Below are 57,671 nucleotides of genomic sequence, written 5' to 3'. Positions count from 1 at the left end.
TCCCTTCTGTTTTTTGCACACGGTATACTGTCCCAAGCAATGAGGCAATCATATCTTTTGTCGTCGTCTTTCCATTGCTCCCTGTCACCCCGATGATGCGCGCGCGAAGTTGTTTTCGATACGCATGGGCTAGCTGTTGCAATGCAACGAGCGAATCATCAACAAAAATGAGCGGCACATCTTTCGGTACATTTGGCTCATGTTTGCTCCATAATGCAGCTGTTGCCCCTTTTTCAAACGCCTGCATGACGAATTGATGACCGTTAAATGTCGCTCCTTTTAGCGGAACATATAAATTTCCTCGCTCAATTGTGCGAGTATCTGTCGACACACCGTGAATGACAACGGAAGAAAAACGCTCATCAATCGTACTGCCTGGAATCATTTTTTGAATGTCAGCTAATGAACGTATAATCATATTATCACCTTAAAACACATACGTAATGTTTTGTTTTTCTTCATATCGGTCAATCGCTAGTTGAATGAGACGCTCAATTAACTCCTCATACGATACGCCGGTATGTTTCCATAAAAGCGGGAACATACTGAATGGTGTAAAGCCCGGCATCGTATTGACTTCGTTAATATACGCCTCCCCATCTGTCGTCAAGAAAAAGTCGGCGCGCACTAATCCAGCTAAATCAAGTACTTTAAAAGCAGTAAGCGCCATTTGTTTCATCGTTTCGTATTCTTTATCTGTAATGTTCGCTGGGATGACTAATTCTGTATTTCCATCGACATATTTTGCTTCGTAATCGTAAAATTCTTTTTTCGGCACAATTTCCCCAACAACAGAGCAAATTGGCTCATCGTTTCCGATTACCCCAATTTCTACTTCACGACCAACAATCGCTTCTTCGACAATCACTTTTCGATCGTAACGAAACGCCTCTTGGAATGCCAATTGTAGCTGCTCACGGTTTTTACATTTACTTATTCCGACGCTCGAACCGGCATTGGCGGGTTTGACAAAACACGGATAGCCAAGCTCACGCTCTACTATTCCATATACGGTCTCTTTATGTTTTTCCCATTCTTTTTTCAAGAAAAAGACGTAACGCGCTTGTTTTAATCCCGCTTGTGCGAACAGTTGCTTCATGACAACTTTATCCATGCCGACAGCTGATGCTAACACACCGTTCCCAACATACGGTACGTTCAATAATTCTAACATCCCTTGCACCGTTCCATCTTCTCCGTTCGGCCCGTGTAAAAGAGGAAAAATGACATCAATGCGCTCCTCATTTTTTTCCGAACGATTCGCAATAGACGTGAGTGCTGGCAAACCTTGCTGAAACGCAAGCTGCTTCACATCTTGCACTTCTCCTTCAATCGCTTCCCCACGCAGCCATTCTCCATCGGTCGTAATATAAATGGGTACGACACAAAACTTTTCTTTATTTATCGCATTAATAACCGAACGTGCCGTCTGCAATGATACTTTATGTTCAGGCGATTTGCCGCCGTATAATACACCTAACGTCATTTTCATGTTCGTTCCTCCTCGACTGTACATTCACTTCATTTATTGTAGCACAACTGCTTTTTTATTTATATGGTGAAACGAGCCTAGATGGTGACAATGCATATCATTTCCCTGTTTGGAAACGATAAAAATACAATTGGAAAAAAGGTGTGTGAATATGAACACGATACAAATGTTATTCGTTTTAATGCTATCCATCGGACTGATGAATCACGTCATCATCATTCCTGTTTTGCTTGAAATTGCTGGACGAGATGCATGGATTTCGACCGTTATCGGGCTTATATTGCTTGTTATATTTCTTCCTCTCATTTATTTTCCTATAAAACAATCACAACAAACGCGCATCTTTCAATGGCTAAAAGAAAATATCGGCGCTCCGATCGCCTATTTTATCGCCTCGATCACGTCTTTATATTTACTTGTTATTAGCATCGTCACGTTAAAAGATACGACAACGTTTACAACGACATCATATTTAACAGCAACACCGGATTGGGCAATTATCGTCACGCTGAGCATGATTTGTTTTTATAACGCCTCAATCGGTTTGCCATCGATCGCGAAAACATCTGGTATTATTTTGCCCTTCGTTGTCGTATTTGGCATATTCGTCGCTTTTGCAACTACACCACATAAAAACTATGACCTGCTAAAGCCAATGCTCGAAGAAGGCTGGGGACCCGTTTGGAAGGGAGTAATGTACGTCGCTGCCGGGTATGGAGAAATTGTTCTTCTCCTGTTTATGCAACAACAAATGAAAACAAACATTTCTTTTATGAAACTCATTTTATTTGGGCTTGTCGCTGCTAGTTTGTCGATCGGACCGACAATTGGGGCAATTACAGAGTTTGGCCCAACAGAAGCTAGTCATTTGCGTTACCCGGCCTTTGAGCAATGGAGAATGGTGAATTTAGGAACATATTTAGAGCATTTTGATTTTTTATCCGTTTATCAATGGCTTGCCGGAGCATTCATTCGCATTTCGCTCGCGACGGCGCTCATTCCAGAGTTATTTGCTATCACAAATAAAGCATCGCGCCGTTGGATATTAATATTTGTATACGTCGTCATTTTTTTCGCCGCGATGACGCCGATGAGCGATTACACATTTTTTCACATATTAAAAGAATGGCTTCTACCGATTTCGTTTTTCTTTATTTGTTTTCTTTCTATTGTTTTGTTCGTCCTAGCATTAGCCATACGTATAAAAGAAAGGAGAGCGTCCGCATGACCGCTGAAATCATTGTCGATGAACGAACGTTAAAAGAACATTTTGCGCAATGTAAAGATGTTGTGCTTATGCCAGCGACCATTTATTCGGACGAACGAAAACCGCTTTCACTCATTTTCGTTTACTGTGAAGAATTATGTGATACGAAGCTACTTAAAGAATTTATTTTTCCGACGATCACGCGCATGGGACAACGATACCCGCTATATTCAGTGACGGACATTGAAAAATATAAACAAATGCCGCTTCACTTAGTCGGAAAATCAGTCTCTGCTCAACAGCTCGATTTTATCATTTTTAATGGGGATTTAGTCATTTACTTTGTGGAAGCGGAAGCGATGTATTCCATTTCGCTTGCGAATCCACCGAATCGCAATCCAGAAGAACCAAACACCGAAGTATCGATTCGCGGACCGAAAGACGGCTTTATTGAAGAAGTAGCTAAAAATGTGGCACTCGTGCGCAAACGGCTAAAAACGAGCAGTTTACACGTTGAACAAGTATTAATCGGCAAACGAAGCCGAACAAAAGTTGATATTTTATATATCAAAGACATTATTAACCAAGAAACCGTTGATGAATTAAAGCGTCGCTTAAGTACAATTAACATTGACGCCTTAACTGGAACAAACCAATTAGAAGAATTGTTAAGCGAGAAATACATCTCTTTATTTCCCGTCTTCGCATACTCCGGTCGCCCTGATTTTGTCGTCAACGCACTACTGAGCGGACGATTCGCTGTGTTTGTTGACGGCTCGCCGACCGCATTAATCGGACCGACAAATTTAACATTTTTACTAAATACATCAGAAGACAATAGCACATCATTCGTATTCGTTACGTTTCAACGAATGATTCGGCTCATCGGTATCAGCTTCGCTGTCTTTTTGCCGGGGCTTTGGGTAGCGATTACAACATACCATCAAGATCAATTGCCATTTACACTATTGGCAACCATCGTTCTAGCTAGACAAGGGGTGCCACTTCCAGCCCCATTGGAAGCATTTATTATGATCAGTTTGTTTGAAATTTTTAAAGAGGCGGGGATGCGGTTACCGATTGCCATCGGGCAGACGTTATCTGTCGTAGGTGGGTTGATTATTGGACAGGCAGCCATTAACGCTGGATTAGCCGCCCCAGGAACGCTCGTTGTTATTGCCACGTCAGTCATTGCGACGTTTACACTCGTCAACCAATCGCTTGCAGGGACGGTATCTATTTTACGTTTTATCGTTCTTGCCGCATCTTCTATGCTAGGAATTTTCGGTTTTATCGCATCAATCTTTTTTCTTCTAATTTATACAGCGAATTTAACGTCATTTGGCGTCCCGTATTTAGCGCCGCTTTCTCCGACAACGGGGGATATATGGAAAGTCATTATTACGAGCGGATGGAAAAAGTTTAAAATGCGGCCGAAAATGTTGAAAACAAACGATAATACGCCGGGGGATGAATCATGAGCCGGCTGTTCATTTATTGTTTTTGTTGTTTGTTTTTAACAGGCTGCTGGGGGATGAAAGAAATCGACCATCTCACTTACATTCATGTAATCGGCGTGGACTATGAAGACGATCAAGTGGTCGCATATGCGCAACTCATTAGCTTTTCAGGGCTTGCGAAAGTCGAAGCAGGGGGCGGTCGGGAAAAATCAACTGTTACAATCGGAAAAGCGAAAGGCGAAACGTTTAATGTCGCGACAGATCGGCTGTATCACACTATTCAACAAGGTGTATCGTGGGGACATATTAAAGGGATTGTCTTTACGGAACGGGCACTCAAAAAAGGACTTGTGCGCGACGTCATTGATGTCCTTGACCGTTACAATGAAATTCGCCATACCATTTGGGCGTTTACAACTAAGGAACCGATTGAACAGCTATTTGAAACAACGCCATTTTTAGATTATTCGCCGTACTTTTCGCTATTGGCGAACCCGACAGATATTTATGAACAAAGTTCATTCATTCAACCGAAGCGGCTAAATCAACTTGTGGCTGCTTCAAATGAAAAAGCAGTCATCTTTCCTCTTCCATCTCTTGCAGTTGACAAGAAAAGTTGGACAGAAAACAAGAAAAAGAAACCGATGCTAAAAATCAACGGCGTTTGTTTTTTGCATCGCTACAATAAGCAAACATGCATGCCTCGCGATAAACTAGACGGATTGCGCTGGGTTACAAAAGGGACAGGAAGAACACCTATTTACATTCAACCAAACGGAAAAATGATCGGCACGCTCGTTGTACGCGAACCGAAAGCAAGCATATCGTACAATATAAAAGACGGTCATCCTGTATTTACCGTTGATGTACAAGCAACGGGGAGCATCATTGAACTTCGTGAACAAATGTCCGAAAAACAAATTATTGAATACGCAACAAAAACGGTCGAGAGAGAAATAAGAAGCTTATTCCAGTATGGCGTGAGGGAAGGTGTCGATACACTTCAATTATCGAACGCATTGTACCGTCAAAACGTCAACGACTGGCACAAATATACGACAAACGGATTAGTTTCGCTTACAAATGATACACTAGAAAAAATCAATGTCAAATTAAGCATTGACACATACGGAAAATCAAAAAAATAAAAGCGATGAGCAAATTTCATCGCTTTTTCATTGCATATATATTCGTTTCAATCCATTCAGCAAGCGCTTCTTGCGCTGTTTTTTCACGTCCGAGCCAATAGTGCTCCATTCGTTTTTCTAATTGGTTCATTTCCTCATCATTCATCAATATATGCATTAATTGTTGGTCGTAAGATTCTTTATCGTCAAGAAGATAAATAAGTCCTTTTTTTCTCAAATAATGCAAATTTATTTGTTCTTGTCCTGGCAAATACGAAAGTGTAAAAGCAGGCAGTTTTTTCGTGAGCACTTCACTCATGGTGACACCACCCGGCTTTGTCACAATCGCATCGACTTCATCGTACAGCTCGTTCATTCTCGCTGGATCAGAAATATATCGAAATGGCCGAACGCGCGGATCGTTCCAACTTTTTAACTCGTTATACAGCGCTTCATTTTTGCCGCATAATACAAAATAAGTGAACTGAGAATGTTTCGCATTCGTTAAAAATTGTTTCATTTTCCCTAATCCTTGGTTGCCACCTGCCACTAAAATACGTTTATTTGTTCTCTGTTTCCTTTTCTCAGCAGGCACAATATGTTCATGAATCGGAATGCCCGTTACAATGACGCGATGACGCTCGATACGAAACCTCGTACATAGCGACCGTTTCGCTTCCTGATGCGGAACAAAGTGATAATCAATCGCTGTTTTTCCCCAAATGCCGCTTAAAAAAAAGTCCGTATATACGTTTATAACAGGCACTGTTACAGCGCCTTTTTGTTTCAATCGCTGCAACACGTGCGAAGGAAACGAATGCGTACATATAACGAGATCTGGTTTTTTCTCTTGAAGAAGACGTTTCATCTTCTTTTCAAAATAAAGCAACCACGGTTCCATCGCTGGTTGTTCAAATTTTTTCATCCATCGTCGATACATCCATTCATATGAGTGCGGTGATAGCGAAATCCAGCGAAGATAAAAGTCCGCTACTCTCCTTTCCATTTGTTCATTACAATAACTTAAGAAATCAACTTTTTCGCAAGAAACGTTAGGAAAACGATGTTGCAATGAATATATGAGCGCATCGGCCACTTGATGATGGCCAGATGACATTTGAAACAAAGGTAGGACGAGAATGTTCATCATTATGCGAACTCCCTTTAATTTGTTTTTCTTCTTTTCACATATAGCCCAATGAAAAATAAACTAAAAAATACAATCGTTATCCACGGTAATAAGTAAAGGGGAATATGTATACGCTCTCCAAGAAACTTCCCGACAAATATAAATAAACTAATCCAAAACGCTGAGCCAACAAACGACAAAAAAAGAAACGGGAGAAACGGAACACGAACAACTCCAGCCATGTATGGGGATAACTGACGAACACCTGGAATAAAATAACCAAATGTAATAATCCAAGGAGCTCGTTTTCGAAAGTGACGATAAACATACCGATAACGCCGACGATGAAAACCAATATAATGCCCATATTTAAATAACAGCGCTGAGCCAAACGTATGGCCAGTCATATAGGCAACAACCATCCCAACTGTCGCCCCGGAAATCGCGAAAAATAAGCTTCTAAATAAATGCAATTGATCGTGCGAAATAAATATGCCGACGAGAAACAAAAGTGATTCTTCAGGTGCGGGAATACCGACAATACCGAAAAATAATGAGAGAAATAATACAATATAACCGTGGGATTGAATATACATTAAAATGTTGTTCGCTTCCATTTCCTCATTCCCCTTTATTGCTCGTTCACTTTTACCCATTGAACAGAGCAATGTTGCAGTAATTGTTCTAATGCTCGTAACATGTTCGCTGGCGCATGTTCGTCAGCCCCAATGGTCGAACCGCTATCATGCAATACGATGATTGACCCATCTGTTATACTGCTCACTAACCGCTCATAAAGGCGATCCACACCTAATGAAGTTCTCCAATCACCAAGAATATATGTCCACATGACGATTTTATACTTTTTCTGCACGAACACCGTCCATATGTTTAAATGTCCCCATGGCGGACGGTAGTATACCGGACGAACGCCTGTAATGTGCTCAATGACACGTGCTGATCGTTCAAGCTCCCATTCCGTAACAAGCGGCAGAAGAAACCAGTTGCTCGTATGGTAATAATGGTGCAAACCGATCGTATGCCCTTCCTCATGCATTCTTTTAATAAGATGTGGGTATTTTTTCGCCTTCCAGCCGACAACGAAAAACGTTGCTTTTACATTGTATTTTTTTAATAAATCAAGCAACTGAGGTGTATACACCGGATCTGGACCATCATCAAACGTTAATGCTACGCCTTTTTTCACTCTCTTTTGTACACGAAATGGGGAAATACGGACAATCAACGTTGGGAATATGCTATAAATGAAAAATAGTACGATAAGCCATATGTAAATCAAACGTCAAATCCCCTTTCTCGATTATACAAAAAGATACAGGAAGTATGGAACAAAGAGCGTTTTTTTAAAAATAAACTCATCTTTCTTTTCATCGACAACATGTGCAAATTGTTGTCGATTTCCGGGGAAATTTCCCGAAAAAAAAGCGATGTTACAACACATCGCCTCCATTGTACCATATGTCTTGACAACTACACAGGGTAGACCCCATGTTTTCGTTCAGAAAATACCACATATTTCGACATATATGCATCTAATCGCCGAATGAGTTCAGAGCGTAACTCATTTGGCGCAATAATGCCATCGACAACCATTTCCGAAGCAAGTCGGTAAATATCGATGTCTTTTCGATATTCTTCACGCTTTTGCTCAATAAAAGCGGCTCGCTCTTCTTCTGGCAGTTCAGCAATTTTATTCGCATATACCGCATTCACGGCTGCTTCTGGTCCCATGACAGCAATTTGTGCATGCGGGAAAGCTAAGCAGCAATCCGGTTCAAAGGCTGGTCCTGCCATAGCATATAATCCTGCTCCGTATGCCTTCCGTACAATGATTGAAATTTTCGGCACGGTTGCTTCTGACATCGCTGAAATCATTTTAGCACCATGGCGAATGATCCCCGCTCGTTCCACTTTCGTTCCGATCATAAAGCCAGGGATATCTGCTAAAAAGATGAGCGGAATATGGAATGCATCGCAAAGTGTAATAAATTTTGCTGCTTTATCGGCCGAATCATGAAACAACACGCCGCCCTTCATGCGCGGTTGATTAGCGATAATCCCAACGGGTTGGCCGTTGATGCGTGCAAGACCTGTAATTAGTTCAGGTGCAAACAGCTTTTTTATTTCACAAAACGATCCTTCATCGATCACGCGGTCGATTAAATCGTACATATTGAACGGAGCATTTTGATTTTTCGGAATGATTTCTTCAATCGTTTTGTCAAAAGCCTTTGGCTCTCTCGGCTCCGCCACCGGCGGTTTTTCACTAAAATTAGCTGGAAAGTACGACAAATATTTACGCGCAAATGCGATCGCTTCTTCTTCCGTTTTTACGAGCACATCACCGCAACCCGAAACAGAACAATGCATGCGAGCGCCACCCATCTCCTCAAGTGTCACTTTTTCACCGATGACCATTTCAGCCATTCGCGGTGAACCGAGATACATAGAAGCATTTCCTTCGACCATAATAACGATATCACAAAATGCAGGGATGTACGCCCCCCCTGCAGCTGACGGTCCAAACAATAAGCAAATTTGCGGAACTTTTCCAGACAATTTCACTTGATTGTAAAAAATACGTCCTGCTCCCCGTCGTCCCGGGAACATTTCAATTTGATCCGTGATGCGTGCACCAGCCGAATCGACTAAATATAAAATCGGGCATCGTAGTTTGTCAGCCGTTTCTTGAATGCGAATAATTTTTTCTACTGTTCTTGCCCCCCACGAACCTGCTTTTACAGTCGAATCGTTTGCCATGACGCATACCGTTTGTCCGTTAATTTTTCCGACCCCTGTCACGACACCATCTGCTGGCAGTCCGTCCGCTAAACAGTTGGCGAAAAATGCATCTTCAAATTGTAGCCCTTCATCAAATAACAGTTTCAAGCGATCGCGCACAAACAATTTCCCTTGCTCAGCGTTTTTTTCGTGATATTTGCGCGCGCCCCCTTGTTCAATTTGTTTTCGTTTTTGTTGTAGCTGTTCAACAAGCGGTAATTGTTCGTTTGAAATCATGTCCTTTACTCCCCTTTGTACATCGGTTTTCTTTTTTCTTTGAATGCTTGTAGTCCTTCTAATCGGTCGTGTGTATGAATCGTTCGCTCATATGCCATTTGTTCAATGACAAGCCCTGTTTGCATATCGACTTGCACGCCATGGTTTATTGCTGCTTTCGCTTGAGCAACGGCAATCGGTGCGTTATTCGAGATCGCTGTCGCGATCGTAAACGCCTCATCTAACAATTGTTCAGCAGAAACAACGCGCTCGACTAAACCAATCCGCTCTGCTTCTTGAGCCGAAATGCGCCTTGCTGTATAAATCATCTCTTTTGCACGCCCGATCCCAATAAGCCGTGGAAGGCGTTGCGTCCCTCCTGCACCAGGAATGATGCCAAGCGCTGTCTCTGTCAGTCCCATCGTGGCATGCTCAGCAGCGATGCGAATGTCACATGCAAGCGCCAATTCAAGTCCACCGCCAAAAGCTCCACCGTTCAGGGCACAAATGACAGGTTGAGGCAACTGTTCAAACCCATTGATCGTTTCTCGAATGAGCGCAACCGTTTGACGCACTTGTGTTTCATTCATTTTTGCCCGCTCTTTTAAATCTGCCCCTGCACAAAATGTTTTTTGCCCCGCACCTGTGACAATGACTGCCCGCACGTTTCGATTTAACTTCAGTTCCGCTTGAATGCGCTGCAGTTCGTTTAACATTTTTAATGAAAGAGCGTTGGCTGCATCCGGTCGATTTAACGTGACAACTGCCACCCCTGCATCAATTGTGGAATAAAGAACAGCTTCCATCATCATCCATTCCCCCTTGCAACGTTCAGGTGATGGCTCATAAGCGGACGGCCAATTTTCTCTTCTATCCATCGTGCTGCTTCTGTTAAAGGTTCCAACTGGACACCGCATTCGATCCCCATTTGTGTAAGCATATATACTAAATCGTCTGTCGCTAAATTCCCAGATGCCCCTGGAGCATACGGACAACCACCTAGTCCGCCAAGCGAACTATCAAAAATGGTTATGCCCATTTGTAGCGATGCAAACACATTTGCAAGTGCCATGCCACGCGTATTGTGAAAATGGAGTGCCATCTTCTCAGCTGAAAACCGCTTTAATAGATGTTCTAACGTTCGTTGTACTTGGACGGGATTCGCGACACCGATCGTATCACCGAGCGACAGCTCATCAATGCCAAGTTCAAACAACCGTTCAGAAACAGCGATTACGCGCTCGACGCTAACTTCCCCTTCATACGGACAGCCAAACACCGTTGATACGTAGCCGCGAACGGTTTTATTTGCCCGCTTCGCTTCATCGATGACTTCTCTTAATACTGGATACGTTTCTTCAATAGATTTATTAATGTTTTTTCGGTTGTGCGTTTCGCTTGCTGACATAAACACGGCAACTTCATCGATATTTGCTGCAAGCGCGCTTTCTAGTCCTTTTTTGTTTGGCACAAGCGCAGCATATGTCACTCCTTCCACTCGCTCGATGCGCGAAGCCACTTCGTACGCATCGGCAAGCTGCGGAATCCACTTTGGATGGACAAACGACGTCACTTCAATGTATGACAACCCCGATTTTGATAGCTGATTAATCCATGCGATTTTATCTTCCGTTGCAATAAATACTGGCTCGTTTTGCAATCCATCACGCGGGCCGACTTCTTTTACTGTTACGCGCATACATGCCCCCCTATTCGATTTCGATTAATACGTCCCCTTCGTTTACGAAATCTCCCTCTTGCACGCGAATTGCTTTGACTACCCCACTTACTTCTGAAGCGATTGGTATTTCCATTTTCATCGATTCCAAAATGACAACGTCTTGTCCTTCTTCGATGACATCACCGACTTGAACAACAATTTTCCACACGTTCCCTGCCATCAATGCGACAACCTCATGCATGTGTCTTGCCTCCTTTTTTGTTTAAATATATATTCACAAAGTTTGTTGTCGTATTCCCTTGTTGAAATGCCTCATGCGTCAATACGTCAATTAACATCGGAATGTTTGTTTTAATTCCTTCGATTTTATACTCGTGCAGTGCCGTAATCATGTTTGCAATCGCCGCTTGCCGATTGCTCCCTCTCACAATACATTTTGCAATCATTGGATCGTAAAAAGGTGGAACGACTGAACCGCTTTGCACCGCAATTTCATGACGTACTTGTTCTCCTTTTGGTAGTTGTAAAGATGTAATCGTCCCTGGTGAAGGAAAGAATGTTTTTGGATCTTCCGCATAAATGCGCACTTCAATCGCATGCCCTTCTCGTTTTACTTCAGCTTGCGAAAAAGATAGCTGTTCTCCTGCCGCGATGCGCAGTTGTTGCTCAACAATGTCAATGCCCGTAATTTCCTCTGTTACGGGATGCTCAACTTGCAAACGTGTATTCATTTCTAGAAAATAAAAGTTTTTTTGCTCATCTACGAGAAATTCAACTGTTCCTGCGTTCGTATATCCGATATGTTTTGCCGCCCGAACAGCAGTCTCTCCCATCTGTTTCCGGGTTTCTTCATCTAAAAATGGGGAAGGTGCTTCTTCAATCACTTTTTGATGGCGACGTTGAACGGAACATTCTCTTTCCCATAAATAAACGTAATTTCCATATTGGTCAGCTAGCAGTTGAATTTCAATATGGCGCGGATTGTCGATATACTTTTCAACGTACATCGCCCCATCCCCAAAAAAGGAAGCGGCACGATTTTTGTTCCCTTCGAACGCTTTGCGCAACTGCTCTTCATCGTAAACGAGCTGCATGCCGATGCCACCACCACCTGCCGAAGCTTTCAACATCACTGGATACCCGATTTCGTTTGCAACGTTCGCTGCTTCATCGACATGAGCGAGCGGAAAAGAGATGCCAGGCACAATCGGCACCCCCGCTTCCGCCATTGTTTGTCTCGCCTCAATTTTGCTCCCCATTCGCGCAATGACATCCGGTTTCGGACCGATAAACACGATTCCTTCTTCCTCACAGCGGCGAGCAAATGCTGCATTTTCTGAAAGCAAGCCGTAACCGGGATGAATAGCTTCTACCTTCGTTTCCTTGGCGATAGAAATAATTTTTTCGATGTTTAAATAACTTTCATTCACGCGCGCTTTGCCGACGACATACGCTTCATCCGCTTGTTTTACATGAAGCGAACCGGCGTCAGCTTCTGAATAAATAGCGACCGTTTGAATGCCGAGCTTTTTGCACGTGCGAATGATGCGCAAAGCAATTTCCCCCCGATTAGCAATAAGCACTTTTGAGAACATATGTCTCCCCCTTATACGTTTTTTTTCTGTTCGATTCGTTCGCGCGCCCATTCACGCAATTTAAATTTTTGAATTTTTCCTGACGCCGTCATCGGATAAGACGTAGTAAATTCGATATATCTAGGGATTTTATGGCGCGATATATTTCCTTCACAAAATGCACGAATATCTTCTGCTGTAGCGTGTTCACCTTCTTTTAAAATGATCCACGCCATCACCTCTTCCCCATACGTTTCATCTGGGACGCCGACAACTTGCACATCGAGCACTTTCGGATGCTTATATAAAAACTCCTCAATTTCACGCGGATAAATGTTCTCCCCACCGCGGATAATCATATCTTTTAGCCGTCCGGTAATGCGGAAGTAACCGTTTTCATCCATCACTGCTAAATCCCCTGTATGCAACCATCCATCTTCATCAATCGCTTCGCGCGTCGCGGAAGGATTGTTGTAATATCCTTTCATTACATGATATCCGCGGGTACATAGCTCACCTTGCATACCAGGTGGCAATTCTTTATTTGTTGTTGGATCAACAATTTTCACCTCGACGTGAGGGAGAGCACGCCCTACAGTTTCAACACGTAACTCAATCGGATCATCGGTACGTGTTTGCGTAATAACCGGTGAAGACTCTGTTTGACCGTACGCAATCGTAATGTCTCGCGCCCCCATTTTTTCGATGACAGCTTTCATCACTTCAATCGGGCAGTTTGATCCAGCCATAATACCCGTACGTAAAGACGATAAATTGTATGATGCAAAGTCTGGATCATTTAATTCGGCAATAAACATCGTTGGCACCCCGTGAAGCGCCGTACATTTTTCATCTTGCACCGTTTGTAACACTTGTTTTGGATGAAATTGCTCAAGTGGCACCATCGTTGCTCCAACTGTTACGCAAGCGAGCGTACCGAGAACGCAACCGAAACAATGAAAAAACGGTACAGGAATACATAAACGATCTTCCTTTGTTAGCTTCATACATTCTGCAATATAATACGCATTGTTCACAATGTTATGATGTGTAAGCATAACGCCTTTTGGGAATCCTGTCGTTCCTGAGGTATATTGCATGTTGATGACATCATGTGGATCGAGGGAATTCATTCGTGCATCTAGTGCTGCATCTTCGACATATTCCGCCATGGCTAAGAGGTCGTTCCATGAAAATGTTCCCGGATAGCGTTGTTCGCTTAATACGATGACATTTCGTAGTTGTGGAAGACGTTTCGCTTGTAGCTTTCCAGGTTCGCAATAGGCGAGTTCAGGTGCAATGTCGTAAATCATGTCAATATAAGAAGTACCACGATACTGTTCCATTAAAATGATTGTTGTTGCGTCAGATTGTTTTAATAAATATTGTAGCTCTGTTGTACGGTAATTCGTATTCACCGTAACAAGTACCGCCCCCATTTTCCCTGTCGCAAACTGGCATGCAAGCCATTCCGGTTTATTTGTTGCCCAAAGTGCAATATGCTCCCCTGCTTCTATGCCAAGCTTCATCAACCCTTTCGCAACGAGGCGGCAATAATCGTTAAACTGCCGATAAGACCAGCGCAACTGACGATCTGCATATACAACTGCCTCATGATTCGGATGAATGGAAGCCTTTTGCTCAAGCAACTGACCAACTGTAATATGAAGCATACGCCCCCTCCTTTAGCATCCTAATTGACGTGCAATAACGAGCCGTTGAATTTCCGATGTTCCTTCGCCAATTTCCATCAGTTTCATATCCCGGAGATGACGTTCGACACCATATTCTTTCATATATCCATATCCACCGTGAATTTGGATCGCTTGATTGCAAATGTGAAATCCCGCTTCAGAAGCAAACAATTTTGCAAACGCTGCCTCTTTTGTGAACGGCTTGCCTTGATCTTTCAACCACGCTGCTTTGTATACCATATTGCGCGCAAGTTCAAGTTGCATGGCCATATCCGCAAGCTTAAATTGAATAGCTTGAAACTTGGCAATCGGTTGACCGAACTGTTTTCTCTCTTTTGCATATTGAAGTGCTTTTTCAAATGCAGCTTGTGCAATACCGACAGCTAATGCTGCAATGGAAATGCGTCCGCCATCGAGCGTATATAAAAACTGCTTAAATCCTTTTTTCGGATCCCCTAATATATTTTCTTTTGGCACGCGCACATCTTGCAAAATGAGTTCACACGTATTAGATGCACGAACGCCCATTTTGTCATAATGGCAGTTAATCGTAAACCCCGGTGCATCTGTTGGAACGATGAAAGCAGAAATGATATTTTTTCCTCGGTCATCTTTTCCGGTGACGGCGGTTACAATAACTTGGCGCGCATAGCCTGCATTTGTAATCCAACACTTCTCCCCATTAATGACGTATTCATCGCCATCTAAGACGGCTCGCGTTTGCGTGCCACCTGCGTCAGATCCCGCATTCGGTTCTGTCAATCCGAATGAACCGAACGTTTCACCTTTTGCCATTGGCACGAGCCACTTCTCTTTTTGCTCTTCTGTCCCAAAATAATAAATCGGGCTAGCACCGAGCGATACAGCCGCCGCATAACTTAACCCTGTTCCACCGCATGCTCGACCAATTTCTTCAACCGCAATCGCATATGAAATCGTATCCCCTCCCGAGCCGCCGTACTGTTCGGGGAACGGGATTCCAAACAAACCGAGTTCACCCATTTTTTTGAACGTTTCAATAGGAAAAGTGGCTTGCTCATCCCATTTCGACGCATAAGGCGCAATTTCCTTTTCGGCAAAATCGCGAACCATCTCTTTAATCATTTGTTGTTCTTTCGTTAATTCAAAATGCATCGCTTTTCTCCTCCTCTATAAAAATGAAAATATATGAAACCAACAAGCCTGTTTTGATAGCAAACCGACTAGTTGGTCTGTACGCTATGCAACATTCGTCATTCGTCGCCCACATGCGACAAAAGAAATGACGAAATATCTTCATCTCGCTTCGCCTCTTCTGTCAAAAGCGAATGTAAAATTAAATCATTAAAGGCTGTGGCGATTTGTTCAATCGACATCGGTCCATCAGGCTTATACCATTTATACATCCAGTTCACCATGCCGATAATCGACAGTCCCGCAATTTCAACAGGCACTTCTGTACGAAATTGTTTTGCTTCAATACCTTCACGAAGCACTTGAAAAATAATTTGCTTATACTGCTCACGTTTTTCGTTAATTTTTTCAGCATATTCCGGCTTTAAATACGCCGCCTCTTGATTGAACACCGTAATATGCGGTTTATAAATATGAAAAACCCTTACAAACGACCGAATGATCGCACATAACCGCTTTGTCGGCGTCTTATATTTTACATATGCTTCTTGTGCTTTATTTAGCACATACGTAATAAATACATCATGAATGTGATAAAGCAGTTCATCTTTTGACTTAAAGTTATGGTAAAATCCTCCCTTTGACGCGCCGCACTCCGCAACAATGCGGTCAACCGTCACCCCGTGATATCCATACTTTTCGAACAACGTAAGCGCCGTTTCAATAATGCGGTCCTTTAGCTGCTTCTCAACCATGCATGCAACTCCTTTTTGAGTGTATTTTAACATAATTTTCAGAAAAATAAAATACATTTATCAAACTATTAAATAGAATTTTAGGAAAAATAAATGAAACTATTGAAATGTTTTACATTTATAAATATAATAATATTCAGAAAATTAAAAAGGTGACTACTAATGAACACAAACAACTATATCCATACGCTATCAACCATTCTTACACCCTATTTCGATATTTATCGGGATGAAAAACTTGAAGCATTTTCTCTACCTTTTTATGCTCATTACCATCGGCGTGATGAGAAATATTTTATGACAAAAAAGTCTAAAATTTGGGCCGTCGAAAATGAACAATTTATTTTTGTATGGCCAAAGAACGACATAGTGACAAAAGAGGACGTCATACAGTTTTCTGAAGCATTCGTTCGCTCGCTGCCAAATTACCTATCTAGTCATCAAGATCATATGTCTACCGTTTTTATCGGGGCAATTGTCGCACCGGAGGCACATGTTGATGCCATAAAGGAGGTGAAACGTTTTCGAAAGCTGCGATTTATTCGTTTCGGCTTACACGGTTGGCTCGAATGTTATTTGGCCATCATCGCTTTAAACAAAAAAGAACGATTTACTCATCGGAAAGCTCTTCCGTTAACAGATGTTTTCGAAAAACCGTTTGAGGAGGGTACGAATTGAATTTATTAACGTTGCTTCTTATTTGTGGAATTATTTTACTTATCGCCTATTTCACATATGGACGTTTTCTTGAAAAACAATTGAAAGTAGACGGTGATCGTAAAACACCGGCACACGAAATGTATGACGGCATAGATTACGTCCCAGCAAAAAAACCTGTTTTGCTTGGACACCATTTCGCTACAATTGCTGGAGGTGGCCCGATTGTCGGACCGATCACGGCAGCAGTATTTGGATGGGTTCCGGCTGTTTTATGGATTATGATTGGAGGTATCTTCATCGGGGGCGTCCATGATTATACATCGCTACAAGCTTCTATTCGCCATAAAGCACAATCGATCGGAATGATTATTAAACAATATATGGGTAATCGTGGACAAGTATTGTTTTTGACTTTCTCTATCGCGACGCTCATGCTCGTCGTCGGGGTATTTATTATTTTAGTTGCGAATACATTTGTTGCTGTCCCACAGGCTGCTACGGCATCTGTTTTATTTCTTGGTATCGCGATTGTGTTCGGTTTTCTCGTAAATCAAATGAGAATGAACTTAGCCTTTGCTAGTGTATTAGGCGTTGCTGCCATGCTGTTATCAGTATGGTTAGGCATTCAATACCCTCTTTCTTTAAGCGCAACAACATGGTCGCTCATTTTGCTCGGTTACGCATACGCTGCGTCGGTATTGCCTGTTTGGGTCTTGCTGCAACCACGGGATTATTTAAACTCATTTTTGTTATACGGTATGATTGCTGGGGCAGCTATCGGCATGATTATCGCTGCACCAACTATCAAGTTCCCAGCGTTCACCGGATTTTACCATGAAAAACTCGGGTTTTTATTCCCAATTTTATTCATTACCATTGCCTGCGGTGCCATTTCCGGCTTTCATTCGCTCGTTTCATCTGGTACAACCGCAAAACAACTTGATAATGAGAAAAACGGAAAGTTCATCGCCTATGGTGGTATGTTGTTAGAGAGCTTTTTAGCTATTATCTCGGTTGGCACAGTCGCATATTTAACACAAGCAGACTTCGCTACACGCATGAGTGAACTTGGTGGACCAATCGGCACATTCTCTGCTGGTGTCGGCTACTTTATGTCCCATGTGGGCATTCCGGAGGCGACAGCAATAACATTTACTGCCCTTACCGCATCAGCATTTTTATTAACAACTTTAGATTCAGCAACACGATTAATGCGCTATGCCATCCAAGAGCTAGGCGAAGAACGTACAACGGCACTAAAAAATAACCATGTTGCAACAACAGTTGGTCTCATTGGAGCTGGTGCACTTGCTTTGTCAGGAACATGGCAATCCGTTTGGCCGCTTTTTGGAGCAGCCAACCAAATGCTTGGGGCGCTCGCTTTGCTAGCTGTTTCCGCATGGCTTATGAAAATAGGAGCGAAATCGTTTTATGTTGTCATCCCGATGGTGTTTATGCTCGTTGTAACTATCGCTGCCCTTTGTGTTTTAATGTATCAAAATGCCTTAACGCAAAATTGGTTACTAGCCGGATCAGCTTTCGTCCTTTTTGTTTTATGCATTTTCCTAGCTCTTGAGGGTTGGGCAGCCATGACAAAAACGACGAAAAAAGAGGTTGTTACCTCCCAACAATAATTAAGCTAGCGCTCTTATCGCGCTAGCTTGATTTTCATATATGGCTGCAAGATCGAAAAAGGAATAAGAAATTCACGAATGCCAGCCGCGTACGGGGCAATCTCGTATAATCCATAATAAACGACAATGCCGTCACTTGTTATATAGTAAGGCTGATCATTTGGCATCTTTTTTACAACATCGATGGCATTATCAAAATACAAGTCGTTTTCTTTTTTTATTTGTGCAATCACTTCGTTCGTAATCACTTGCTTATAGTTCGTTCCCTTTTTAAATAAATCGCTAAGTTGTAACGATTTTCCTTCATGAAAATCAAAATTATTTGGCACTTTAACTGTCATTCCGTGCGCACCGCCTGTATAGCTATATAACGTCACCGGGATGCTTAATATGCCATGTTCGTTATATGTCACATCAAAACGGCTGACCGCAGCATGCAAGCGGTAAGGAAACCCTTCTTTTTTGCTTATTGCCATATTTTCACGCGCTTCTTTTTCGACTTCGCGCTTTAAATCAAGCGATTCCTTTCTCAACAGGCGGTTGACGTGCCGCTGAAACGATCGATTGTTTGAACCGGATACAACGGGAATGTTTAAGTCTACTTCCATCAGTTCATTCGTATGTTTAATTTGCTTTGTCGTTACGGTTAGTGGTTGGCTGTACGCTGTTAATATAAACAGCGTCAACACGATCATCCATATATTCCGTTGTTTGAACACGATGTTCACCTCGTTTGTTTTACCGAAAGTTTGTGTTGAAACAAACGAGTTTATACATCCTGTCATTTATTTAACATTTGTTTCATTAATTGTCGATTTCGCTCTTTAAATGCTTCATGGTGAGATGAAACCATCCCGTGCGGATCAGCGGTTGGCTCAATGAATCGCTTCGCACTATTGACCGCATTCGCTGCATCTTGAAACGCCCCGGTAAGCAAGTATAACTTCCCATCATATTTTAAAATGTCCCCCGCCGCATACAAACCTGGAACGGAGCACTCCCCTTTTGCGTTCCCTGAAATATAATATTCGTCTATCATTTGAATTGGCAACTCGCTATTCACAAGCAATGAAGCATCCCGTTCATACCCATGGCTAATAATGACGTCATCTACATCAAGCTCAAACACATTACCTGTTTCATGATTTGTCAGCACCACCCGCTCAATCACTTCATGGTTGGAACAGGCAATTAGCTTAGTAATGGACGTATGGAAAAAGCAAGTAGCTGAACTATTTAACAACTGCGTCACTTGCGCTTCATGTCCTTTTAACGACTCATTGCGATAAGTGACGTATACTTTTTTCGCAACCGGCACAAGTTCATTTGCCCAATCAATTGCCGTATTGCCACCCCCTGAAATGATAACTGTTTTCTCTTTAAACTGCTTCAACGACTTCACCGTATAGTGTAAATTTGTAATCTCAAATTTTTCTGCCCCTTCAACTTGGAGCTTTTGCGGTTTCAGTATTCCACTCCCTACCGCAATAATGACTGTTTTCGATAAATGTTGTTGCCCAGATGCTGTTTGTAGAAGAAATATGCCGTCTCCTCTTCGACGGATTGTTTCTACTTTTTCGTTTAGTACAACTGTTGGATGGAACGTTAGTGCTTGTTTGACAAGTTGCTTACGTAGCTCCTCTCCAGTAATCGGTGCATGCCCCCCAACATCCCAAATCATTTTTTCGGGATATACATGCAACTTCCCACCTAACTGTGACTGGTATTCGATCAGTTTTGTCTTCATTTCACGAAGACCGCTATAAAACGTAGCGTACAGCCCTGCCGGCCCACCTCCAATAATTGTCACATCATATACTTGTTCCATCGGCATCACCTTTTAAATTTGATTATCATTCTCACTTAAATATACATCTTTTCTCAAACTTTTACAATGTAAAAAAGACAGGCTTATGCCTGCCTACTTTTTGCCTGTGTAAATGAAAATGGCGTCACGAAGAAACTCCGCCATTCCTGATTGTTTTTGATCGTAGTATGCTTTAAATCGTTCGTCATCTACATACATTTGCGCCAATCCTGCATGTGCTTCTTTTGAATAATGATCCCAAAAATAGCTTAACCATTGACGGTGTAAATCTGCTGCTTTTTGTGCAAGCTCCCCTGCTGGATCGCCAGTCAAAAATGCTTCATACAATACACGCAACACTTCCTCGCCTAGTTTTGTCACTTCTTCGTACTGGGCTTGCGTCATGTTTTTTACTTTTTCGTTCGATTTGTTCACTTGCTCGTCACCGTATTTTTCCCGAATTTCTTTGCCGTATGTTTGTTCATTTTCGTCAATAAGCTGCTGTTTAAACGCTTCAAATTTTTCTTTGTCGCTCATCACGATTCTCCCTTCCTTCGCTAATAGTGTTTTTTCGACATTGGCGATTAGCGCCTCTAACCGCCTCCGTTCTGCCAAGAGTTTTTCACGATGCTGCTTCAACGCCTGTACGTCATCAAATGACGGGGATGTGACAATTTGCTTAATCGTTTCTAACCCCACACCAAGCTCGCGATAAAACAAAATTTGTTGGAGCCGGTCTACCTCTTTTTGTCCGTATATGCGATAGCCTGATGCATTAACCCTTGCCGGTTTCAACAGACCGATTTCATCGTAATACCTTAGCGTTCGGCTCGTCACCCCCGCCAATTTCGCTAACTGTTGCACCGTATATTCCATCCAATCACCTCCTGACAATTTCACTATAAACGTTTACGTAACGTCAATGTAAAGCGAAAAAATAAAAAAATCTCGCCATAAAAGCGAGTGTTATTTGACTAATCCATGTTTAGATAGGCACGAACATGCGTCTCATCGACATGAAGAAGAACGATTTCTTCCATGATTAGTTTTTTTATAAACTCGAGTTCTTTTTCAAAGGCTGCTTGAAGCACTGGATCGCCTTTGACGAGCTTATAGGTCGGAAACGGAGATTTATGTGATCGAACCGTTGAAAAGTGGCTCAATTTTAGATTATCAAATACAGTTGTCACACTTTAAGTTTTTGTTGGTTTTACGGCATATTAGAGATATAAGTAATTACAAAAAACCAGTGTTAATTCATAAGAATATTTTGTCTATTATAAATAATTTAATTTTTATATATGTAAAACTATAGCAAAACAAAAAGTAATTTCAAGGGTTCATCACCAAAAGATGTACTTGCACCTGTCATGAAAGTATGTTAGCTGTTTCTAGCCGAACCCACAGTGCAAAACGCTGGATATTTCGGTATCCGTATCCCCGACGTTTCATCAGCTTGATCTTGTTATTCGTTCCCTCCATCTTCCCATTCGAATAATGGGATAAAATGCACGATATCATTTCGTCTGTTCGTTTGACGAGTGATTTTGCGATGGCACGAACAACGGAACAAGGACAAAACAAATACCGATGAATCCAAGCCTTCAAGCGTCGTTTCGCCTGTTGCTCATCTTTGCTTTTGAACACATAGCGAACATGTTGGAGCGATTGGTAAAATTAAAGCCAAACATAAACGTTTTAGCATTTATATTATTTTGAATCGTTGTTTATCGGGTTAAATATCTCGAAATATACTTCTTCTTTTCCGTTTACAACAGCTATTAAAATAGGACGTTCTTGCTTTTCGGCAGGAAGATAAACTTCAGTTCCAACAGGTAGCTTTGTTGCCATTCCTTGTTCAAAAGGTTCTCCTTTTTTATAAGTTAAGTGAATATCAAAAAGCTTCTCCCCAGTTTTTATATTGGAGTTATCCATTTGTTCTATGTGCTTTGCATTCATATAAATAGAGTAGCCATGTGCAAGTATATCAGCATTTTTGTTTTCCTTTAAAATTTCTGTAGCCTTTTCCTGCATTTCTTTATAAAACTGATTCATTTGATTTGCTCCCTGTTCCTTTGGGTTTGTTTGTTGTCCTGAGCAACCTACTAGAGATAAAAGTAAAAATGATAAACAAATAACGACTTTTAACGTTTTCATGTAATCCATCCCCCTTTGACCTATCTTAATATTATACAATTTAGAATTTAATTGATGTAAATTGCGAAAATTATATACAATTATAAACTTGTTATAACAAAAGACATTTGATAAACTGAGAGTACATGTGAATTTTCCTCCATGGTTTGGTTTGGTCACCTTTACCGTACAGGAAAATTCGCATTTTTTGTACCCTCTATTTTCTCTATGCACACCTATCTTAAATGATCAAGTACAACTTGTGGTGAAGAACCACCATAATTGTAGCCATATAAAATACTAGAAGATCAAAAAAAACAAAGTCTTTGAAAAATCCATCTATCACGGCTGTTGATTATCCAAAATTAGGAATACTTCTCCCATAAAAATGGGCATGCTCAAATAAGACAGCTACCATCTCTGATTTCCAATCGAGCGGAAGTTGCCCAAATAAAACCCGACGAACGAAAGAAATGAACGTGAGGGTGGTTTGCGTTCGTTTCTCTGTTCGGTCATATAGCCATCTCAATCACACATAGGCAATGAACGCCGCAAACAGCTGATTGTAGACGGCGTTTTTTGTTGTCCCAAATAAGGTAGGTACATTCAAGTATTGCTTGATTCATCGAAAAAAGACCTCGACTGCCCAACGCTCTTGATACATGTCGGCCATCTTTTCTGCCGATACGTCAAAGACATTCGTTACAACGCGAATCTCCTTGCCACGGGCATCACGAAAGATGACCACTCGATGACGTTTCTTCGAACGGCATGGCTTCGTTCCTAGCTGACAAGTAAAATCAGCGATGACATTGGAATCGGAAGAAACAAGACGCTGTAAACGGTGACGACGATGAATCTCTACATTTTCTTTCATGCGAATGACAAAAAGTTGTCCATTTTCGGCAAATTGGTCGATCCGTTCGATTTTAAAATACGCCCGATCTTCCACAAGAATTTGCTTCGGATGTGTCAACGCTTCCCCGACAGGACCATCGTGGCGTAGACCGGTTGTTTCTATGGCATCCATTGGTGACTGATGTTCAGGAGAATAAGCGACATGCAGTTTAATCCCTGATCGTTCCCCATGATAAGGCGCCCATGATAGGCGGTTCTTTCCGACTGTCACCGTTGTCGAATCGACAATGCGAAGAGGTTTCGGGAATCGAAGAGATCGCCGTGTTTTGCGATTACACTTCGAAATGATTAGTGCAAACAAACGCTTCATGATTTCATATGGAATCTCCTTCGCCTTGTTTGCCACCGTCGAATAATGAAAACGCGGCAATTGGTAAGTGGGCGCCACATCGGCACCATGACGAAAACTCTTCCACTCATGGACAGCAGCGAGAAGGGAAAAGTCGATTAACGTACGTACGGTAAATTTACGAGATGGGTCGTGATAATCGACTGCTTCTGTGATGGTTTGAATGTCTTCGTCTGACACAATTTTTTGCATCAAATTTGGGAGTGTGGTATGCTTGTTCATAGAGAGCACCTCTTTTCTGGGTTTGTTTGTGTGGTTACTTACATTCTACAGGAAAGGTGCTCTTTTTTCTATGTTTTTATGGATATTATTGGTTAATCAACACACGTGATATATTAAAGTGAAAGGTTGTTTAATATTGAATATAACAAAATTTAAACTAGAACAAAATAAAATGTTCAATCTAAAAGTTCAAAGCTTTATAGGTAAGATATACTTCTTCTCCAAAATACTAAAGTCTCTTCAAAAAAGAGATGTGGTGGTAATTAAAAGAGAGAGAGGGATTCAAGACGGATATATCTTTTCGATCCTAATTGCAAGAAACAGCTATTTAGATAATAGTGAGCTAGTTATCAAAGATATCCAATTAAATAAAAATACAGTAAAAATTATATACGGCAACACTACATCAGAATCTACAAACAGTTTTTCTTATAAGGATATTAAGTATAATTATATTGCTTTTTATATTGAAAGTAGCGCAGAGTATATAGATATAGTTAATGAACAAGGAATTAAGATCCTAGAAAGTGAAGAAGTAGGGGATATTCGCAAATGGTAAGTGCAATCCTAAACAATTGATATATACATTCAAATTGACATTTTAACCTCTGATTCACACAACACACCCGATGCGGCGCAACACCTCATCTGGGTGCTGTAAGACGTGCTGTTCAAACCGAGTAATCGATTGGGCGATATCGTTCTGATCTTTATGCAAGACGTTGGCAATGACTTCATCTTTTAGCCACTTCCATAGCCGTTCAATGGGATTTAACTGTGGGGAATACGGTGGCAAAAAGATAAAGTGAAAAGTAGTACCTTTTTCACTATCAAGGAATGCTCGCACCATCTTGGCATGATGAATACGCGCGTTGTCCAACACAAGCACGATGAATCGATTCGCATATTTCTCTTTCAACAAATGTAAAAAGTCTAGAAACGTCATGAAGCACGATGAAACACGACGTCCCCTTGTTGCACGTCGACTGCGCCAAAAATGGACACGTGAGCGTGGTGACCGTAGCCCGGACTTGTTTTTGATTGCCTACTTCTGCCCATGTCGTACGAAGCGCCTGATAGGCACGAACATACGTCTCATCGACATGAAGAAGAACGATTTCTTCCATGATTAGTTTTTTTATAAACTCGAGTTCTTTTTCAAAGGCTGCTTGAAGCACCGGATCGCCTTTGACGAGCTTATAGGTCGGGCGTGTCCATGACAAACGGAGATTTATGTGATCGAACCGTTGAAAAGTGGCTCAATTTTAGATTATCAAATACAATCGCATTTGATGGCATTTGGCTGGTCACTTGTCACACTCGGACTGACGCCCAACTAGCATCATAGGTTTATATATATAAATTGTTAGGAAGCAGAGAACCAAGCCATTAAATATTAATACATATTCTAACTTCTCGGTTAAAGATATAGTTGCTGAAACAATCAATTTGGACAAAGATGCTATAATAAAAAGCAGTGAATTCCTAAGTAATAAAATCTCAGCAAAGCTTTCTTTATCAGTATAATTTTTATACAGATTTAATATATTTAATTTATACATTGTAAAAAAGAAACCCAATAATACTAATGAGCCCGCCCTTATTAGGAAGTTTTCGAAGACAAGTAAAAAATACGCCGTCCCCATAAAAAGTATTGAAAATATAAGATATTTTGCCTTCGGTTTAATTTTCACAAGTGTTAAGCTAGCTAAAATAAAAGTAATTGATAATATGGATTCTAGTGTGGCGAACATTAATAAACTATTGTCTGATTTAATATCTATAAGAGCAACAGCAGGTAGAATTACATCTAATAAGGAAGAAGTAACAAATGTAGTAACTATCCCTACAAGCAAAAACAACTTAATTTCTTTACTTAATATAAGATTATTTTTCCATATCAATTTTAATCCTTTAATTTCTGATACACTTTTTACACTCTCTGTTTTTTGTTTCATAAAATAGAAAATTGAAACTAAAACGCAAACAGAAGTTATCACCCCTATAGATGATTGATGGATATACTTAATTATAGCAGTTGTTATCCAAGGGCTTGAAACTAAGGTCAATCTATCTATTAAATCAATTTTCGCAGCAACTCCATAAAATGAAGAAGCTATTCTTTTATCTATGTAACTATAAATATATGGCAAAGTCACGATATCCATAAAAGCTTCAATAGCTAGAAGAAAAAAAGAAAAAGAAAAGTGATTTTCGAAAAAATAAGGGACAGTCAAATAGCATATACACTTAATAATAAGAGCAGTAATAAATAAATGGTGATCACCTATTAATGTTCTCATTATCTTAAACAATGGAAATGCAATGATATTCCCTATTAATAAAGCAGCTGTCATCAAGACAATTAATTTGGGATAGTATTCAAATATAAAAAATATACAATAAAATTGAAAAATTCTATCACCTACACTTAAAAAACAAAAGCTTATTAGTAAAATTACTATATTCTTATCTATGTTACTATCTATCGATTTCATATATGCAATTCACCTCTGTGTAAAAATCCCTAAAATTAAGGCATCTATTAAACTCATTCACTATCTCTCGCTTTTTATCTCGTTTTGTTTCTCTGATGCCCAAAAATTCAAGAATTTCCTTTAAGTGACCCAACTCTAATAATATGTCCCTATAAAATATATGGTTTCGATATTTCCACTGCATCCTTTCACAGGTGCATGTAACTATCAACAGAGAATCATCGTACTGAAAATCCTCTACAATTTCCCAATCATCGAGTAATGGTGACAAATATAATATTTTATTATTATGAGTTGCAAATATGTCTAATGTGTGCCTAGCATTATTTGACCTGCAGCTATAAATAAATTTCTGTACGCTCTCTCATGTTGATATCTTATCATATAAGGAAGCCAATCAATCGCTAATGCAATGGATACTTTACCGCTTCCAGCCAACTTTTGACCAATACAAATTTCTGTAACTTCATTTCTAAATAAGCCTTTTTTTATTAAAAGCAACTTGTGGTTTAAAATATCATAAAAATATATACCATTTTCCAATCCTTCAATATCATAAGAAATAACATATAAGTAAAAAGAATCTACATAAGACATCTCATATAGTTTGTGGTAACTTTCTATATTTTTATCCTCTAAGATTTTTGCATTAACTTTTCTTTTTTCTCTAAACTTATAAAGAGATATATAAAGTATTTCAGAAAGATCATCTAGTGTAAATTTATCCTTACTCCATGGTTGATTAGATCTCCTATTCAGTAGAGCCTTTTCAAAAGAGACATGAGATAACTTTTTACTTCATTAGATAATTTTACCTCATAGACATTATCAAGAGGTAGATAGGTACATAAAAAATCGGAATATCTATTAATTAATTCATTCCTCATATTTATAGTTTTGTTATAGTCCCAATCATCGTCTTCATATTCAACTCTATTTGATATTAGATGGAATATTAAAGCCTCATGCCATCCATAATCTATCCACTGCTGAATGCCCTCTGCATAAGTATTATCAAATGGCTCTTTCTTGATTAGCTCCTGTTCCAGTAAATACTGAATTTGTGTCCCACTGAAAATAGCGGTGAGTTCATTTTTTTCAACATATTCTTTGCTTTTAAAAGCTTTAATTAACGAAATAAACTCACCATGGCTAAGCTTCACTTCTCTATTCGGAACAGGAATTGTTATTTTAATAAAATTACTTTCGTTTGGATCTAAATCCCCTATAAAAACTGGGTTTAAATAGTACTTTTCCATGCCAATAACTCCTTCCTTTAGGAATATTGATATACCAAAACTTCTTGCACCTTAGGGATGCCAAAAAATATTTTCCGACAAAATCCATCATGTATTTTTGAATTTTTGTTTATATATGAATTCTCACCAAAAGTTGTACTTGATTTTTTATAACAGTCGCTACTGACGCTTGTGAGGAAGAATCAGCAAATCAATGATTTTTCCACATTCTTTTTTTAGGAAAACACATCACTTGTCCGATACATGTTTTTACAACAAATAAAAACCACCCCTTTTTTTGATTTATTTGAAATAATTTAATTTTTATACATGTAAAACTATAACAAAAAAATCAATACTTTTTAACATAAAATTATCAATAAAATATCAATATTAACTTAAAAGAAAAATATAACCATTAACTACGGCGTTACATCTCTCAAAACCATCCACACAAAAAAACATTTCAGTTGAAAAAAACAAAAAGTTCGTTTATTCTGAATTTTATACAATGAAATAATAAGTTCACGCAACAGGTGGTTCACACATGCTGTGAATCTTAAAAGGGAAGTTTGGTGAAAATCCAACACGGTCGCGCCACTGTGATGCAGAGTTGTTTATCACAATCCACTGTTTCATTTGAAATGGGAAGGAGATAAACAGCGATGAAGCTAAGTCAGGAGACCTGCCTGTTGTATGCACTTACGACCTACGCGTCATAGGGAGGAGTGAGGACATATGATCTTGAGGCACTTCATGTATCTCAATACGAGCTAGCTATGCCCTCCTTCTGCTTGGAAGAGGGCTTTTTCGCTTGATTGGGATATAAATGACTGGAGGTGCTTAACTTGTTCATCCGTAGTTCAAATGTAGGGTATCCGCGCATTGGTGAAAAAAGAGAATGGAAAAAAGCGTTAGAATCTTTTTGGAATGGGCAAATCAACGAACAGCAATTCATAAAAACGATGGAACACATTCGACTTGATTCGATTCGCAAGCAAGTTGAGAAAGGAATCGACCTCATTCCAATCGGAGATTTTTCTTTATACGATCACATGTTAGATACAGCATTTATGTTCGGGTATATTCCAGAGCGATTTCAACAAATAGACAATGCGCTCGAACAATATTTTGCGATGGCACGCGGCACAAATGGACAACATGCTTTGGAAATGACGAAATGGTTTAATACAAATTACCACTACATCGTGCCTGAAATCGGGCAAACGAAGCCAAGATTAGTGGAGAATCGCCCATTGAAAGAATACAACCTTGTAAAAGAAACATTCGATTTAGAAACAAAACCTGTGTTGCTTGGACCGATTACGTTTCTTTTGCTTTCTAAGCAATACGAGCGACACGAGTGGCGCAAACATCTCGCACAATTAGTTCCTGTTTATGTGGAATTATTCAAACAACTAAGCGAAGCGGGCGTGTCATTCGTACAAATTGATGAACCGATTCTCGTGCAAGATATAGACGATGATATCATCGATGCATTTCGTCATGTATACGACGTTTTCCATCGCGATGTGCCAAATATAAACCTTATTTTACAAACGTATTTTGATAGCGTATCGCATTATCGTGAAATCGTTGCTTTACCTGTCGCAGGCATTGGGCTTGATTTCGTGCATGACGATGGCGAAAACGTAAAAAATATAAACATACACGGATTTCCAAAAGATAAAATATTAGTTGCTGGCATTGTAGATGGTCGAAACGTATGGAAAAGCTCGCTTGTGCAAAAAGCGAAGCTTCTTCATCATTTAGCAAACGTTGCCGAACAACTGATCATTCAACCGTCTTGCAGCTTACTGCATGTCCCTGTCACAACAAAACATGAACATACATTGCCAACGGAGCTTGCTGGGGCTTTATCATTTGCCGATGAAAAATTAGATGAAATACGTATGCTGACAGAGTATATGAACGGAAACGTAACGATCGACCAGCTAATTAAATACGATGAACAAACAAACAGTTATTTAGCCAAGTTCCGCAAACAACAAGAACAAACAAATGACATTTCAACCGTTCCGTTAAGCCGAACACCTTACAATGAAAGAAAAAAAGCACAACAAGCCCATTTACAACTTCCGCTGTTGCCGACAACGACGATTGGAAGCTTCCCGCAAACGAGCGACGTGCGCCAAGCTCGGATGAAGTGGAAAAAAGGCGAATGGAACGACAAGCAATACAAGTCGTTTATAAAGAATGAAATTGCAAAATGGATCAAGATTCAAGAACAGCTACAACTTGATGTACTTGTTCACGGTGAATTTGAACGCACAGATATGGTTGAATTTTTCGGCGAAAAATTACAAGGGATGGCATGCACGACAAACGGTTGGGTGCAATCATACGGATCGCGTTGTGTTCGTCCACCTATTATTTTTAGTCATATTGCCTACCAACAACCGATGACCGTAGAAGAAACCGTGTATGCTCAGTCGCTGACGAATAAACCTGTCAAAGGAATGCTAACAGGTCCTGTAACCATTTTAAACTGGTCGTTCGTTCGTGACGATATTTCACGAAAACATGTGCTGATGCAGCTCGCCCTCGCCATTCGTGAGGAAGTATTGCAGTTAGAAAAAGAAGGGATACGCATCATTCAAGTCGATGAGCCAGCGTTACGGGAAGGATTGCCGCTCAAAAAAGAGAAACATGCATCATATTGGAAAGATGCTGTTATGGCGTTTCGCCTCGCTACCTCATCGGTGAAAGAGGAAACGCAAATTCATACACATATGTGCTATTCACAGTTTGAACATATGATGCATATCATTGATGAGCTCGATGCGGATGTCATCTCTATTGAATCGTCACGAAGCCATGGTGAACTTGTTTCATCATTTGAGACATATGAGTATCAAAAGGAAATTGGCTTAGGGGTGTATGACATTCATAGCCCGCGCATTCCGACAAAAGAAGAACTAAGCGAGCAAATCGAACGAGCACTTCGCGTTCTTCGTCCAGAACAATTTTGGGTCAATCCCGATTGTGGATTAAAAACGCGAAAAGAAGAAGAAACGATTGCCGCACTTCAAGTGATGGTGGAGGCCGCACACGAATACCGCGAGCGTCTTTTGGCGTACGGAGGGATGAAATCATGGAAGTGAGCGTCGAGCAGTCGAAAACGATTCAAACACGGCTCGTATTGCCTTCTGATACGAACCATCTCGGCACAATTTTTGGTGGTACCGTTTTGGCTTATATTGATGAAATTGCGGCAATATCCGCCATGCGCCATGCACGAAAAGCAGTCGTCACCGTTTCGATTGACAAAGTTGATTTCATTTCGTCCGCGAAAGTAGGCGATATTTTAAAGCTTGAAGCATTCGTCTACTCGACCGGACGCACATCCATGAAAGTATTCGTCAAAGTCGAAACAGAAGATTTATTTACAGGCGAACATCACTTAACAACGACATGCTTTTTAACGATGGTCGCCATCGATCAAAACAAAAAACCGACGCCTGTTCCAAAAGTCATCATTAGCGAACAAGAGGAACAAATCGTACAACTGTATCAGCAAAACAAACGAAACAACAAGGCATAAATGTTTACATGAAAAAACCACACGCCCGATTACATGCATCGTAATCAATGGCGTGTGGTTTTTATCACTCTGTACAATTAGAAAAATATGAAAAAAACTTTCTGAGCTCCATCCTGTCCGCTTAGCTTATTGCCAGATGGCTTGCGAGAAGAATGAGTGCGGACAAAATGGTCAAAACATGGGAGCAAATGGCTATTGGAGCTGTTTTTTTCGTGCGTGCAGTATTTTTAGTTCATATCTTTCGTTTTGTTTTTTTCATGAATAAAAGAATGATGAGAAAACTAAGCAAAATAAGTGTAATCCATAAAGAAACGGAATAAGCCTTTTTAAATAGTTGAATAGTCCACACTGGTGCCCAAGCATCCTCCCCTATTAGCCAATATGAGACTACATTGGAAATTCCAATACCTTCTGTACTTGGTTTGAGTGATTGATAATAATTGAGCGCTAAACTAATACTGCAAACTACGGATACAAAAAAAAGTACAGTAATTGTGATAAGGAGTGTTTTAAATAAATCTTTTGTTCTTCTATAGAATAAATAAGTAAAAATTGAAAAAATAATTAACAAAATGTAATAAAAATAAAGTTCTGGATTGAACATAATTTCACTCCCGTTGAAAAACCTAAAGGAAGTAAGTGCATCCTCCCTCAAGATTAGTACATTAAATGCATGTCAGTCGCCAAGTGAATTGAATAGTTGATTTGACTTAATATTAAAAAAAAAAAAACTGTCAACATTTTTTTACATTAATTTTATATAAAGTAAAAATTTAATTTTTTAATCGAAGATTGTACTTTATCATTTAAGATCGATGTGCATAGGAAAAATAGGGAGTTCAAACCATCCCAGCTCTTCTTTACTGTAAAAGTGATCAGAACATTTTTAGAACTTGCAGCAATATCCGCCATGCACCATGCACGAAAAGCAGTCGTTACCGTTTCGATTGACAAAGTTGACTTTATTTCTTCTGCAAAAGTAGGTGACATTTTAAAACTCGAAGCATTCGTCTACTCGACCGGACGCACATCCATGAAAGTATTCGTCAAAGTCGAAACAGAAGATTTATTTACAGGCGAACATCACTTAACAACGACATGCTTTTTAACGATGGTCGCCATCGATCAAAACAAAAAACCGACGCCTGTTCCAAAAGTCATCATTAGCGAACGAGAGGAACAAATCGTACAACTGTATCAGCAAAACAAACGAAACAACAAGGTATAGCATACATTCATATAAAAAACACACGTCCGATTACGTACACCGTAATCCATGTGTTAAATTACAAAAAAGTTGGGTACTGTGAAACGATAAAACCCGCATTCTTACGTTCGATTTTACATTTCGTAAAAAATAAAGTCGGGTACTAAACTATGTCGATTTATTTTATAAATGCAAGTTTCGTTTTACCGATTCCCATTCATCTGTAACCGCTGGATTTATCCTGTGAAAAATTTTACTGGATAGATGAACCCCCATACTGGCGACAACTGTTTCATATCGAAAGACAAGACTTAGTATGGTAGCAACAATCTGATGATTAGTGTTTAAACCATTTATTAAAAAGATTTGTCTAAACTCATTGAATAATTGGGCACATGAGTTTCTTAAAATTTCCAACTTTACGTAATTAACAATTAAGCCAGAAGTAAATAATGTTTGGGCTATTATTGCGATAAAGTTCAAATTTACCTCCCGAATGAGCATCACAAGTAACCAAATCAATACATACAGTGATACTTTTAGCCTTTCATTTTTTGCCATCTCTTCAGTTATTCTCCATGTAAATAAGGAGTTTTCAAATACATTAACACCTAGACGTATAATCGAAGGACTTTGTGAATTGTTATAATATAAATTTGTTTGTTCATCATCCAGATTTACCCCCAGTGAATCAGACAACAGATGTATCCTTCTTTTATTCTGTGCCTCTCTTAATAAAAAAAGGGTTAGCCAGTTATTGATAATAAAGTATAAGACAGTAGTAATAATAAATATAATATTCATTATATAATTAACCGTAGGTTTATTATTAGTAAAAAATACAGCAATAGAACAAAAAACAGAAAACCAAAACAAGAAGCTATTCCACTTGTTAACACGAGAAACTTTTTGAAAGTAAGCATCTATTGTATCAATACGTCCTGTCGTCATAGTTATATTTTCTCCTTTTAAAAATCTGGAAATAACTTCTTTATTTCCGCTTCTGCTGAGTATGGCATATTATTCCTTTCATATTCTTTTGTTTGAGCTATGATTTTTTTAGCTCTATCCACTTTATCCTTATAACCTTGTGGATCGCTATAGTTATAGCTCAGTTTTTCGAAGGTACTATACACAAAATCCTTTAGATTGTTGCAGTTCCAATAATAATTTTCAACAATCCAATTTTCTAATTCGTAAGAAGAAAGATAACTTCCATTTAACCTATTCCAGTATTTCATTAAACGCACCAACGGCTTTATCTTATAAAAATACTTCACGTTCGCATCAGTTAACTTTTTGTTAAAAGCGTTAGGATCGGTTTTCATCCATTCTTCAAAAGAAGATGATGGAGATGGTATGTAAATATTACCCCAAATGTCTTTTTTTGCTGGAACTAATTCAAACTTAATATGATTTAACTCGAGCACAATCGTTGGATGAGATTGATAAATTTCTGAACTATGATAATAATAATTGACAAAGCTCTTCAAATAATTAAGCAACGTTTGGGGTTTATAATTGTTTGGATTCTTGAAGATGACCATATAATCGACGTCGGAGTATTCATCTGCTTTTCTAGGTAAAATAGTCCCCCTAGTATATGAGCCGAATTTAAAATGATCCGTAAGTTCACCATCAAAATACCTGTTTAATCTGTCTGATAAAGTAGCGATTGATTTTTCTATTTTGTCTTTTTCATCTTGCTTCAAATTTAACTTACTAGCTAAATTATCAATGTGTGATTGTACGCTCATCGCAATCTCCCCCTTTTCGTAATAATTTTCTAAAAAATATTATATCAAACATACTCCAATAAGAACATACATTCTTAAAATGTTTGCACAATAAAAATTGGTAATAAACTACAAATACAAAAGAGCAAGGGTATATCCCTTGCTCATAATAGAAATTAAAGTTATTCATTTCTGTTCAATGGCAAAAAAAGTTAGGAACCGTAACTGAATATATCATTTATTTATAAAAGCATGGATATGTATGGAAATTGGTTGATAAATTGGGAAGCCGCTATTTAAACTAATCTGACTAACCTTATATTAAGATCCAGTACAATAGCATAAGAAGACAAAAAAACGAAGATAAAAAATGAACCTTAGAGATTGAAGTTCGTTTTTTAATGTAAAGATACTCTTCATAAAAAGGAATATCTTATTTTTTAAAGAAAATAATTAAAGGATGAAAAAAAGGGCGATTGGATATAGCTCCTAGGGGGAGGAGCCCCCTAGAGAGCAGTGTCGTTATTAATCCTTTTTAATTTTTTTCTTCCACTTGACACCTAACAAAGAATACTCCTTGTAATGATGCGGTGGTGTTAGCGAAAAATATTCTTTCGTACTAAATCCGACACTTTTTTTCATCCAATCTGACAATCTTCGGAACATTTATACACCTCGAGGGCGAAAAAGCCGAAGCACCAAGTTGCCCAAGCTTGGCAATTATAATTGTATCAAGTTAAAGATGCAAACTGCAAGCGGAAGATGTTGTTGCTGAGGCTTCTATCGCTTATTGTGCTAACAAAGTGCTTTTGCATAATAGGAAATCGTTAAATTGTGGAAAAAACAGGGATTTTACTCGATAATCAAACATGTTTCTTATTAACAGTTTCATACTCCGTTACCTTTAACGAAATAAACCTTTTTACTTCATTCGAAATGGTGGGGCGAAGCCCCGCCTTTTTGTAAATTTGCCATTCAATGATAGGTTGTTCCTCTTGTTTTAATTTCTCGATTACAAATTCCACTCGTCTCATTTGAAACGATTCTAAACTTTCTTCTACTTGAGAAATATAATTCATGGTTTTGGGCAATTTATCACCTTTTTTCTCAAGCAAGGACAATTGATTGATTTTCTTGCCAATGGACGTCTTTGTAATCCTTGTTGGCTTCTCAGCTCCCAAATCCCATGTCCGAACAACTTCCTTGACCATTTTTAAGATTTCTTTATCTCGCTTGTCCCAATTTACACGTTGCTTAGGGGGTTGAATTCTTTTCTTTGAAGGAGAATATTTATTAAGCCAATCACGATCATTTCGGTACAAAAACGCATAAACATCAGGTGCCATTTTTCGTAATTCCGTCTTTGATTTTTCAGGGTATAACTCTTGTAGTTCAAGCCATTTATTTTTTCTTTCCGCTAATTGGTCTTCGTATTGTTCCAGTAGCTCTTTTGGGTTGTCCTTTTCGATTTTCGGTAATTTCCATGGTACTTTTAATCCTAATTCGGCAGCGTACTTTTTAATTGTTGCTCGTTCCGTCTGTAATTCTTTTGATATATCTGTAAGTGAATACCCTTCGTTCACTAATTCGGTCAGTTTATCCTTCCAAACCTTACCGTATTCTTTTATCGTGCCAATACGATACCGATCATTACTGTTTTTATCCGGTCCTCTTCTTGAAAAAACAAACCCACAGTCACAACGAAATGTTCCAACCGGTTTCCCTGTATCATAACATCTGGTTATGGTTAAAGATGTAACAACTGGTTTATGATAATTGGGACATGCGACATTTAAACATAGCCAAGGACCTTTACCAAAAGGATGATACTGCTCTTTATTAAACAAATGATCCAAGTCGGTTTCTAAAAACAGCATGACTAGTATATGCCGTATCGGATGAAAGGACTTCCGGTGTTTTTGAAATATCATCGTTAACCAATTGGTTTCTTCGAACAATACGGGAGACTGTAAAAGTTCCAAACAGCGGTCGGAAAACTTTGAAGTAAAACTCTGATATAATTTATCACGTTTTACAAACCCATTAGGACTGGCAAATCCTTTTTGTTTTAAAAGCTCAACATACTTTTCCCTAATGGTATTATCTTGTGTCTGGAGATGACTATTTGTTAGCAAGGACTCTGTTATTTGAGCAATTTTTAAAAGCAACTGAAGTTCTTCTTTTTGTAACCCATCCAGGTTCACCCGCGTTCTTTCAATAAAAGGGGTTGCGATTACATATTCGTGTTGGTTTTCAGTTTTTGTAGATACCGTTGTTTCTTCCAATATCGTTTCATGTTTTGGACAAATAAACACGCCAGGAGCTTGATGGATACGATGCCAATACGTTTCGCCATACTTGTCCATGTCCTCTTTGATACAATCACTACACACCCAAAGGTTCGTTTTTGTTTTCACATTACTTGCTGAAACTCCAATACGGGTGTGGATGGTAATCCCTTTATTCCCCATCATGGATTTTTTTACTTGCTCCGCCTGCTTTGGAAGTAAAAAGGCAGCATAATACGAATACATGGTATGATTGAAAATTAGGTTATCTCCATCCCAATAGGACCCCATTCGACTCAACAAAGTATTCAAATTGGCTGGTAAGTCCCAAACTGATCGGATAGTCCGTTTTCCAAACAATTCTTCGGTCGTCATTTTAGGACTTGTATTTCCGGACCTCACATGATACCTCGCGAATACGCTATATAGAAGCTCATCAGGATACGGAGTTGGAAACCAAAGTAGCATGGTCATCCTCCTCCCAAAAATCATCTAAAGGTTGTTTGACAATGTTTTTATCAAGAAACCATTCGTGAACTGATTTTTTCTTATTCCTTGCTTCTTCCATTAAGCGACCCAAATAATTTTCCGATTTTGATTTGGCTTTCTTGGCTTTGATTTGAGCATTGTCTTTCTTCTCATCCTTTTCAATAAGGAGTTTTACCGCTTCTTTTATCACCATTGGTTTTTCAATATCTTCGTCAAACTTTTTAAAGACTTTCTTTAGGGCGGTCTGGACTTCTTTTGGCTCAAAGTCCATAGCTAACAGTTGCAGTGTCACCTCTTCTAAAAGAGATTGCTCCTTTTTTTGACGTTTTTGTTCTTGTATCTTCTTTTGAATGCGAATCTTTTCTTGCAAATCAATGGAGGCTTTATATTTTTCAATTTCCTCATCAATATCAATGGGACGAATATCTTCGTATTTGGCAATCTCACTTGGAATTCCTGATCTCAATGCCTTTAACATCGGTCGAACCAACCTTAAGCTATCGTTTGCCACTTGTTTGATGATTTGTTTGCTTAATTTTTCTTCCCCTGTCGCAATCGCTCTTACCTGTGATAGCATGAAGAGTTTGACAGCAATATCGAGGATTCCTTGGCTTTCCTCATAAATCAAATCACTGAATTCACTGGTTAGCGGTGTATAATTGGTTGTCCACTGATATTCCCACATACCTTCGACAAATAACTCCCATGACTCATCTTTTGGCATCTGGGACCAAACCATATCCCCTTGCCCGCTTCCCCGTCTTGCTTGCCGGAATTCACTTTGTAAAACCGAAACAGCTTTATTTGTTCCAACCAGCAAAACAGGAATACCAATGGTGTTAACCAATGTGACGAAAAAGTTCAGCATTTTGTCCGATCCGCCACTTTTACTAAGACTGAGGTGCTGAATCTCATCGATAATGAGTAAGCCTATCCCATGGAGACTTGCCAGATGAGCCATTCGTTGTAACATTAAATCTGTAGTATTTTTTTGCGACCCAAATTTGTTTAGATAGTTGGATCCCAGCAATCGATCCAATTCTGCAAAAAAGCTTATACATAAGCCTTTTAATGAACCATCGAACGGACAGTCCAGCTTCATCCAGCTAATCTGAGTAAAAATAAATGGTTTCCCTTGATACTCATGATGCTTAATAATTTGCGGATAAAAAGATAACACTCTTTCAATTGCGGTCGATTTTCCGATTCCTGAAAGACCAATAAGCGTAAAGCCAGCTGCTGTTCGTTTTGTTTCTGTTTGATAGCTCTTTAAAAATTTCCCCTCTTTTATCGCTTGGTAACTTTCATGAATTCTCATGACTTCTTCTTTTTGCATTGGATTTCGGTGCAGATACCCTTGACGGATGGCTCTTGAAATTCGTTGTTCAAGGTCTAAATGTTTTTCAAATGGTTGAAAGTATTGAAACAGCCTCTGCACACAATGAAATCGATAATTAGCATTCAACGAACGTTCTTTTTCATTAAATGGAGGGAATACGGATATTTGTTCAATTACTTCTTCCTCCGTAAGAATAGGAGGAAGTGCTTCAATCAATGGATTGTTTTCATAATCTTGGACGTTCTGCAGGCTATAAATCGCATCAACTACTGTTTTACCATGCAGAATCTGTGTTTCATTGGCTGTTTTTTGCATGCATCAACTTCTCCTTTTGTTTTTGTCGTAATAACTCGATTCTGGAAACGCCCTTTTTCGGCTGCGTGTCTTCGACATGTTCTTCTGAAATAGCTCCTTGAGTCGATTGGTCAGAATCCGCTAATAAAAAGGCTTCTTCTTTCCTTCTCGCTTCTTTTTCCATTGAGCGATTCCAACGAATTCCTTTGACTTTTTGGGCATTACTCATTTCTACTTTTTCTTGATCAACTAATTTCTTTGCTTTTTGAACAATGTGTTCGATGTCGCTTGCCAAATCCACTTTTTGCTGAATTTCTTCATGAGAATATTCTTGGTGTTTCAACGTTTCATAAGCAAACAAATATTCTACTTCTTCGATTGTTTTTCCATGATATTTTTTTTGATGATCAAGCAAAGTAGCTACTTCATAGCTTCGACCGTCTTCGCTAGGCAAATAAATGTGTGACATGTTTCTTGGATCATAACAAATAGGGATTTGCCAACTCTTTTGTCTGGCTTCTCCAAACCATCCTTCTTTTAATGCCCTTTCACTGCTGTAACGCATTTTTTTAAACTCAATTCCTTTATACGTCACTCTAGCTTTTGCCCTTGGAAGAAGGTTAAGTTTTACGATATCTTCTGAATAAGAACGGAGTTTGCCGGAACGATTTTTTATACCCCACTTCCACAATTCGCGAGGAATAAGCGGGACCTCATCTTGAATCATCATTTCATCTTGATTATAGTGTTTCAACCAATGGTGATTATTGTGGTAGAGGACACATCGGATAATCACGCTTGTAAATTCTTCTAATGTTAACGTGGCATCTAAACGATAATCCCTATCACCTCGTACTATGGCATCCCTATCCACGATGCCAGGTAAAAATGGTTTGACTTTTGTATGAATGGTCTTAAAGTGCTGTTCGACAATTCCTTTCCAATCTGCTCGGTACGGTGGTGTATTTTCTACTTTCATATTAAAAACAGAAATAAGTCGTTCGATATTGTACCCTTCTAATTCTCCCCGGTCGGCTAATAGCGTTTGAGGAAGGTAATGACAATCCCATTCGTCTTTTGTTATTTCAATACCGTATTGCTTACAATAGGAAACTTTATCGCTGGCAGTATTGGCAAGTGCCATCATTGCCCCGAGCCACGATGGTCCCTCTAGTCCTACATACAACCCCACAACCATACGGCTAAATACATCAATTACTACATAAATGACAGGACGACCGATGATCCAATTTCGATTAAAAGAACTGACAAGATAAACATCTGCAACCGTTGCATCAATCTGATATTTTGTTCCAGGTCCATACAATTCACCAACGGAAGTTCCTAACACTGCCCGATCCTCTAATTCGTATCTCCGATTACCTTTTCTTTTTCGAAGTTTTTCTTCCGATTGATAGGTCTTTTCGTACCAGTATCGGAACTGCCTTAGTGTCGGAAGTTTATCTTGTTCTAGGAGAATGGGCTTTTTTATGCCATTATCATATCGATAATCCGCCACAAAGAAGGTTTTAAGCATTTGTTCATAGGTCGTTGCTAGAGGATTTTTCTTCGCAGTATGATAAAACCTCTTCACACTAACCTCAAAAATTCTTTTAATCTCATCGGTTATTACAATACCTTCGCCGGTTATTGTAGCAAATTTTCGTGGTCGTCCTTTTTTCTTATCTGTGCAAGTCTTTTCCTTCCCTTTCCCGCCAGAATTTTGATAATCGGGCAACAAAGCGTTCTTCACTTTACCTCTTTGCCAATATTGAACCATGTACTTATAAAGTAACCGTTTGGTTTTGCCCGTCTTTTCCATCGCCATTCGAATGAGAGAACCCCTTGTTTCGCTTTCATATATTTCCGGCTCTTGTAAAACCATGTCTTTGATGCATTCCCAACGTTCATCTCTCAACATTTTATTTTTTTCAGGAAGTTGTTCCTCATCTTGATAGATAAAACCATAAGGATCATTATCGATAAACGATAATAATTGTTCCGCGTGTAATTGCTGCAAATCAGAGATTTTCCGCTTAATGGGTAGTGCTTTTTCTTTTTCAATATCAATGGTGTAACAGATTACGTTACCTTCATCAATCCAAAGGATACGCTCCAATTGTTTCTTGCCACTAGCTTCTTCAATACTGATGATGTCATTTATTACAAACATTTGATCCCTTCTTTCTTATATAAAGTCTAGTTTGAAAACATCTTCCACCCAAAAGTGTGTGTGAATCTTTTGATTAATATCTACACGTATTTCTCGGCGAGCAATTAAATACTTAAGGATTTCTAATCCCATTCCATTTTCTAATTGAAATGTGTTATCAAATTCTGTTACCACTTCTATAATCGAGGTATTATATTTCTTAATGAATGATTTCATTTGTTGAGCATAAGTATGAAGTGCTGATGTAGGCAAACCTTCTATACCAAAATAGGACGAATGTAACCATTCAACATTTTCAATCAGGTTCCTAGGCATTTCTTTTTCCGTGACAATTCCCCAATCAATCCCACGATCTTCCCAATAAGAACGTTCAATTTCTAATTTCTCAATGGTTCGTTGATTCTCCAGTTCTTTTGACGGTTTTATTGTTCGGGCATAATGTTTTGTGCCCGCTGAAGTGGTTACCGTGATAAGAAAATCAGTGGTCATGACAATTGGTATTTGGGATTTCGGATCTGTTGGATGTTTAATGCCTTTGTTTGTGGCAATAAACAATGTATCTTCGCGATTTAATGGAAACTGTTCTCGTATATCAACAACAGACCGATTCCATTCCAATACATAGAAATAATCCCGTTCTAATTTGGATAAAAAGTGATGGATTCGATTGGTTTTCCATCCTTTCCCCCTAGTCGCTAGACCACTTGAAGGAAAATCCTGAATATATATCCAAGGTTTATAATTCTCTCCCTTGCCTTGACCACGACCTTCTTTTTCCATTTCAGCGATTTTCTTTTCGGTTAATTCTGTTTTCCTTTTCGCCATCTATGCCACTCCTTTGATGCAAAACCTTCACGTTCCTATCATAGACAGACAAGTTTCCTTATACATGCCATAAAATTTCCCAGTTCCCATTTTTAGATAAAAAATATTTTTGAGAAAAAATAATTTAAAGAAATATTTTTTTGTGTATCTTTAAATGCGGTAAATGATTGATTTATGAAATAAAATTGTTTTTAGGTAATTTTAAAATGACATTTTTCTATCATTATTGACAAAAAACATCATTTTTAAACAACGAAAATTTCAAAAAAATGACCTGTTGTCTTGAACAGGTCAGTTGATAAATCATTTTATTTTCAAAAAATTATTAAAGATATACAAATTTGTAAAAAATTTATCCCTATTTTCGTTTTTGCAATATTCAATGGAATTATAAAACAATGCCTTTATCTCTGATAATATTTGTTCGTCCTCCAAATGTTTTACAACTTCAGGTGATAATGTCCGATCTTCTGTTACACTTAATAGCAGTTGTCTCCATGTTTTTGGTATTTTTATTTTTTTATTATGTAATGCATTTATCGCTCCATTTACTGAAAGCTCATCGAATGTTAATAAATATGATTCAAAATAATCAATTTTTGGATCTTTTCCGTTAATGAATTCTTTAACTCGATTTTTTAGGTCCGATGGCTTTACATTCTTCTTGTACCTTTTTCTCAATACTAACCGCAATCTTTTTAAATATTCCTCGAATTCATCCTCGGTTAATCGATCCAAAGCCTCACGCACATTATTTACATACATGTTTCTCCCCTCACCAATCTTTTTTACTATCAGTCATTCCCGCTTTATTTTCAGAAAATACTTAAAAGATAATAAAAATAAAACCCACTTCCAAGTTTATACTTGGAAATGGGTAAAGCCGTTAGGATAAATCTTTTTTGTAAAGGACAGATCTTTTTAAACAAAAAAACACCTCTGATCGTAGAGGTGTTTAAAATAATTCACTTGCATCCGTAACAGTTTTAAATTCAATATTTTCCAATGCTTTAAAGTGAGCTTCCCCACATTTTATTTTTTGATTTTCTATTTCACGACGTTCATCCTCTTCATGAGTCGATTTCGTTTCAGCAACTAAATATATTTTAGCCTCTTCTCCATCTTTTTGTTGAACGATAGCCCAATCTGGAGTATAGTTTCCAAGCGGTGTTTTTATTTTAAATTTTTCAGGGAGCTTTACAAAAAACTTTATTCCTTCAAGTGAATCTAGATCTTGTGCAAATTTTTTTTCTACATCTGAATCGTATTTAACCATATCATAAATTGATTTTTTTACTTCAATCATATTGTTTATATATCCTTCGATCTTCGAGTCCTCAAATAAACGCATTTCATACTCTGAACCATTTATTTTGTGATATTGGATCCCTTTTACCATTATATTTCTCAAAGTTTTTTTGATTGCTTTCACTACTTGATCAAGAAATTTTTGCGGGTTGATCCAAACATCGCCTAATCTTCCAGATTGGATTAGTATCTCAGCTATGGTTCCTCTTGTTAACTCTGTTTCCTTTTGAATATATCCAAGCAAATCCGGCAACGAGGATTTATCGTACTCGATTTTCTTATCTTTGATGACTGAAACTCTTGATGTAACACCTTCGCTAGTTATATCTAATGTAGCTTTTTTATTAACCAGTCTAGGGGCTTCAATCACCGGCATTTCTTTCACAGCTAGAGAAGCTTCTTTTATCAATTTCTTTGTATCAAATTCTACAGAATAACGGGTTCGATGTTTAATGCGTTCCCACAATTCCAGAAATTCAGGGTTTTGATTCCAATCTGGGACAAGGTTTGCCGATTTTCTATCAGATTTTTTTCCGATTCTGTTAGTATCGAAAGTGACATTGCAATCTTCTTCAATTTCTTTTTGCAATTTTCTAGCAAAATCATCGTAGTTCTCATTCGCAATAACAACTAATCGATTAATGTAAGGATCGCGAACTCTGTAACCATTTTCATCTACCGGCAAACGTAGCCCACGACCGATTTCTTGTCTTTTTTTAATTTCGGACTTTGTTTCATTTAAGGTACAAATTTGGAAAACATTAGGATTATCCCAACCTTCACGCAAGGCAGAATGAGAAAAAATAAAACGAAGAGGTTCTTGCAAAGATAACAATCTTTCCTTGTCTCTCATAATCAGTTCATACGCTTCATCGTCTGCTTTCGTTGTTCTACTCTCACTACTATCTTTTTCTTTTCCTTTACTATCTTTCGCAAAGTATCCTTTGTGAACCTTATCAACTGGAGGTAGATTTAATTCTTGATACATCGGTTCCTTAGACAATTTGTTATATGCCTCAACAAACCATCTTCTGATTTTTCCGTCTTCCTCAGCATAATTTGCCACTTTATCGATAAAGAATAATGATAATACTTTTAAACGTTTTCCTTCCGGAAAGTGACGCTTAATCCTTAACTCCTGTTCAAAATGATTTTCAATGGTTTTATATATTTGATATTGCATGATTTCGTCTTTATAATTTCCAATTGCTTGTCCTATTTGGAGCCTTGTACCATTAGTAAATGCGATAAAAGATTCCTCTTCGCTATACCCTGCATAAATATAATCAACAATATATCCTTTGTATGCTTCTCTATATCCACTAACTTCATAAAGATCTGTACCATTTTTATGTACGGATACTGTTTTTCGTTCCGGACCATTGTTTGTATTGATATCGATTTCGAGTTTCGCTGTTACTTTGGTTTTGGTCGCCTTTATGCTCTTCACTAAAATATAGGGGTCACTGTAGTTTGGATCATCCAAAATCGAATCCACTTCAATTCGCTTCACTAAATTTAAGTCATAAGCAGCAACAGGATTTAAACTATACAGCAAATTATACACATTACGGTGTGTGGCTGAATATCGTAACGTACATAACGGATTCAGTGATTGAATTGCTTCCTTTGCTTTATCAGACTCCATATTTTGTGGTTCATCAATGATGACGATAGGATTTGTAGATTGAATAAATTCAATTGGTTTTCTCCCCGACAATTCATCCCGTTCTTGATTCATCACATTGCTTTCTTTATTGAATGAATCAATATTAATGATCATGATTTGAAGCTGATTAGATGTTGCAAATTGACGAATACTTGATAATTTGTTTGAATCATATACCCAATAATCGTACGGAATATTACCATATAAGGTTTTAAAATGTTCTTTTGTAATTTCTAAATTTTTTAATACTCCTTCTCTGATTGCCACGCTTGGAACAACGATAATAAATTTTGTAAAACCATATTTCACATTTAATTCAAAGATCGTTCGTAGATATACATACGTTTTTCCTGTTCCGGTTTCCATTTCTATTGAAAAGTTTAACCCATCCAATTTTTTGGAAATTTCTATACCGTTTTTCTTTTGTACTTTTTGAACGTTTGCCAATAAAGTTTCTTCATCCAATTCTAGATAATTAGCGTATCCTAATTCAGAAATGATGCTTCCAGTTATCCCATCTAAATTTAATTCATATTGTCCGGATTTTATCGTTTGTCCTTCAAAAACATTTACAACAGCATTTATTGCGTCTAACTGATACTGTTGATCGCTTTCGAATTTTATTTCCATCTGATCCCCTCCCTTCATCAGACAGTTTTAAAGACGATTCCAGCTTCTTTAAACTCCAACACTGTATTTGTTTTTAATTGATCTTGATTATGGAAAGCTGAGTCTAAACAGATAAATTGTTTAGGATGCAATTCAATAATTTTTGTTATTAAATCTTTGTCAATAAAGTCTTCTAAACAAACAATTAAATCTCCATCTTTAATGCTATAAAGTTCTTTATTTTGGTCGATTTTCTCCACTTTATCCGTTAACATAAAGCCTGATTTTAACATGATTTCATACAAGATATCCGTTTTTGTTCTACCTTCTTGGATATTATTTACAAATAATCTCAACTGTTCAGCTAATTCATCAGGATTTTGAGACGCTTTTTCTCCATCCCAAATTTTAAAGTTACTAGAAGTTAATTTAAAAAATTTAAAACCGATACCCTCGAAAGATTTACCGGATTCTTCTATTTTTTGTATAACTTTCGATATTCTTGCTTTACATATTTCCGAAATCGTTTTATATCCAGCTTCTCTCGCTGCTGATCCCTCTTTTGTAGGTTCTGGTAGCTGTATGAGAATAAATTTTCTATTTCCACCATCTTTGTTCATGTTCAATATGGCATCACCAGTAACACCTGTTCCAGCAAAAAAGTCTAAAATGATATCATCTTCATTCGTACCAATTTGAATAAGTCTTTGTATCAATTTTGAAGGTTTAGGATATGGAAATAGTTTTTCAGCACCTAACAAGTTTTTTAATTCATCATTTCCTAATGCATTATCTCCAGCAAACTCTCTAGTAAAAAGAGTAACAGGTACTAATCCATCTTGAACGTCTTTAAGGTAACGCTTAATCATTGGGTAAGAATCGCCTTCTCCCCAAATAATCCTGTTATTTTCAATAGCTTCCTTTATGGTCTTTTCACTGTATCTCCAATATTTACCTGGCGGTCTTTTTAAGACTACTCCGTTCGGTTTGACAATTTCATAATCAGCATCATATGGATTATTCGCATAAATAGGATCTGGTTTCCAAGGACCATTCGGATCATTGTCAGGATTGGAATAAGCATCCGTATTTTCACGTGGTAATAAATTCCTTACCCAGCCCTCTTCATTTTCTTTTGTAATTTTCCTTTTGGCATAACATAAAATATATTCATGTGAATCAGAAAAATATTTAGCGGAATTTTTTCTTGTATGTACTTTTTCCCAAACTATTTCAGCAACAAAATTTTCTTCTCCAAATATCTCATCTAGCAGATAACGAAGATTTTTTACTTCATGATCATCTATTGAAACAAAAATTACCCCATCATCCCTTAATAAGTTTCTAGCTAGAAATAATCTTGGATACATCATGTTTAACCATTTAGAATGCAATCTCCCTGTTGTTTCTGTATTACTGCTTAGTTGAAATCCCTGTTCGTTTATTTGACCGGAATATTTTAGATAATCGTTTAATCCTTCTTTGAAATTATCAGGATAAATAAAGTCATTGCCTGTATTATAAGGAGGATCGATATAAATCATTTTAATTTTACCGTAATAACTTCTTTGCAATATTTTTAATACTTCTAAATTGTCGCCTTCAATAATTATGTTTTCAGTTTTATCAAAATTTATTGATTCATCAATTACGGGTATTAAGGTTCCAGAACTTTGCACTTGTATTGTTTTGATGGCTTCATTTTTACCAACCCAATTCAGTTCATATCGCTCTTTGGTGCCGTTAACTTCTTCTCCTAAAATTAAACGGAGTTTTTCGAAATTTATTTTTCCTTCAGTTACTACTTCAGGGAATAATTGTTTTATGTATTTAATTCTTTCCTCAAGCAAATCTTTTGATTTTAAAGAAAGTTTTTCACTCATTTTTGATCACCTCTTTTTTAATTTTAATATAAAATGATTCATATCATTATAAAAAAAGTAGAAGTTTTATTTTCATTTTTTAATTTGGATATAATGCGTTTTTTGTCCTTTAAACAAAAACTATCATATTAAATTTGATTTATTAACAAAAAGTTTTCTGTTAAAAAAGCGTTAGCTAAGATGCTAACATCATTTAGCATAAAATTAATTTTTCAGTTTAGAGCTTTATTTTGTAGTATATATCTTTATTTGGCAAAGACATATACGATTTTTTATAAACACATGCACTTCGTTTATTGATAAAAAAAGGGACATTAGCATAAAGCTAACATCCCTCATTCGGTTATCATGTTCAGTTATCAACTTTATTTTCTGCGAACACATGTCAGTTCCCGACTTTTTTGTTCGGTATCCAACTTTTTTGTCTGGTTCCCGACTTTTTTGTCAAGTACCCGACTTTTTTGTCATTCAACACCATGACGTGTGTTTTTTAAGCTTTATTCCACCGTTACAGACTTCGCTAAGTTGCGTGGTTTGTCGACATCGCAACCGCGATGTAATGCCGCATAGTAAGCAATGAGCTGCAATGGAACGACAGATGCAAGCGGCGTAAGCATTGGATGAACAGCTGGAATGACGAAACGGTCGTCCTCCATGTCTAATCCTTTCATGGAAATGATGCACGGATTTGCACCGCGAGCGACAACTTCTTTTACGTTCCCGCGAATGCTTAAGTTGACATGTTCTTGTGTCGCTAGAGCAATCACTGGTGTGCCATTTTCAATTAAAGCGATCGTACCGTGCTTCAATTCTCCACCTGCAAAGCCTTCTGCTTGAATGTAAGAAATTTCTTTTAGCTTTAGCGCGCCTTCTAATACGACATAATAGTCGACCGCGCGACCGATAAAGAAGCAGTTGCGTGTTGTCGCTAAATATTCGCGCGCAATTTGTTCCATTTCTTGTTTCGCATCGCAAAGTGTTTCCATCGCATTCGCAACAATACCAAGTTCTTTTGTTACGTCAACATTCAACTCGATGCCTTTTGCTTTTGCAGCCACCGCAGCTAACATCGCAAGCACCGCAATTTGTGCTGTATATGCTTTCGTTGATGCAACAGCGATTTCTGGTCCAGCATGAAGAAGAAGCGTATAGTCTGCTTCGCGCGATAATGTCGAACCCGGTACGTTCGTAATCGTTAACGATTTATGGCCAAGCTCTTTCGTGCGCACGAGCACCGCGCGGCTATCTGCCGTCTCCCCGCTTTGTGAAATATAAATAAAGAGCGGTTTTTCCGATAAAAGCGGCATGTTGTATGAAAATTCGCTTGCAATGTGCACTTCAACAGGGATTTTCGCCCAGTTTTCGATCAATTGCTTACCGACTAAACCAGCATGATAGCTCGTGCCGCACGCGACAATATATAAGCGATCCGCTTCATTAATCGCTTGCACAATGTCTTCATCAATCGCCAGTTCACCTTGTTCGTTGCGATATTTTTCAATTAAACGGCGAATGACAAGCGGCTGTTCATCAATCTCTTTTAACATATAGTACGGATACGTTCCTTTTTCAATGTCGCTTGCATCCAATTCCGCCACATATGGCGCACGCTCTACCACTTCACCATTTAACTTTTTAATTGTCACACTTTCTTTTGTGACAATAACGATTTCTTTATCCATGAGCTCGACATATTCATTTGTCACTTGTAACATCGCCAATGCGTCGCTTGCGACGACGTTAAATCCTTCACCTAATCCAGCTAAAAGCGGGCTTTTGTTTTTCGCCGCGTAAATGATGCCATCATTTTCTGCATCAATTAAAGCGATCGCATACGAGCCTTTCAATAACGAAAGCGTCTTACGGAACGCTTCTTCCACCGACAATCCGTCATTTACAAACGTTTCGATTAACTGGACAATAACTTCTGTATCTGTGTCACTTTTAAACGTCACATGTGCTAAATAATCGCGTTTTAACAATTCGTAGTTTTCGATCACACCGTTATGCACAAGCGTGAAGCGGCCAGATGCACTTTGATGTGGATGAGCATTCACGCGGTTTGGCACGCCATGTGTCGCCCAACGCGTATGACCGATGCCAAGCGGTGCATCTACATCTTCTGCAACGACGGCACGCAAGTCGGCAATCCGTCCTTTTTCCTTAAATACATGTACACCTTTTTCATTTAATAAAGCAATCCCTGCAGAGTCATATCCTCGATACTCTAATTTCTCTAATCCGTACAATAAAATTTCTTTTGATGGTTGTTCACCAATATAACCAACAATTCCGCACATAACAAGTCCTCCCTAATGATAGGGGCAAGAAGGGGCTCTTGCCCCTTAAATAATTGATGAAATGGCGATGAACGTTCTTTCCTTTGTGCAAAGAGTCGCCTCTTTGTTTTAAGAAAGAACTTGCGGCTGTCATCGCATCAGCCGGGAGGCATCCGCCGAACACTCGATAAACCTCCTCCTCGTCAACTAAGCTTTTTTCCGTCCAAGCTTAGTCCAGGCGCTTTTATACAGTTGTTTTCCGCTACCCTCCTTTCATGTAAGATGTCAAACAACAACAGTTTACAACAACAAAGAGGCAAACGTCAATGTGAATCGCTTACCCCTGTATAAACAAAATATGCATAAATGGAATAAACCGTTCCATTTATGCATATCGTTTACCAAAAACATTATTGTGCGCCAAAACGCTCACGAATAACAGACGCAATGCGCTCGACGTATTGATCGCAAAGCTCATCTGTTTGTGCTTCTGCCATTACGCGAACGAGCGGTTCCGTACCAGACGGGCGAACGAGAATGCGGCCGTTTCCAGCCATCTCTCCTTCCACTTCGCGAATGACACGCTGCACCTCTTCATTCGCAATCGCCTCATGTTTATCTGTTACTTTCACATTCACTAATTTTTGTGGATATTTTTTCATTTCCCCCGCTAGCTCAGAAAGCGGCTTTTTCGTCATTTTCATGATGTTGACAAGCTGCAGCGCCGTCAGTAACCCGTCGCCTGTCGTATTGTAATCGAGGAAAATAATATGCCCCGATTGTTCTCCACCTAAATTGTAGCCGTTCTTTTTCATTTCTTCGACGACGTAACGGTCGCCAACAGCTGTTTGTACGCTTTTGATCCCTTGCGCTTCAAGCGCCTTATAAAAACCGAGGTTGCTCATCACCGTTGAGACGACCGTTTGCTGTTTCAAGCGACCTTGTTCATGTAAATATTTTGCACAAATGTACATAATTTGATCGCCATCAACGATTTGACCGTTTTCATCAACCGCAATTAATCGGTCTCCATCGCCATCGAACGCTAAACCTACATCGGCTCCTTTTTCCTTCACAAACGCAGCCAACGCCTCTGGATGTGTCGAACCGACACCTTCGTTAATGTTTAATCCGTTTGGAGATGCACCCATCGTAGACACATCAGCATCTAAATCAGCAAATAAATGCGTCGCTAATGACGACGTCGCACCGTGCGCGCAATCAAGCGCGACGTGAATGCCTGAAAAATCTTCGTCCACCGTTTGTTTTAAATATTGTAAATATTTTTGTCCGCCTTCAAAATAGTCGTTTACCTGCCCTAAATCTTTCCCGATCGGGCGTGGCAACGTATCTTGTTCACTATCGAGAAGCGCTTCAATTTCTAACTCTTGTTCATCAGAAAGTTTAAAACCGTCTGGTCCAAAAAACTTAATGCCGTTATCTTGGACAGGGTTATGCGAAGCAGAGATCATCACCCCTGCTTGTGCGCCTAACGCTTTTGTTAAATATGCCACGCCCGGTGTAGAAATAACACCGAGGCGCATCACTTCTGCCCCGATGGAAAGCAGTCCTGCCACTAGCGCTCCTTCAAGCATATGACCAGAAATGCGCGTATCGCGCCCGATTAACACTTTTGGACGTTCTTTATCCTTTGTTAATACGTAGCCACCAAAACGACCGATTTTAAAAGCTAATTCTGGCGTTAATTCGCTATTGGCAATCCCTCGCACACCGTCTGTTCCGAAATACTTACCCATGCTATCGCTCCTTTTATCGTTACTCATTTCTTGTAATACGAATGGTTGCTTCTTTTTGTGGTAGTTTCCAGCGAACGTTTTGAGGTCCACTGACTTCAATTGGGACGTTATGTTCTCCAATGCCTAATTCACTAACATTTAAGTATACCTTAATATCTTTCAATTGAATATCATTCAGTACACGTTGAGCCCCTAAAGCCGTTAGTGTAATATTTCGATTAGCAGGATCGACAAATTCAGCCTTGTATGCGTCGTTTAGTCCAATGATTTCAATTGGAACTTGATCAAATGTTCTCTCTTTTTCTTGTTCAATCTCAATTAAAATTGTAACTTTCGCTGGATCCACTGCTTTGACCCCTTTTGGTACAGGTACATCGACTTGTAAAGTTGTATTGCCTGTAATATCGCTTAAATCGACTTCAATGCCGCTAATAAATTCGATGTCGTCAATTTTTGCTTTTTGTCCAAAAATCGTTACTTCGCTCGGAATCACTTCCATTTTACTAATGCTTAATCCTTCTCGTAGCGCTCCTTTTCGATCAATTTTTAATGGGACAGTTTTGCTTGGGCTTTTAATTGGCACAGTAATGTCAACGATAGACGGCTCAACATCAAGAGGCAACACATTTCCTTCTTTATCATACACCGTCACTTTCGACTCTCGCTCAATCGTTTCTTCGACTCCTTTTAAGTCAACACGTGCCTTTACTAACGCAACTTTTTCAACTAACGTTTTTGCGCCTGTCACTTTCACAATATTTGGCTTAACAATTGGCTGTTCCGGTGAATACCCGTCTACAACTTGTGATTTATTAATGAAATCAACTTCGACCGAAAAATCTTTTGACACACGCTCGTCAATCGTCACAGTAATTATCGCTGGATCAATAGTAACGCGTAACTTTTCAGAAATATTTCGGTATTTCAAAGGAACTGTATGCTTACCAATCGGCAGTTTAGATAAATCAACATATACTTCAAAATCTCGTTGCAGCTTCGTTGGCGTAACGATGCTTTTCGGCCCCTCAAGCATCACATTAACGGATTGTGGGATACCAGAAACAACAAGGTTTTCTTGATCGTAATATGCGACGACGGGAACGTCCGTCACTGTTTCGACATCCGTTTGACCGACCGTATTTCGTGACGTGCTATTTGATTGTGTTTCAATATTCACTGAAACGTAAATCATAAGCGCCAGCAACAAAGAAAAAATGCGTATAAACCATGGGCTATTCATCCATTTATCCACTTTTTTTCGCCCTCCACTGCCAACGAGATGAGGAAGTTGTCTTCGGTTGAACGAGCTCTTTCGTCAGCAATTCTCGTAATACATCTAACTTTAAGTCACGGTAAAGCTCCCCATTTTTCGTAACAGAAACCGCTCCCGTTTCCTCGGACACAACGACGGTAATGCTGTCTGTTACTTCACTAATACCTAATGCAGCGCGATGCCTTGTACCAAGCTCTTTAGAAATAAACGGGCTTTCCGACAACGGTAAATAACAAGATGCCGCAGCAATTTGATTTTTTTGAATAATGACAGCCCCATCGTGAAGCGGGGTATTCGGAATAAAAATGTTGATAAGCAACTCTGATGAAACATGTGCTTGTAAAGGAATGCCAGTTTCAATATAATCGCCCATTCCCGTTTCTCTTTCAATAGAAATAAGAGCTCCAATTCGCCGTTTTGCCATATACTCTGTTGCTTTTACAATTGCTTCGATCATATGCGTTTGTTCTTCCTCTTCAGGCGTTGTGCTTCGCGAAAACAATTTGCCCCTTCCGAGCTGTTCGAGCGCTCGGCGTAGCTCAGGTTGAAAAATGATAATAATGGCTAAAAAACCCCATGTGATCGCTTGATCCATCAACCATTGCAACGTACTTAATCCGATAAAGCTACTTACAATTCGGACAAGAATAATAACAATAATTCCTTTAAGCAGTTGCACGGCCTTCGTACCACGCACAACCATAATAAGTTTATAAATGACGAACCAGACAACAAGAATGTCTACAAACTTAATGAGGTAATTTACAAATGTCGGGAGCTCTCCAAATGGCATTCTTACACTTCCTTCACTCATTCTAATTGCTCTCACATGTAAAAAAGCCATCAATATGGATGGCTATTTCGTTAATGTTTTGGCGATATTGTAACCGACTCTTTTTACATTATACCAAATCCAATCAAATACTTCATTAACTTCTTCAATTTGTCCGGTAACTTCCCCAGCAGAAGCTAAATATTTATGGCCGTTAATGACCGTCACATTGCCGTGCACTTCTCCTTCAATTTTAATATCGCCGTTTCGGACAACAATATCGCCTTCAACGACTTTTCCTTCTGGCACGATGACAGTATGATTTCGAACAATTAAATGTTCTTGTTTAGAAAATGAAAATTCATTATCCTCTTGCCAAACTGCCCATAAGCTACTCATGCTTAGCAAAAAGAACAGCGAGGCGGCAGTCAGAAACGGATGATGAGTAAACCATCGTTTCCAACGCACACGCCGTTTTTCACGAGGTAAATTATACATCACTTTTTTAACAAAATCGTCTGAAGGGGTGAAGTGGGAAACATTTTCGACAAACGCCACCGTTTTTTCCAATGCATAAAAATGCTCTCGACATGCTTCACATTGTTGAATATGGCTGCGCAATCGTTGCTCTTCTTCTTTTTGAATGTCTCCGTCTAAGTAATCATGCATCCATTGAACAATTTTCTCAGAGCATGGCATCTGTCTCACTCCTTTTTCATCATAAATGGCCTAAATGTTTACGCAATGCTTCACGACCACGATGAATGCGCGTTTTCACTGTACCAATTGGCAAATTTAAAATGTCACTAATTTCTTGCAGTGATAGCTCGTCAATATATTTTAAGACGATGACAGTGCGATATTTTTCTGGTAGCTTTAAAATCGCTTCTTGCACCATTTGTTGTAACTCTAAGCTTTCTAATGCATCTTCCGGGGAAGCTCCTTCATCTGCAAGCTGCGAGTACATCGTTAATCCGTCTGTCCCTGACACTTCTGCATCTAAATAAACATCGGGCTTTTTTTTACGCATGCGATCAATCGATAAATTCGTCGCAATGCGATATAACCAAGAAGAAAATTTCATTGTGGGATCGTATGTATGAATGTTGACATACGCCCGAATAAACGCTTCTTGTGCAGCATCTTCTGCTTCATGACGATTTCCTAACATGCGATAGCACAGTTGATAAATTTTATCTTTGTACATTTCGACAATATCTGCAAACGCGCTTTGATCTCCTTTTTTAATCGCTTTAATGCGTTGTTTAATAAACATGTCCATTCCATATTTACCTCCGCACGGGGGCTACTATTTTATACGAATAACATAAAGCAAAGTTCCATAAATCGCAACGAATATGTTAATATTTTAAAAAAAAAATGGAGAGGGGCATCTTACCACCTCTCATACAAGCTTCTCACCAAACAACGATCCCATTAAAGCAACAGCGGTTGCAGCTGTTTTATTCCGTTCATCTAAAATCGGATTGACTTCAACAAACTCCGCTGAAGTGATGATTTGCGCTTCAGCTAACATTTCCATCGCTAAATGGCTTTCGCGATATGTCAGTCCACCAATTACTGGTGTTCCAACGCCCGGTGCATCATGTGGATCGAGACCATCTAAGTCAAGAGACAAGTGGACACCGTCTGTCCGTTCTTTTAAATAAGCGATTGTTTCTTCCATTACTTTTGTCATGCCTAGACGATCAACTTCATGCATCGTATATATTTTAATTCCTTTTTCTTTAATTAATTGTTTTTCCCCTTCATCAAGTGCACGAGCACCGATAATTACAATGTTTTCTGGCTTCAATTTTGGACTATATCCACCGATCATCGTTAAAGCCGGATGTCCAAGCCCTAAACTTGCAGCGAGCGGCATACCGTGAATATTTCCAGAAGGCGAAGTTTCCTCCGTATTCAAATCTCCATGCGCATCATACCAAATGACGCCTAAGTTTTTATAATGTTGAGCTACTCCTGCAAGTGTCCCGATCGCAATACTATGATCGCCACCAAGTACAAGCGGAAAACGACCTCTTGTTACAACTTCATCGACCGCAGAAGCAAGTTTTTCATTTGCTTCAGCAACCGCTTTCAAATTTCTTAATTTTGGATTCGTCACATCTTGGACGCGCTCAGCACGACCAATTTGAATATCTCCTAAATCTTCAATATCATGGTTTAAGCTTTCTAAACGTTCCACTACGCCAGCATAACGAATGGCACTTGGCCCCATATCAACACCGCGGCGTGTTTGTCCTAAATCCATTGGCACCCCAATAATCGAAATGTTCATCTCGATCTCCTCCCCTCGTTGCATCTGTTGTTTATTGTACATGAGGAGAAACAGTTGGCTCAACTCGACAACTTTTTGAATATTTATTCTATGAAAAACAGAAAAAAACCTTAGGTATTCCCTAAGGTTTCGACAAGATGGAGCCTATCGGGATCGAACCGATGACCTCCTGCGTGCAAAGCAGGCGCTCTCCCAGCTGAGCTAAGGCCCCATGGAGCGGAAGACGGGACTCGAACCCGCGACCCCCACCTTGGCAAGGTGGTGTTCTACCACTGAACTACTTCCGCAAACAGTGAGCCATGGAGGACTCGAACCTCCGACCCTCTGATTAAAAGTCAGATGCTCTACCTGCTGAGCTAATGGCTCATTAATAAATTAAAAAACCTTATCCAATTTTGTTTTACCTGTCCCTTCCTCTACTAGCACACCCAAGATGTCAAGTGCGTCGGGACAACTCGTAACATAATCGAAGAAGTTTCGCTCGTTGCTGAGCTAATGGCTCGTTATATCAATGGCTGGGCTAGCTGGATTCGAACCAGCGCATCACGGAGTCAAAGTCCGTTGCCTTACCGCTTGGCTATAGCCCATCGATTAAAAACAATCATGGTGGAGGGGGACGGATTCGAACCGCCGAACCCAAAGGGAGCGGATTTACAGTCCGCCGCGTTTAGCCACTTCGCTACCCCTCCGCGGATGGTGCCGGCTGCAGGACTTGAACCCGCAACCTACTGATTACAAGTCAGTTGCTCTACCAATTGAGCTAAGCCGGCACAACATAAAGTGAATCAAATTTCTAGAAGGTTTGTCAGTTGTGCCTCTTCCTCTACCAGCATACCCACTGATGATAGATGCGTCGAGGCAACTCGAAGCTTATTCATCGAAGCTTCGCTCGTCTCTACCAATTGAGCTAAGCCGGCACAATATGAAGTGTATTAAACATATGATGGAGGATGACGGGATCGAACCGCCGACCCCTTGCTTGTAAGGCAAGTGCTCTCCCAGCTGAGCTAATCCTCCATAAAAGATGACCCGTACGGGATTCGAACCCGTGTTACCGCCGTGAAAGGGCGGTGTCTTAACCACTTGACCAACGGGCCAACACACGACACACAAGCTTCCAACCGGGCTTGAACCGGTGACCTCTTCCTTACCATGGAAGTGCTCTACCAACTGAGCTATGGAAGCACTGGCTCCGCAGGTAGGATTCGAACCTACGACCGCTCGGTTAACAGCCGAGTGCTCTACCACTGAGCTACTGCGGAATAGTTTGTTAAGGTTAATCATTGCGCTTCATCAACATGTTATGCAACTTTACTGCCTCTTCCTCTACTCGCATATTCAACGATGATGGATGCGTCGAGGCAACTCGAAGCTTAAACGATGAAGCATCGCTCGTCACTAAGCTACTGCGGAATAATATATCATCTTGCCCGGCAACGTCCTACTCTCGCAGGCGGTGTCCCGCCAACTACCATCGGCGCTGGAGAGCTTAACTTCCGTGTTCGGGATGGGAACGGGTGTGACCTCTCCGCCATCGTCACCGAGCAATAATGCTTTAGACAAATGTTATTATAAAGGAATATTTTTTGTTGTCAAGCTTTTTTTATTCCTTCAAAACTAGATAACAGGGTTTGCGTAGTCGCCTACGCTTTTCATATTGTCTAGCTTCGAACTAACATCCTCCTACGCCTTCGCTTTTTCCGTTCGACGTGCACGCACGTCTTCGTCAAAAGCTTTTGGCTCCGTCGGACGTTTCCTTGGCTTCGCCAAGGACCGTTCTCAGCTTTTCTTGTTGTCTAGCTTCGGCTCCTAGCCCCTCGAACCGCTTCAGTCCTGCTGTGGCGGCAACAGCCTCCTCGCAGGCCTTTCGCGTTCTTCGTGGCTGAACAGTCGCCTACGCTTTTCTCATGTGTTTAGTTAAGTCCTCGATCGATTAGTATCCGTCAGCTGCACGTGTCGCCACGCTTCCACCTCGGACCTATCTACCTTGTCATCTTCAAGGGATCTTACTCGCTTGACGCGATGGGAAATCTCATCTTGAGGGGGGCTTCACGCTTAGATGCTTTCAGCGCTTATCCCTTCCGCACATAGCTACCCAGCTGTGCTCCTGGCGGAACAACTGGTACACCAGCGGTGCGTCCATCCCGGTCCTCTCGTACTAAGGACAGCTCCTCTCAAATTTCCTACGCCC

46 protein-coding genes, 10 tRNA genes, 2 rRNA genes, 3 pseudogenes and 1 riboswitch (1 of these 62 running past the window's edge) are annotated in these 57,671 nt (G+C 39.4%); of the genes and pseudogenes, 9 read left to right on the top strand and 52 right to left on the bottom strand.

Annotation, left to right across the window (positions count from 1 at the left end; genetic code table 11):
* Together LH47_RS02595 and LH47_RS02590 are read right to left on the bottom strand one after the other, a co-directional pair.
* Window positions 1-418: the 5' end (the start) of a UDP-N-acetylmuramoyl-tripeptide--D-alanyl-D-alanine ligase gene (locus LH47_RS02595; RefSeq protein ID WP_043964539.1), read on the bottom strand. Its footprint begins 959 nt before the window's first position; the window shows 418 of its 1,377 coding nt (coding positions 1-418); the start codon lies at window positions 416-418; the stop codon falls past the left edge of the window.
* 9 nt (window positions 419-427) lie between these two features.
* Window positions 428-1,492: a D-alanine--D-alanine ligase gene (locus LH47_RS02590; RefSeq protein WP_043964537.1), complete on the bottom strand. Its 1,065-nt coding sequence runs from the start codon at window positions 1,490-1,492 to the stop codon at window positions 428-430.
* A 151-nt stretch (window positions 1,493-1,643) separates the two neighbouring features.
* On the opposite strand from LH47_RS02590, the gene LH47_RS02585 reads away from it, so the two are divergent.
* Genes LH47_RS02585 through LH47_RS02575 form a run of 3 tightly spaced genes read left to right on the top strand, consistent with a single transcriptional unit; the run spans window position 1,644 to window position 5,307 of the window.
* Window positions 1,644-2,720, top strand: coding sequence for a GerAB/ArcD/ProY family transporter (locus LH47_RS02585; RefSeq protein WP_043964535.1), 1,077 nt, complete (start codon window positions 1,644-1,646; stop codon window positions 2,718-2,720).
* The gene (locus LH47_RS02580; RefSeq protein WP_043964534.1) at window positions 2,717-4,180 is read left to right on the top strand and encodes a spore germination protein; all 1,464 of its coding nucleotides are present in this window, start codon (window positions 2,717-2,719) and stop codon (window positions 4,178-4,180) included. Before LH47_RS02585 ends, LH47_RS02580 begins: the two co-directional genes overlap by 4 nt.
* The gene (locus LH47_RS02575) at window positions 4,177-5,307 is read left to right on the top strand and encodes a Ger(x)C family spore germination protein (RefSeq protein WP_043964532.1); all 1,131 of its coding nucleotides are present in this window, start codon (window positions 4,177-4,179) and stop codon (window positions 5,305-5,307) included. The genes LH47_RS02580 and LH47_RS02575 overlap by 4 nt, the downstream gene beginning before the upstream one ends.
* 16 nt (window positions 5,308-5,323) lie before the next feature.
* Here the strand turns inward: LH47_RS02575 and LH47_RS02570 are convergent, their stop codons facing one another.
* The 11 genes from LH47_RS02570 to LH47_RS02520 form a co-directional block, all read right to left on the bottom strand.
* The gene (locus tag LH47_RS02570) at window positions 5,324-6,436 is read right to left on the bottom strand and encodes an MGDG synthase family glycosyltransferase (protein WP_043964529.1); all 1,113 of its coding nucleotides are present in this window, start codon (window positions 6,434-6,436) and stop codon (window positions 5,324-5,326) included.
* A gap of 14 nt (window positions 6,437-6,450) precedes the next feature.
* On the bottom strand, window positions 6,451-7,032 hold the full coding sequence (locus LH47_RS02565) for a DedA family protein (RefSeq protein ID WP_043964527.1): 582 nt from the start codon (window positions 7,030-7,032) through the stop codon (window positions 6,451-6,453).
* Window positions 7,033-7,046: 14 nt separating this feature from the next.
* Window positions 7,047-7,715 (bottom strand): polysaccharide deacetylase family protein, encoded by a 669-nt coding sequence (locus LH47_RS02560; RefSeq protein ID WP_043964525.1) that lies wholly within the window; start codon window positions 7,713-7,715, stop codon window positions 7,047-7,049.
* A gap of 191 nt (window positions 7,716-7,906) precedes the next feature.
* The gene (locus tag LH47_RS02555) at window positions 7,907-9,454 is read right to left on the bottom strand and encodes an acyl-CoA carboxylase subunit beta (protein WP_043964523.1); all 1,548 of its coding nucleotides are present in this window, start codon (window positions 9,452-9,454) and stop codon (window positions 7,907-7,909) included.
* Window positions 9,455-9,459: 5 nt separating this feature from the next.
* The gene (locus LH47_RS02550) at window positions 9,460-10,242 is read right to left on the bottom strand and encodes an enoyl-CoA hydratase (RefSeq protein ID WP_043964521.1); all 783 of its coding nucleotides are present in this window, start codon (window positions 10,240-10,242) and stop codon (window positions 9,460-9,462) included.
* The gene (locus LH47_RS02545; RefSeq protein ID WP_043964520.1) at window positions 10,242-11,132 is read right to left on the bottom strand and encodes a hydroxymethylglutaryl-CoA lyase; all 891 of its coding nucleotides are present in this window, start codon (window positions 11,130-11,132) and stop codon (window positions 10,242-10,244) included. Before LH47_RS02545 ends, LH47_RS02550 begins: the two co-directional genes overlap by 1 nt.
* 10 nt (window positions 11,133-11,142) lie before the next feature.
* Window positions 11,143-11,355, bottom strand: coding sequence for an acetyl-CoA carboxylase biotin carboxyl carrier protein subunit (locus tag LH47_RS02540; RefSeq protein ID WP_043964518.1), 213 nt, complete (start codon window positions 11,353-11,355; stop codon window positions 11,143-11,145).
* Window positions 11,348-12,709, bottom strand: coding sequence for an acetyl-CoA carboxylase biotin carboxylase subunit (gene accC, locus LH47_RS02535; RefSeq protein WP_043964517.1), 1,362 nt, complete (start codon window positions 12,707-12,709; stop codon window positions 11,348-11,350). Before accC ends, LH47_RS02540 begins: the two co-directional genes overlap by 8 nt.
* Before the next feature lie 11 nt (window positions 12,710-12,720).
* Window positions 12,721-14,361: an AMP-binding protein gene (locus LH47_RS02530; protein ID WP_043964514.1), complete on the bottom strand. Its 1,641-nt coding sequence runs from the start codon at window positions 14,359-14,361 to the stop codon at window positions 12,721-12,723.
* Window positions 14,362-14,373: 12 nt separating this feature from the next.
* Window positions 14,374-15,516, bottom strand: a complete 1,143-nt coding sequence (locus tag LH47_RS02525; protein WP_003398509.1) for an acyl-CoA dehydrogenase — start codon at window positions 15,514-15,516, stop codon at window positions 14,374-14,376.
* 98 nt (window positions 15,517-15,614) lie between these two features.
* Window positions 15,615-16,250 carry a TetR/AcrR family transcriptional regulator gene (locus tag LH47_RS02520; protein ID WP_043964512.1) on the bottom strand — a complete coding sequence of 212 codons (636 nt, stop codon included), beginning with the start codon at window positions 16,248-16,250 and terminating at the stop codon, window positions 15,615-15,617.
* 297 nt (window positions 16,251-16,547) lie between these two features.
* Between LH47_RS02520 and LH47_RS02515 the strand changes: the two genes are divergently transcribed.
* Both LH47_RS02515 and LH47_RS02510 read left to right on the top strand, forming a co-directional pair.
* Entirely contained in the window at window positions 16,548-16,928 is a 381-nt protein-coding gene (locus LH47_RS02515) for a hypothetical protein (RefSeq protein ID WP_235341024.1), read from the top strand.
* Window positions 16,925-18,544 carry a carbon starvation CstA family protein gene (locus tag LH47_RS02510; RefSeq protein WP_003398512.1) on the top strand — a complete coding sequence of 540 codons (1,620 nt, stop codon included), beginning with the start codon at window positions 16,925-16,927 and terminating at the stop codon, window positions 18,542-18,544. The genes LH47_RS02515 and LH47_RS02510 overlap by 4 nt, the downstream gene beginning before the upstream one ends.
* Before the next feature lie 14 nt (window positions 18,545-18,558).
* On the opposite strand, the gene LH47_RS02505 is transcribed toward LH47_RS02510, so the two are convergent.
* The 6 genes and pseudogenes from LH47_RS02505 to LH47_RS02480 all read right to left on the bottom strand — a co-directional run bounded on the left by LH47_RS02505 (window position 18,559) and on the right by LH47_RS02480 (window position 23,976).
* A complete protein-coding gene (locus LH47_RS02505) occupies window positions 18,559-19,263 on the bottom strand; it encodes a DUF3298 and DUF4163 domain-containing protein (RefSeq protein WP_043964553.1) in 705 nt (234 codons plus the stop codon).
* Between the two features lie 62 nt (window positions 19,264-19,325).
* Window positions 19,326-20,372, bottom strand: coding sequence for an NAD(P)/FAD-dependent oxidoreductase (locus tag LH47_RS02500; protein ID WP_407637137.1), 1,047 nt, complete (start codon window positions 20,370-20,372; stop codon window positions 19,326-19,328).
* A 93-nt stretch (window positions 20,373-20,465) separates the two neighbouring features.
* Window positions 20,466-21,227, bottom strand: a complete 762-nt coding sequence (locus LH47_RS02495) for a MerR family transcriptional regulator (protein ID WP_043964508.1) — start codon at window positions 21,225-21,227, stop codon at window positions 20,466-20,468.
* A gap of 492 nt (window positions 21,228-21,719) precedes the next feature.
* A pseudogene (locus LH47_RS14995) lies at window positions 21,720-22,025 on the bottom strand (transposase); the annotation flags it as partial.
* A gap of 36 nt (window positions 22,026-22,061) precedes the next feature.
* Complete coding sequence (locus tag LH47_RS02485; protein WP_043964504.1) at window positions 22,062-22,508, bottom strand: hypothetical protein; 447 nt, start codon at window positions 22,506-22,508, stop codon at window positions 22,062-22,064.
* Between the two features lie 334 nt (window positions 22,509-22,842).
* A pseudogene (locus LH47_RS02480) lies at window positions 22,843-23,976 on the bottom strand (IS4 family transposase).
* A gap of 136 nt (window positions 23,977-24,112) precedes the next feature.
* Between LH47_RS02480 and LH47_RS02475 the strand changes: the two are divergent.
* Window positions 24,113-24,535 carry a hypothetical protein gene (locus LH47_RS02475; RefSeq protein WP_043964503.1) on the top strand — a complete coding sequence of 141 codons (423 nt, stop codon included), beginning with the start codon at window positions 24,113-24,115 and terminating at the stop codon, window positions 24,533-24,535.
* Window positions 24,536-24,589: 54 nt separating this feature from the next.
* On the opposite strand, the gene LH47_RS16605 is transcribed toward LH47_RS02475, so the two are convergent.
* The 5 genes from LH47_RS16605 to LH47_RS02450 all read right to left on the bottom strand — a co-directional run bounded on the left by LH47_RS16605 (window position 24,590) and on the right by LH47_RS02450 (window position 27,733).
* The gene (locus LH47_RS16605; protein ID WP_235341023.1) at window positions 24,590-24,922 is read right to left on the bottom strand and encodes a transposase; all 333 of its coding nucleotides are present in this window, start codon (window positions 24,920-24,922) and stop codon (window positions 24,590-24,592) included.
* Entirely contained in the window at window positions 24,807-25,154 is a 348-nt protein-coding gene (locus LH47_RS17285) for a hypothetical protein (RefSeq protein ID WP_235341028.1), read from the bottom strand. The genes LH47_RS16605 and LH47_RS17285 overlap by 116 nt, the downstream gene beginning before the upstream one ends.
* A gap of 129 nt (window positions 25,155-25,283) precedes the next feature.
* Window positions 25,284-26,474, bottom strand: coding sequence for a hypothetical protein (locus tag LH47_RS02465; RefSeq protein ID WP_043964501.1), 1,191 nt, complete (start codon window positions 26,472-26,474; stop codon window positions 25,284-25,286).
* A gap of 306 nt (window positions 26,475-26,780) precedes the next feature.
* A complete protein-coding gene (locus tag LH47_RS02455) occupies window positions 26,781-27,071 on the bottom strand; it encodes a nitroreductase family protein (RefSeq protein WP_043964497.1) in 291 nt (96 codons plus the stop codon).
* A gap of 158 nt (window positions 27,072-27,229) precedes the next feature.
* Entirely contained in the window at window positions 27,230-27,733 is a 504-nt protein-coding gene (locus tag LH47_RS02450; protein ID WP_043964496.1) for a hypothetical protein, read from the bottom strand.
* Window positions 27,734-28,229: 496 nt separating this feature from the next.
* A riboswitch (cobalamin riboswitch) is annotated at window positions 28,230-28,419 on the top strand.
* Window positions 28,420-28,560: 141 nt separating this feature from the next.
* Between LH47_RS02450 and metE the strand changes: the two genes are divergently transcribed.
* From metE to LH47_RS02435, 3 genes and pseudogenes are all read left to right on the top strand, one after another.
* Window positions 28,561-30,837, top strand: a complete 2,277-nt coding sequence (gene metE, locus LH47_RS02445; protein WP_043964494.1) for a 5-methyltetrahydropteroyltriglutamate--homocysteine S-methyltransferase — start codon at window positions 28,561-28,563, stop codon at window positions 30,835-30,837.
* A complete protein-coding gene (locus LH47_RS02440; protein ID WP_043964492.1) occupies window positions 30,828-31,277 on the top strand; it encodes an acyl-CoA thioesterase in 450 nt (149 codons plus the stop codon). The genes metE and LH47_RS02440 overlap by 10 nt, the downstream gene beginning before the upstream one ends.
* 889 nt (window positions 31,278-32,166) lie before the next feature.
* Window positions 32,167-32,505 (top strand): annotated as a pseudogene (locus LH47_RS02435) (acyl-CoA thioesterase); the annotation flags it as partial.
* 162 nt (window positions 32,506-32,667) lie between these two features.
* On the opposite strand, the gene LH47_RS02430 reads toward LH47_RS02435, so the two are convergent.
* The 28 genes from LH47_RS02430 to LH47_RS02295 form a co-directional block, all read right to left on the bottom strand.
* Window positions 32,668-33,435: a hypothetical protein gene (locus tag LH47_RS02430; RefSeq protein ID WP_043964488.1), complete on the bottom strand. Its 768-nt coding sequence runs from the start codon at window positions 33,433-33,435 to the stop codon at window positions 32,668-32,670.
* A gap of 17 nt (window positions 33,436-33,452) precedes the next feature.
* Window positions 33,453-34,241: an SMODS domain-containing nucleotidyltransferase gene (locus LH47_RS02425; RefSeq protein ID WP_043964485.1), complete on the bottom strand. Its 789-nt coding sequence runs from the start codon at window positions 34,239-34,241 to the stop codon at window positions 33,453-33,455.
* A gap of 842 nt (window positions 34,242-35,083) precedes the next feature.
* The gene (locus LH47_RS02420) at window positions 35,084-36,976 is read right to left on the bottom strand and encodes a TnsD family Tn7-like transposition protein (protein WP_043964483.1); all 1,893 of its coding nucleotides are present in this window, start codon (window positions 36,974-36,976) and stop codon (window positions 35,084-35,086) included.
* A complete protein-coding gene (locus LH47_RS02415) occupies window positions 36,945-38,651 on the bottom strand; it encodes an ATP-binding protein (RefSeq protein WP_043964481.1) in 1,707 nt (568 codons plus the stop codon). Before LH47_RS02415 ends, LH47_RS02420 begins: the two co-directional genes overlap by 32 nt.
* Window positions 38,632-40,803, bottom strand: coding sequence for a Mu transposase C-terminal domain-containing protein (locus LH47_RS02410; RefSeq protein ID WP_043964480.1), 2,172 nt, complete (start codon window positions 40,801-40,803; stop codon window positions 38,632-38,634). The genes LH47_RS02415 and LH47_RS02410 overlap by 20 nt, the downstream gene beginning before the upstream one ends.
* A gap of 15 nt (window positions 40,804-40,818) precedes the next feature.
* On the bottom strand, window positions 40,819-41,628 hold the full coding sequence (locus tag LH47_RS02405; RefSeq protein WP_043964477.1) for a heteromeric transposase endonuclease subunit TnsA: 810 nt from the start codon (window positions 41,626-41,628) through the stop codon (window positions 40,819-40,821).
* Between the two features lie 303 nt (window positions 41,629-41,931).
* On the bottom strand, window positions 41,932-42,393 hold the full coding sequence (locus tag LH47_RS02400; protein ID WP_043964475.1) for a hypothetical protein: 462 nt from the start codon (window positions 42,391-42,393) through the stop codon (window positions 41,932-41,934).
* 190 nt (window positions 42,394-42,583) lie between these two features.
* On the bottom strand, window positions 42,584-45,235 hold the full coding sequence (locus tag LH47_RS02395) for a restriction endonuclease (protein WP_043964473.1): 2,652 nt from the start codon (window positions 45,233-45,235) through the stop codon (window positions 42,584-42,586).
* 17 nt (window positions 45,236-45,252) lie between these two features.
* Window positions 45,253-47,097, bottom strand: coding sequence for a site-specific DNA-methyltransferase (locus LH47_RS02390; protein WP_043964470.1), 1,845 nt, complete (start codon window positions 47,095-47,097; stop codon window positions 45,253-45,255).
* Between the two features lie 497 nt (window positions 47,098-47,594).
* Window positions 47,595-49,397: a glutamine--fructose-6-phosphate transaminase (isomerizing) gene (gene glmS, locus LH47_RS02385; RefSeq protein ID WP_043964468.1), complete on the bottom strand. Its 1,803-nt coding sequence runs from the start codon at window positions 49,395-49,397 to the stop codon at window positions 47,595-47,597.
* A gap of 389 nt (window positions 49,398-49,786) precedes the next feature.
* Window positions 49,787-51,133 (bottom strand): phosphoglucosamine mutase, encoded by a 1,347-nt coding sequence (glmM, locus tag LH47_RS02380; protein ID WP_043964467.1) that lies wholly within the window; start codon window positions 51,131-51,133, stop codon window positions 49,787-49,789.
* A 19-nt stretch (window positions 51,134-51,152) separates the two neighbouring features.
* On the bottom strand, window positions 51,153-52,385 hold the full coding sequence (locus tag LH47_RS02375) for a CdaR family protein (protein WP_043964465.1): 1,233 nt from the start codon (window positions 52,383-52,385) through the stop codon (window positions 51,153-51,155).
* On the bottom strand, window positions 52,378-53,199 hold the full coding sequence (cdaA, locus tag LH47_RS02370; RefSeq protein ID WP_042536385.1) for a diadenylate cyclase CdaA: 822 nt from the start codon (window positions 53,197-53,199) through the stop codon (window positions 52,378-52,380). The genes LH47_RS02375 and cdaA overlap by 8 nt, the downstream gene beginning before the upstream one ends.
* 63 nt (window positions 53,200-53,262) lie before the next feature.
* Window positions 53,263-53,877: an anti-sigma factor family protein gene (locus LH47_RS02365; RefSeq protein WP_043964463.1), complete on the bottom strand. Its 615-nt coding sequence runs from the start codon at window positions 53,875-53,877 to the stop codon at window positions 53,263-53,265.
* Window positions 53,878-53,896: 19 nt separating this feature from the next.
* Window positions 53,897-54,460, bottom strand: a complete 564-nt coding sequence (gene sigW, locus LH47_RS02360; protein WP_009362620.1) for an RNA polymerase sigma factor SigW — start codon at window positions 54,458-54,460, stop codon at window positions 53,897-53,899.
* Between the two features lie 123 nt (window positions 54,461-54,583).
* On the bottom strand, window positions 54,584-55,480 hold the full coding sequence (gene rocF, locus LH47_RS02355) for an arginase (protein WP_084221231.1): 897 nt from the start codon (window positions 55,478-55,480) through the stop codon (window positions 54,584-54,586).
* A 138-nt stretch (window positions 55,481-55,618) separates the two neighbouring features.
* A tRNA-Ala gene (locus LH47_RS02350) sits at window positions 55,619-55,691 on the bottom strand.
* A gap of 1 nt (window position 55,692) precedes the next feature.
* Window positions 55,693-55,767 (bottom strand) — tRNA-Gly (locus LH47_RS02345).
* 6 nt (window positions 55,768-55,773) lie between these two features.
* Window positions 55,774-55,846, bottom strand: a tRNA-Lys gene (locus LH47_RS02340).
* Between the two features lie 146 nt (window positions 55,847-55,992).
* Window positions 55,993-56,067, bottom strand: a tRNA-Gln gene (locus tag LH47_RS02335).
* A gap of 17 nt (window positions 56,068-56,084) precedes the next feature.
* Window positions 56,085-56,169, bottom strand: a tRNA-Tyr gene (locus LH47_RS02330).
* 5 nt (window positions 56,170-56,174) lie between these two features.
* Window positions 56,175-56,250 (bottom strand) — tRNA-Thr (locus LH47_RS02325).
* Window positions 56,251-56,424: 174 nt separating this feature from the next.
* Window positions 56,425-56,497, bottom strand: a tRNA-Val gene (locus LH47_RS02320).
* An 8-nt stretch (window positions 56,498-56,505) separates the two neighbouring features.
* A tRNA-Glu gene (locus LH47_RS02315) sits at window positions 56,506-56,577 on the bottom strand.
* Window positions 56,578-56,592: 15 nt separating this feature from the next.
* Window positions 56,593-56,665 (bottom strand) — tRNA-Thr (locus LH47_RS02310).
* A gap of 2 nt (window positions 56,666-56,667) precedes the next feature.
* A tRNA-Asn gene (locus LH47_RS02305) sits at window positions 56,668-56,742 on the bottom strand.
* Window positions 56,743-56,908: 166 nt separating this feature from the next.
* A 5S ribosomal RNA gene (rrf, locus tag LH47_RS02300) occupies window positions 56,909-57,025 on the bottom strand.
* A gap of 368 nt (window positions 57,026-57,393) precedes the next feature.
* Window positions 57,394-57,671: ribosomal RNA gene (locus LH47_RS02295) — 23S ribosomal RNA — on the bottom strand; the annotation flags it as partial.

The sequence above is a fragment of the Anoxybacillus thermarum genome (genome assembly GCF_000836725.1).
GTDB classification, from domain to species: Bacteria; Bacillota; Bacilli; order Bacillales; family Anoxybacillaceae; genus Anoxybacillus; species Anoxybacillus thermarum.
The sequence above is the reverse complement of the archived record's forward strand: the minus strand, read 5'-3'. Positions and strand labels throughout refer to the sequence as shown.

Excerpts from the sequence above, each read along its gene's own strand:
- LH47_RS02580 (WP_043964534.1), top strand. The coding sequence starts at position 2,717 with ATGACCGCTGAAATCATTGTCGATGAACGAACGTTAAAAGAACATTTT.
- LH47_RS02440 (WP_043964492.1), top strand. The coding sequence starts at position 30,828 with ATGGAAGTGAGCGTCGAGCAGTCGAAAACGATTCAAACACGGCTCGTA.
- LH47_RS02410 (WP_043964480.1), bottom strand. The coding sequence starts at position 40,803 with ATGTTTGTAATAAATGACATCATCAGTATTGAAGAAGCTAGTGGCAAG.
- LH47_RS02405 (WP_043964477.1), bottom strand. The coding sequence starts at position 41,628 with ATGGCGAAAAGGAAAACAGAATTAACCGAAAAGAAAATCGCTGAAATG.
- LH47_RS16605 (WP_235341023.1), bottom strand. The coding sequence starts at position 24,922 with ATGACGTTTCTAGACTTTTTACATTTGTTGAAAGAGAAATATGCGAAT.
- LH47_RS02545 (WP_043964520.1), bottom strand. The coding sequence starts at position 11,132 with ATGCGCGTAACAGTAAAAGAAGTCGGCCCGCGTGATGGATTGCAAAAC.
- accC (WP_043964517.1), bottom strand. The coding sequence starts at position 12,709 with ATGTTCTCAAAAGTGCTTATTGCTAATCGGGGGGAAATTGCTTTGCGC.
- LH47_RS02430 (WP_043964488.1), bottom strand. The coding sequence starts at position 33,435 with ATGACGACAGGACGTATTGATACAATAGATGCTTACTTTCAAAAAGTT.
- LH47_RS02525 (WP_003398509.1), bottom strand. The coding sequence starts at position 15,516 with ATGCATTTTGAATTAACGAAAGAACAACAAATGATTAAAGAGATGGTT.
- LH47_RS02390 (WP_043964470.1), bottom strand. The coding sequence starts at position 47,097 with ATGAGTGAAAAACTTTCTTTAAAATCAAAAGATTTGCTTGAGGAAAGA.
- LH47_RS02550 (WP_043964521.1), bottom strand. The coding sequence starts at position 10,242 with ATGATGGAAGCTGTTCTTTATTCCACAATTGATGCAGGGGTGGCAGTT.
- LH47_RS02420 (WP_043964483.1), bottom strand. The coding sequence starts at position 36,976 with ATGCTACTTTGGTTTCCAACTCCGTATCCTGATGAGCTTCTATATAGC.
- LH47_RS02555 (WP_043964523.1), bottom strand. The coding sequence starts at position 9,454 with ATGATTTCAAACGAACAATTACCGCTTGTTGAACAGCTACAACAAAAA.
- LH47_RS02515 (WP_235341024.1), top strand. The coding sequence starts at position 16,548 with ATGACAAAAAAGTCTAAAATTTGGGCCGTCGAAAATGAACAATTTATT.
- cdaA (WP_042536385.1), bottom strand. The coding sequence starts at position 53,199 with ATGCCATTTGGAGAGCTCCCGACATTTGTAAATTACCTCATTAAGTTT.
- LH47_RS02530 (WP_043964514.1), bottom strand. The coding sequence starts at position 14,361 with ATGCTTCATATTACAGTTGGTCAGTTGCTTGAGCAAAAGGCTTCCATT.
- LH47_RS02540 (WP_043964518.1), bottom strand. The coding sequence starts at position 11,355 with ATGCATGAGGTTGTCGCATTGATGGCAGGGAACGTGTGGAAAATTGTT.
- LH47_RS02575 (WP_043964532.1), top strand. The coding sequence starts at position 4,177 with ATGAGCCGGCTGTTCATTTATTGTTTTTGTTGTTTGTTTTTAACAGGC.
- LH47_RS02520 (WP_043964512.1), bottom strand. The coding sequence starts at position 16,250 with ATGGTTGAGAAGCAGCTAAAGGACCGCATTATTGAAACGGCGCTTACG.
- LH47_RS02570 (WP_043964529.1), bottom strand. The coding sequence starts at position 6,436 with ATGATGAACATTCTCGTCCTACCTTTGTTTCAAATGTCATCTGGCCAT.
- rocF (WP_084221231.1), bottom strand. The coding sequence starts at position 55,480 with ATGAACATTTCGATTATTGGGGTGCCAATGGATTTAGGACAAACACGC.
- LH47_RS02465 (WP_043964501.1), bottom strand. The coding sequence starts at position 26,474 with ATGAAATCGATAGATAGTAACATAGATAAGAATATAGTAATTTTACTA.
- LH47_RS02500 (WP_407637137.1), bottom strand. The coding sequence starts at position 20,372 with ATGGAACAAGTATATGATGTGACAATTATTGGAGGTGGGCCGGCAGGG.
- LH47_RS02455 (WP_043964497.1), bottom strand. The coding sequence starts at position 27,071 with ATGTCTTATGTAGATTCTTTTTACTTATATGTTATTTCTTATGATATT.
- glmS (WP_043964468.1), bottom strand. The coding sequence starts at position 49,397 with ATGTGCGGAATTGTTGGTTATATTGGTGAACAACCATCAAAAGAAATT.
- LH47_RS02485 (WP_043964504.1), bottom strand. The coding sequence starts at position 22,508 with ATGAAAACGTTAAAAGTCGTTATTTGTTTATCATTTTTACTTTTATCT.
- LH47_RS02565 (WP_043964527.1), bottom strand. The coding sequence starts at position 7,032 with ATGGAAGCGAACAACATTTTAATGTATATTCAATCCCACGGTTATATT.
- LH47_RS02450 (WP_043964496.1), bottom strand. The coding sequence starts at position 27,733 with ATGGAAAAGTACTATTTAAACCCAGTTTTTATAGGGGATTTAGATCCA.
- LH47_RS02495 (WP_043964508.1), bottom strand. The coding sequence starts at position 21,227 with ATGGAATATACGGTGCAACAGTTAGCGAAATTGGCGGGGGTGACGAGC.
- LH47_RS02415 (WP_043964481.1), bottom strand. The coding sequence starts at position 38,651 with ATGCAAAAAACAGCCAATGAAACACAGATTCTGCATGGTAAAACAGTA.
- sigW (WP_009362620.1), bottom strand. The coding sequence starts at position 54,460 with ATGGACATGTTTATTAAACAACGCATTAAAGCGATTAAAAAAGGAGAT.
- LH47_RS02585 (WP_043964535.1), top strand. The coding sequence starts at position 1,644 with ATGAACACGATACAAATGTTATTCGTTTTAATGCTATCCATCGGACTG.
- LH47_RS02590 (WP_043964537.1), bottom strand. The coding sequence starts at position 1,492 with ATGAAAATGACGTTAGGTGTATTATACGGCGGCAAATCGCCTGAACAT.
- LH47_RS02425 (WP_043964485.1), bottom strand. The coding sequence starts at position 34,241 with ATGAGCGTACAATCACACATTGATAATTTAGCTAGTAAGTTAAATTTG.
- LH47_RS02395 (WP_043964473.1), bottom strand. The coding sequence starts at position 45,235 with ATGGAAATAAAATTCGAAAGCGATCAACAGTATCAGTTAGACGCAATA.
- LH47_RS02400 (WP_043964475.1), bottom strand. The coding sequence starts at position 42,393 with ATGTATGTAAATAATGTGCGTGAGGCTTTGGATCGATTAACCGAGGAT.
- glmM (WP_043964467.1), bottom strand. The coding sequence starts at position 51,133 with ATGGGTAAGTATTTCGGAACAGACGGTGTGCGAGGGATTGCCAATAGC.
- LH47_RS02365 (WP_043964463.1), bottom strand. The coding sequence starts at position 53,877 with ATGCCATGCTCTGAGAAAATTGTTCAATGGATGCATGATTACTTAGAC.